Source organism: Salipiger bermudensis HTCC2601 (genome assembly GCF_000153725.1).
GTDB classification, from domain to species: domain Bacteria; phylum Pseudomonadota; class Alphaproteobacteria; order Rhodobacterales; family Rhodobacteraceae; genus Salipiger; species Salipiger bermudensis.
On sequence record NZ_DS022276.1, the window covers coordinates 3,284,536 to 3,339,930 of the forward strand.

General features: G+C 66.9%; 48 protein-coding genes and 1 pseudogene. 28 read left to right on the top strand and 21 right to left on the bottom strand.

The features are described 5' to 3' along the window. Positions 1-358 precede the first annotated feature (358 nt). The 5 genes from R2601_RS15540 to R2601_RS15560 form a co-directional block, all read right to left on the bottom strand. Entirely contained in the window at positions 359-1,840 is a 1,482-nt protein-coding gene (locus R2601_RS15540) for a pilus assembly protein TadG-related protein (RefSeq protein ID WP_007800020.1), read from the bottom strand. 4 nt (positions 1,841-1,844) lie between these two features. Beyond that, positions 1,845-2,297: a TadE/TadG family type IV pilus assembly protein gene (locus R2601_RS15545; protein ID WP_007800021.1), complete on the bottom strand. Its 453-nt coding sequence runs from the start codon at positions 2,295-2,297 to the stop codon at positions 1,845-1,847. Positions 2,298-2,424: 127 nt separating this feature from the next. Further along, positions 2,425-2,733: a hypothetical protein gene (locus R2601_RS15550; protein ID WP_040544786.1), complete on the bottom strand. Its 309-nt coding sequence runs from the start codon at positions 2,731-2,733 to the stop codon at positions 2,425-2,427. 100 nt (positions 2,734-2,833) lie between these two features. Next, positions 2,834-3,424 carry a hypothetical protein gene (locus R2601_RS15555; protein WP_007800024.1) on the bottom strand — a complete coding sequence of 197 codons (591 nt, stop codon included), beginning with the start codon at positions 3,422-3,424 and terminating at the stop codon, positions 2,834-2,836. Positions 3,425-3,945: 521 nt separating this feature from the next. After that, on the bottom strand, positions 3,946-4,836 hold the full coding sequence (locus R2601_RS15560; RefSeq protein ID WP_007800026.1) for a LysR substrate-binding domain-containing protein: 891 nt from the start codon (positions 4,834-4,836) through the stop codon (positions 3,946-3,948). Between the two features lie 129 nt (positions 4,837-4,965). Here R2601_RS15560 and R2601_RS15565 point away from each other — a divergent pair, with 129 nt between their 5' ends. The 7 genes from R2601_RS15565 (at position 4,966) to R2601_RS15595 (ending at position 12,837) form a co-directional block, all read left to right on the top strand. Continuing rightward, positions 4,966-6,186: an acyl-CoA dehydrogenase gene (locus R2601_RS15565; protein ID WP_007800027.1), complete on the top strand. Its 1,221-nt coding sequence runs from the start codon at positions 4,966-4,968 to the stop codon at positions 6,184-6,186. A gap of 325 nt (positions 6,187-6,511) precedes the next feature. Further along, positions 6,512-7,738: a tryptophan synthase subunit beta gene (gene trpB / locus R2601_RS15570; RefSeq protein ID WP_007800029.1), complete on the top strand. Its 1,227-nt coding sequence runs from the start codon at positions 6,512-6,514 to the stop codon at positions 7,736-7,738. Positions 7,739-8,003: 265 nt separating this feature from the next. Next, positions 8,004-9,269 (top strand): PQQ-dependent sugar dehydrogenase, encoded by a 1,266-nt coding sequence (locus R2601_RS15575; RefSeq protein ID WP_007800031.1) that lies wholly within the window; start codon positions 8,004-8,006, stop codon positions 9,267-9,269. Further along, on the top strand, positions 9,266-9,841 hold the full coding sequence (locus R2601_RS15580) for a c-type cytochrome (protein ID WP_007800033.1): 576 nt from the start codon (positions 9,266-9,268) through the stop codon (positions 9,839-9,841). Before R2601_RS15575 ends, R2601_RS15580 begins: the two co-directional genes overlap by 4 nt. A 191-nt stretch (positions 9,842-10,032) precedes the next feature. After that, a complete protein-coding gene (locus tag R2601_RS15585; RefSeq protein ID WP_007800035.1) occupies positions 10,033-11,043 on the top strand; it encodes a TRAP transporter substrate-binding protein in 1,011 nt (336 codons plus the stop codon). Next, positions 11,043-11,552, top strand: a complete 510-nt coding sequence (locus R2601_RS15590; protein WP_007800037.1) for a TRAP transporter small permease — start codon at positions 11,043-11,045, stop codon at positions 11,550-11,552. Before R2601_RS15585 ends, R2601_RS15590 begins: the two co-directional genes overlap by 1 nt. Positions 11,553-11,556: 4 nt before the next feature. After that, positions 11,557-12,837, top strand: a complete 1,281-nt coding sequence (locus R2601_RS15595; RefSeq protein ID WP_007800038.1) for a TRAP transporter large permease — start codon at positions 11,557-11,559, stop codon at positions 12,835-12,837. A gap of 7 nt (positions 12,838-12,844) precedes the next feature. Here the strand turns inward: R2601_RS15595 and R2601_RS15600 are convergent, their stop codons facing one another. The 3 genes from R2601_RS15600 to R2601_RS15610 form a co-directional block, all read right to left on the bottom strand. Next, positions 12,845-13,744 carry a LysR family transcriptional regulator gene (locus R2601_RS15600; protein ID WP_007800040.1) on the bottom strand — a complete coding sequence of 300 codons (900 nt, stop codon included), beginning with the start codon at positions 13,742-13,744 and terminating at the stop codon, positions 12,845-12,847. A 6-nt stretch (positions 13,745-13,750) separates the two neighbouring features. Continuing rightward, on the bottom strand, positions 13,751-15,025 hold the full coding sequence (locus R2601_RS15605; RefSeq protein WP_007800042.1) for an NAD(P)/FAD-dependent oxidoreductase: 1,275 nt from the start codon (positions 15,023-15,025) through the stop codon (positions 13,751-13,753). A 150-nt stretch (positions 15,026-15,175) separates the two neighbouring features. Continuing rightward, complete coding sequence (locus R2601_RS15610) at positions 15,176-16,549, bottom strand: FAD-binding oxidoreductase (protein WP_007800044.1); 1,374 nt, start codon at positions 16,547-16,549, stop codon at positions 15,176-15,178. Positions 16,550-16,660: 111 nt separating this feature from the next. Between R2601_RS15610 and R2601_RS15615 the strand changes: the two genes are divergently transcribed. Both R2601_RS15615 and R2601_RS15620 read left to right on the top strand, forming a co-directional pair. Beyond that, positions 16,661-18,337, top strand: a complete 1,677-nt coding sequence (locus tag R2601_RS15615) for a chloride channel protein (protein WP_007800046.1) — start codon at positions 16,661-16,663, stop codon at positions 18,335-18,337. A 215-nt stretch (positions 18,338-18,552) separates the two neighbouring features. Further along, on the top strand, positions 18,553-19,104 hold the full coding sequence (locus R2601_RS15620) for a CHAP domain-containing protein (RefSeq protein WP_007800048.1): 552 nt from the start codon (positions 18,553-18,555) through the stop codon (positions 19,102-19,104). Between the two features lie 297 nt (positions 19,105-19,401). On the opposite strand, the gene R2601_RS15625 is transcribed toward R2601_RS15620, so the two are convergent. The 6 genes from R2601_RS15625 to cobS form a co-directional block, all read right to left on the bottom strand. Then, entirely contained in the window at positions 19,402-19,746 is a 345-nt protein-coding gene (locus tag R2601_RS15625) for a DUF427 domain-containing protein (protein ID WP_040544788.1), read from the bottom strand. A 59-nt stretch (positions 19,747-19,805) separates the two neighbouring features. Then, complete coding sequence (locus R2601_RS15630) at positions 19,806-21,581, bottom strand: aminopeptidase P family protein (RefSeq protein ID WP_007800052.1); 1,776 nt, start codon at positions 21,579-21,581, stop codon at positions 19,806-19,808. A 299-nt stretch (positions 21,582-21,880) separates the two neighbouring features. Then, positions 21,881-22,204 (bottom strand): SH3 domain-containing protein, encoded by a 324-nt coding sequence (locus R2601_RS15635; RefSeq protein WP_007800054.1) that lies wholly within the window; start codon positions 22,202-22,204, stop codon positions 21,881-21,883. Positions 22,205-22,286: 82 nt separating this feature from the next. Continuing rightward, positions 22,287-24,164 (bottom strand): cobaltochelatase subunit CobT, encoded by a 1,878-nt coding sequence (cobT, locus tag R2601_RS15640; protein ID WP_007800056.1) that lies wholly within the window; start codon positions 24,162-24,164, stop codon positions 22,287-22,289. A 53-nt stretch (positions 24,165-24,217) separates the two neighbouring features. Then, positions 24,218-24,625: a hypothetical protein gene (locus R2601_RS15645; RefSeq protein ID WP_144266917.1), complete on the bottom strand. Its 408-nt coding sequence runs from the start codon at positions 24,623-24,625 to the stop codon at positions 24,218-24,220. A 166-nt stretch (positions 24,626-24,791) separates the two neighbouring features. Next, a complete protein-coding gene (cobS, locus tag R2601_RS15650; protein ID WP_007800061.1) occupies positions 24,792-25,775 on the bottom strand; it encodes a cobaltochelatase subunit CobS in 984 nt (327 codons plus the stop codon). A 157-nt stretch (positions 25,776-25,932) separates the two neighbouring features. Here cobS and R2601_RS15655 point away from each other — a divergent pair, with 157 nt between their 5' ends. Continuing rightward, complete coding sequence (locus R2601_RS15655) at positions 25,933-26,490, top strand: sigma-70 family RNA polymerase sigma factor (protein WP_007800063.1); 558 nt, start codon at positions 25,933-25,935, stop codon at positions 26,488-26,490. Then, positions 26,487-27,185 carry an anti-sigma factor gene (locus R2601_RS15660; RefSeq protein ID WP_007800065.1) on the top strand — a complete coding sequence of 233 codons (699 nt, stop codon included), beginning with the start codon at positions 26,487-26,489 and terminating at the stop codon, positions 27,183-27,185. The genes R2601_RS15655 and R2601_RS15660 overlap by 4 nt, the downstream gene beginning before the upstream one ends. A gap of 280 nt (positions 27,186-27,465) precedes the next feature. On the opposite strand, the gene R2601_RS15665 is transcribed toward R2601_RS15660, so the two are convergent. From R2601_RS15665 to R2601_RS15675, 3 genes are all read right to left on the bottom strand, one after another. Then, on the bottom strand, positions 27,466-28,470 hold the full coding sequence (locus tag R2601_RS15665) for an ABC transporter permease (RefSeq protein ID WP_007800066.1): 1,005 nt from the start codon (positions 28,468-28,470) through the stop codon (positions 27,466-27,468). Next, positions 28,463-29,500, bottom strand: coding sequence for an ABC transporter permease (locus R2601_RS15670; protein ID WP_007800073.1), 1,038 nt, complete (start codon positions 29,498-29,500; stop codon positions 28,463-28,465). Before R2601_RS15670 ends, R2601_RS15665 begins: the two co-directional genes overlap by 8 nt. 279 nt (positions 29,501-29,779) lie before the next feature. Then, positions 29,780-31,486, bottom strand: coding sequence for a peptide ABC transporter substrate-binding protein (locus R2601_RS15675; protein ID WP_007800075.1), 1,707 nt, complete (start codon positions 31,484-31,486; stop codon positions 29,780-29,782). A gap of 245 nt (positions 31,487-31,731) precedes the next feature. Between R2601_RS15675 and R2601_RS15680 the strand changes: the two genes are divergently transcribed. The 6 genes from R2601_RS15680 (at position 31,732) to R2601_RS15705 (ending at position 39,350) form a co-directional block, all read left to right on the top strand. Continuing rightward, the gene (locus R2601_RS15680) at positions 31,732-33,552 is read left to right on the top strand and encodes an ABC transporter ATP-binding protein (protein ID WP_007800077.1); all 1,821 of its coding nucleotides are present in this window, start codon (positions 31,732-31,734) and stop codon (positions 33,550-33,552) included. An 88-nt stretch (positions 33,553-33,640) separates the two neighbouring features. After that, on the top strand, positions 33,641-34,435 hold the full coding sequence (locus tag R2601_RS15685; RefSeq protein ID WP_007800079.1) for an aldolase: 795 nt from the start codon (positions 33,641-33,643) through the stop codon (positions 34,433-34,435). Positions 34,436-34,443: 8 nt separating this feature from the next. Then, positions 34,444-35,364 (top strand): endonuclease/exonuclease/phosphatase family protein, encoded by a 921-nt coding sequence (locus R2601_RS15690; RefSeq protein WP_007800081.1) that lies wholly within the window; start codon positions 34,444-34,446, stop codon positions 35,362-35,364. Positions 35,365-35,474: 110 nt separating this feature from the next. Continuing rightward, positions 35,475-36,641 carry an acetylornithine deacetylase gene (gene argE / locus R2601_RS15695; RefSeq protein WP_007800083.1) on the top strand — a complete coding sequence of 389 codons (1,167 nt, stop codon included), beginning with the start codon at positions 35,475-35,477 and terminating at the stop codon, positions 36,639-36,641. Next, positions 36,638-37,975, top strand: coding sequence for an NAD(P)/FAD-dependent oxidoreductase (locus tag R2601_RS15700; protein WP_007800085.1), 1,338 nt, complete (start codon positions 36,638-36,640; stop codon positions 37,973-37,975). The genes argE and R2601_RS15700 overlap by 4 nt, the downstream gene beginning before the upstream one ends. A gap of 208 nt (positions 37,976-38,183) precedes the next feature. Beyond that, on the top strand, positions 38,184-39,350 hold the full coding sequence (locus tag R2601_RS15705) for a M20 aminoacylase family protein (RefSeq protein WP_007800087.1): 1,167 nt from the start codon (positions 38,184-38,186) through the stop codon (positions 39,348-39,350). 120 nt (positions 39,351-39,470) lie between these two features. Here the strand turns inward: R2601_RS15705 and R2601_RS15710 are convergent, their stop codons facing one another. Further along, positions 39,471-39,677, bottom strand: coding sequence for a cold-shock protein (locus tag R2601_RS15710; protein ID WP_007800089.1), 207 nt, complete (start codon positions 39,675-39,677; stop codon positions 39,471-39,473). Between the two features lie 327 nt (positions 39,678-40,004). On the opposite strand from R2601_RS15710, the gene R2601_RS15715 reads away from it, so the two are divergent. The 9 genes from R2601_RS15715 to R2601_RS15755 all read left to right on the top strand — a co-directional run bounded on the left by R2601_RS15715 (position 40,005) and on the right by R2601_RS15755 (position 49,712). Then, on the top strand, positions 40,005-40,805 hold the full coding sequence (locus R2601_RS15715; protein WP_007800091.1) for a hypothetical protein: 801 nt from the start codon (positions 40,005-40,007) through the stop codon (positions 40,803-40,805). An 81-nt stretch (positions 40,806-40,886) separates the two neighbouring features. After that, a complete protein-coding gene (fabF, locus tag R2601_RS15720) occupies positions 40,887-42,143 on the top strand; it encodes a beta-ketoacyl-ACP synthase II (protein WP_007800093.1) in 1,257 nt (418 codons plus the stop codon). A 1-nt stretch (position 42,144) separates the two neighbouring features. Next, on the top strand, positions 42,145-43,305 hold the full coding sequence (gene mltG, locus R2601_RS15725; RefSeq protein WP_007800095.1) for an endolytic transglycosylase MltG: 1,161 nt from the start codon (positions 42,145-42,147) through the stop codon (positions 43,303-43,305). A gap of 127 nt (positions 43,306-43,432) precedes the next feature. Further along, positions 43,433-44,341: a DMT family transporter gene (locus tag R2601_RS15730; RefSeq protein WP_007800097.1), complete on the top strand. Its 909-nt coding sequence runs from the start codon at positions 43,433-43,435 to the stop codon at positions 44,339-44,341. A 128-nt stretch (positions 44,342-44,469) separates the two neighbouring features. Continuing rightward, positions 44,470-44,850: a VOC family protein gene (locus tag R2601_RS15735; RefSeq protein ID WP_007800099.1), complete on the top strand. Its 381-nt coding sequence runs from the start codon at positions 44,470-44,472 to the stop codon at positions 44,848-44,850. A gap of 208 nt (positions 44,851-45,058) precedes the next feature. After that, complete coding sequence (gene cysS / locus R2601_RS15740; RefSeq protein WP_007800101.1) at positions 45,059-46,444, top strand: cysteine--tRNA ligase; 1,386 nt, start codon at positions 45,059-45,061, stop codon at positions 46,442-46,444. 115 nt (positions 46,445-46,559) lie between these two features. After that, complete coding sequence (gene cimA, locus R2601_RS15745) at positions 46,560-48,197, top strand: citramalate synthase (RefSeq protein ID WP_007800103.1); 1,638 nt, start codon at positions 46,560-46,562, stop codon at positions 48,195-48,197. Then, on the top strand, positions 48,181-48,897 hold the full coding sequence (locus R2601_RS15750) for a class I SAM-dependent methyltransferase (protein WP_007800105.1): 717 nt from the start codon (positions 48,181-48,183) through the stop codon (positions 48,895-48,897). The genes cimA and R2601_RS15750 overlap by 17 nt, the downstream gene beginning before the upstream one ends. Positions 48,898-48,935: 38 nt before the next feature. Then, on the top strand, positions 48,936-49,712 hold the full coding sequence (locus tag R2601_RS15755; RefSeq protein WP_007800107.1) for a squalene/phytoene synthase family protein: 777 nt from the start codon (positions 48,936-48,938) through the stop codon (positions 49,710-49,712). 9 nt (positions 49,713-49,721) lie between these two features. Here the strand turns inward: R2601_RS15755 and R2601_RS15760 are convergent, their stop codons facing one another. Continuing rightward, positions 49,722-50,936 (bottom strand): MFS transporter, encoded by a 1,215-nt coding sequence (locus R2601_RS15760; RefSeq protein ID WP_007800109.1) that lies wholly within the window; start codon positions 50,934-50,936, stop codon positions 49,722-49,724. 106 nt (positions 50,937-51,042) lie between these two features. Here R2601_RS15760 and R2601_RS26030 point away from each other — a divergent pair. Beyond that, positions 51,043-51,673, top strand: a pseudogene (locus R2601_RS26030) (DNA-3-methyladenine glycosylase family protein). Then, complete coding sequence (locus R2601_RS15765; RefSeq protein ID WP_040545432.1) at positions 51,670-52,335, top strand: alpha/beta hydrolase; 666 nt, start codon at positions 51,670-51,672, stop codon at positions 52,333-52,335. Before R2601_RS26030 ends, R2601_RS15765 begins: the two are co-directional and overlap by 4 nt. A 145-nt stretch (positions 52,336-52,480) precedes the next feature. Here R2601_RS15765 and R2601_RS15770 read toward each other — a convergent pair whose 3' ends face one another. Next, positions 52,481-53,137, bottom strand: coding sequence for a DUF6639 family protein (locus R2601_RS15770; RefSeq protein ID WP_007800114.1), 657 nt, complete (start codon positions 53,135-53,137; stop codon positions 52,481-52,483). Between the two features lie 86 nt (positions 53,138-53,223). After that, entirely contained in the window at positions 53,224-55,041 is a 1,818-nt protein-coding gene (typA, locus tag R2601_RS15775; protein WP_007800117.1) for a translational GTPase TypA, read from the bottom strand. Positions 55,042-55,395: the final 354 nt, after the last annotated feature.

Genomic DNA, 55,395 nt, shown 5'->3' on the forward strand with positions numbered 1-55,395 from the left:
TCGTGACAGTCCGCTTAGAAATCCCATGTGTCTTCCTCCTCTGATGCGTGCCCGTGGCGGGCGCGACCTCGATGGGATCAGGCTGCGGGAAGGAGGGCTCCGAACGCAACAATAATATCTAAATGATACTTAATTTGGGCTAGGGGTCAGCGGTGGCTCGGTCTATTGTTCGCTCTACTGGTCCAAAAGAATGTGTTGTAATTTACTGTTTCCGATGGGGTGATGATTTGCCGCAATCGCGTCCTATGGTCGCTTCGATTCGTTCTCCTTTTTCGGGGTTGAATTTTGCCAAGTATCGAAATGAAATAAAAAGGGGGCGGCCGTGGCCGCCCCAGTCTTGCGTGAGTGGTGGACTTTGTTATTGGACCAGTCGGACCTTGCAGGTCCCTTCAAGGACCGTGAGTGATGCCGGCGCAATGGCCAGTCCGACGAAGTCGTGCACCACGCTGGCCAGAGCGGCCTCCAGCGGCGCGGTGAGAGAGGACGCGGCCGCGAGAAGCCCGCCTGCCAGCCCGGACAAGTCTGTCGGATCGATCTGCCCAAGCAGCTCTGTCGCGTTGCGGCTCGCCTGGTCCAGCGCCCCTTCGAGGCGCGGCGACAGCGATTTCGACACGCCGTCGCGCACGTCTTCAGCGCTGAAGGACAGCGTCTGCGCGCCGCTTTGCACCAGCGGGATGCGATCCCGTACCGTCAGGCCGAGCGCACTCAGGCCGATGTCGAGCGTGGCGAGCCCGGCCTCGACCGGGGTGAAGGCCGCCGCCGGGTGCGGGCCGACGGGCCGGCAGACCGAGCCGCCTGTGCCGAGTTGCGCCGAGGCCTGCGCCAACTCGAGCGCGAGGTCGAGCTCGACAAGGCCAAGCAGGTTGAGCCCATCGACGCCAAGACGGATCTGCGCGGTCTCGGCATAGGCCTCGGCGCTGCCGGGTTCGGCGTCGAGGACGATCCGGCGCGGCTCGAGCACGGTGAGCGAAACCGGGATCCGGGCGAATGGTCCGAGGTCGGCTTCGAAATTCAGATCGATCAGGTGGTTGTCGAGCAGCTCGAGCGAGGCAAAGATCAGGTCCGCGCGGGAAACGCGGCCCGCGGGCAGGCCCGCGCCCAGCAGGAGGCCGCGATTGGCCTCGTCGAGCTGGAGTGCATCGCCAAGGCGGATGGTGCCCGGCGGTGCCGGTACATCCGCGCCAAGCGCCAGCGCCCAGAGCCGGGCGAGCCCGATCTCGGCGTCGAGCACGTCGCCATAGGTCAGCGGCGCCTCGAGATCGAGGGCGAGAGTTTCAAGCAGCAGGTCGGCACGCAGGCTGAGAGCCCCGTCGGAGCACAGCAGGTCGGCGGCGCTTCCGAGCAGTGGGCGCAGGGCGCCCTGAAACAGATCGAGCGAGGCGAGGCAGTTCGAGAGCGTGAAGCTCACGCGCTCCTGCGCGCGCGCCACGGCCTTGCGTTCGAACGGCGCATCGAAGCCGCGCCGGAGCAGGGCGGTGAGGTTGGTCTTGGCCTCCGAGCGCACGGTGACGCGCGCGGCATTCGGGCGGCGCGGATCGGAGGCATCCATGTCGCTGAAGCTGCCATCCTGCCAGCGGCCGAGCTCGATCTGGCGAGAGGCGAGCCGTTCGGCCCGAAAGCTGTCGTTCACGGCGACCGAGACGCGCGCCTGTCGGACCGCCGAGGGGCGTTCGCCGGTGTAGCGCGCGGCCTCGAGCGCGGCCATGTCGGCCTGCGCCTGAAGGTGGCTGCGATGGTTGTTGAGCCAGAGCAGGTCGAACAGCATCGCCATGCCGATCAGAATGCCGGGTAGCAGGACCGCGGTCGCGGCAGTCACCGAGCCGGACTCGTCGCGCAGCATCACCTCAGCCTCCCATCACGATGGCCTTGGCGGTGATCTGGTCCGAGCCGTCATTCAGGCGCCGGAACACCGAGTTGAAGCCCATGAAGGAGGCGTCATACGTCAGGGTGATCTCGCTCCAGCCGGCGCGGGTCCCGGCACTGCAGTGCACCGAGCCGAGGCGCTCGGGAGAGATCATGACGAAGGTCTCGGTCAGATCCGTCACCAGGCTCTGCTCGATGGTCGCGCACAACTCGGCGCGGCTCAGGGCGCCACCGTGATGCTGCAGGGATTGCCGCGCGACCTCGTGGGTAAGCTGCTGAACGTTGGCGATGGTGAGTAGGTAGAGGGCGAGCCACGCCATGCCGGTGAGGATCGCCATGAAGACCGGAAACAGGATCGCGAACTCGACCGTCGCGCTGCCAGCCTCATCGCGCCAGGCGCGTGCCGCACGGTCTCGAAGCTTTGACTGTGACATCACCCCGTTCCTCCATGTTTATATCAAATTGATATTTATGGAGTTGGGCGAGATTGGGGCGGAATGATGTCTGCGGTGCGATGTTGAGGCAATTTCGTGCCTGTCGGGGCGATACCGCCCCTCACGATCAGAGAGACTGGGCGTTGGCTCCCAGCCTGTAGACCTTGGTCTTGTGGTTCGGCGAATGCTCGATGTAGCCAAGCTCGATCAGTCGCTTCATGGCACGGTGAAAGGTGGCGTGCTTCATCTCCTCGACCGCCGTCGCGCGACGCACCTGGTCAGAGGAAATGTCGGTCGTCCCATCGCCTTGCGCGGCAATGGCGTGAAACGCGTATAGCAGGTCGCGCTCATTGCGGTTCAGATCCTCGAGTCCGAGGTCTTTCTCCATCTGCCACAGGGCAGCTCGTAGCTTTGCGATGCCGGATAGCGCGCTCATCTTGTATGTCCAAATCGACCTAAAGTATCGCCATGATAAATTTTCAGAAGATTTGGCGCAATACCGGTTTGTGCAAAGGCAGACTTGTGATTGTGACAATCTATTCAGATCGCTGCATAAGTCTGAAAATTCCGATCAAAATGAGCATGAATACCGCCAGGCCGGCGATGTCGCTGAGCACTGTGGGGTAGGCGATCGAGAAAGAGAGCGTGTGGGTCGGAAAGAGGTCGTCGAGCAGGCTGCGCAGGATGAGCGCGAATGCCGACGCCTTGACCCCGGCGAGCAGGATGATCTTCCAGACCCGGCGCCCGCCGGTCAGGTCGACCTCGGTGTCGATCCCGGCCCAGCGCATCGTGGTGAAGGCGAACGGGGCGCAGAGCGTTACCATGAGCGCGTGGCCGTCTGCGGAGCTCAGAATCTCGGCCGGCGCGTATCCTTCCAGTATCGCCTGAAGTGCGATGCCCGGGAGAAGGTAGGGGATCGACCTCCAGCCATAGAGCCAGGCGGCCAGCACGATCAGGCCGAAGCCCAGAATGACGTAGTCGCGATTGCAGTCGAACGCGCCACAGATCGCCGCGTGCGATTGCAGCAGGACAATCAGGATACCCGAGAGCGTTGCGGCCCGAATGGCATGAGTCTTCGCGGAGTCGGGCGTGCGGGTGTCGTCGTCGGTCTTCGAATTCAGCCCCAAGGGGTTGCTCCTTAATTCTTGGTCAAAGGTGCGCGCCCGATCTAACAGTTCCAAGTTGATAGATCGGCCGGTGCGGCGGTTGCACGCGGATCGCTCCTTTTCCTCCTCCTGCCGACGGTGAGGACGCAGCCCTTCCTCATTCCGTCGGTCGCATTTCGGCGCCCCCAGGATCCGCTTAAATGAGAAGCGGCCTACCGAAAAGATATATCATTGAAATGTTTTTTACCATTGGAAAAGACCCGCTGCGGTCGGGGATTCTTCGGAAAAAACGCGGGCTTGCGTGGCCTTGGCGGTTGAGTGGCGAGTCAAGAAATACGAATATTGGATATTTTCAAGAGGCTGCGTGCTGTCGGTTCGTTGGTGCGCAAATGTCGTTTCGCGTGAGTGTGTTGCTCGAATACGGCCTTGTCGCGCTTGATGTATCCCGGCCAGCGCGGGCGAAGCCGCCATGAGGGCTTACAAGATGGCTTGGGGGCTGTCCAAGCAGAGTGCCCCGAGGTGGCGAGCGATGTGCGGTGGGATCAGCGCCGGATCTCGTCGAGCAGCCAGCCCCGGAAGCGTTGCACGTGCGGGCTCGCCAGTGCCGGCTCCGGCAGGATCAGCGCGTAGTGCTCACCGGTCTCGAAACGCCGTGGCGCGGCCAGCGCAAGCGCGCCACGCTCGAGCGCAGGGCGGGCGACGATCTCGGGCACGATGCCGACGCCGAGCCCGGCGATGGCCGCATCGACGATCATGTCGAAATGGTCCAGCCGCGCACCGCGCAGGATGCGGCGGGGGTCGGTATCTGAGCCGCGGAACCAGTCGAGCCAGAGCGTGGGGCGGGTCGATTGCTGCAGCAGCGGCAGTTCCAGGAGGTCGGCATCGCTGAGTGCATCCTGCCCGGCCAGGAGCGTCGGCGCGGCCACGATCACCATCGTTTCCGGAATCACCGGCTCGGTGCTGACCCCGGGCATATCATGCCGGCTGCGCATAATGGCGAGGTCGAATGGCTCGCGACCGAAATCCACCGGCAGCAGGCGCGCCGAGAGGTCAAGGCTGATCTCCGGGGCGACCTGAGCAAAGCGCGCGAGCCGCGGGATCAGCCAGATCCGCGCAAAGCTCGGCAGCACCGCCATGCGCAGGACCGCATCGCGCCCACCGAAGGCCATCACACCCATCGCCGCCGCGTCGAGCTCTGCGAGCAGCTCCTCGGCGCGGTCTAGGAACGCATGGCCTGCGGGCGAGAGCACCAGCCTTTGCCGCACGCGATTGAACAGCGCCACGCCCAGCCGGTCCTCGAGCGAGGCCAGCGAGCGCGAGATCGCGCTCTGCGTCAGGCCGAGGCTGTCGGCGGCCATGGTGGTGGTGCCGCGACGGGCGCAGGCGGTGAACGCCTCGAGCTCGGCGACGGACGGGATATAGGCTTTGCGCATCGGGGCTCCGGGACAAACGGTGATGGGCTGGTTTATGAGAAATTCTCATTCCTTGCGCAAATTAAATCGTTTCCATCCGGGCCCGCGCGGGCGTAGGGTGCGCGTCAAAACGCGAAAAGGATTCCGACCATGGCCGACGCCCCCAACCTTCGTCCCAAGGATAACCCCGCACTCGCCGGATTCTCGTGGGAGGATCCGTTCCTGTTCGACGCCCAGCTCGAGGAAGATGAGCGGATGATCGGCGAAAGCGCCCGCGCCTTCGCGCAGGACAAGCTGCTGCCGCGAGTCGAGCACGCCTACATGGAAGAACATACCGATCCCGAGATCTTTGCCGAGATGGGCGCGCAGGGCCTGCTCGGGGTCACCGTGCCCGAGCAGTATGGCGGCATCGGCGCGGGGTATGTGAGCTATGGCCTTGTCGCGCGCGAGGTCGAGCGGGTGGATTCGGGCTACCGCTCGATGATGTCGGTGCAGTCGAGCCTGGTGATGTACCCGATCTACGCCTACGGCTCCGAAGCGCAGCGGCAGAAATACCTGCCCAAGCTGGCCTCGGGCGAGTGGATCGGCTGCTTTGGCCTGACCGAGCCCGATGCCGGCTCCGATCCCGCAGGCATGAAGACCCGGGCCATCAAGACCGAGGGCGGCTATCGCCTGAAGGGGGCCAAGATGTGGATCTCGAACGCTCCGATCGCAGATGTCTTCGTGGTCTGGGCCAAGTCCGAGGCGCATGGTGGCAAGATCCGCGGCTTCGTGCTCGAGAAGGGCATGAAGGGGCTTTCCGCGCCGAAGATCGGCGGCAAGCTGTCCTTGCGCGCCTCGATCACCGGCGAGATCGTCATGGATGACGTAGAGGTGGGTGAAGACGCTCTGCTGCCCAATGTCGAAGGGCTCAAGGGACCGTTCGGCTGTCTCAACCGGGCACGCTACGGCATCGCCTGGGGCGTGATGGGCGCGGCGGAGGCCTGCTGGATGCAGGCGCGCCAGTATGGCCTCGACCGCAAGCAGTTCGACAAGCCGCTGGCCGGCACCCAGCTGTTCCAGAAGAAGCTCGCCGACATGCAGACCGAGATCGCGCTCGGCCTGCAGGCGGCGCTGCGCGTGGGGCGCCTGATGGACAGTGCCCAGGCAGCGCCCGAGATGATCTCGCTGATCAAGCGCAACAACTGTGGCAAGGCGCTCGATATCGCCCGCATGGCGCGTGACATGCATGGCGGCAACGGCATCCAGATCGAGTACGGCGTGATGCGCCATGCGGCCAACCTCGAGACGGTGAACACCTACGAGGGCACCCATGACGTGCACGCGCTGATCCTCGGCCGGGCACAGACCGGCATCCAGGCGTTCTTCTGATCGTCCTCTGTTGGTAGATCGTGTGGGCGGTGCCGGACGGTGCCGCCCTCTTGCGTTTGACGGGCGACCGACAGGAAGGGGCGCTGCCCCCTCTTGGCGCTGTGCGCCAATTCACCCCCGAGGTATTTTTGAACCAAAGAAGCCAAGAGCGCTGCGCCCCTGGCTTCTCTTCGTCAAAAATACTCCCGCCGGAGGCGTTCGACAGCGCCACCAGCGCAAGGCCGGGCCAGTCCGCGCGACCCTGTCACGGGAAGATGCGAGGCGGGGCTGGTCAAGCGGCGGGGATATGCCTTAGACAAGGCCAACTGACAGACGGAGAGGCGCGATGGACGATCTGTTCAATTCCTTCATGAACGGCCCCGATGAGAAGGGCCGCTTCGGCATCTATGGCGGACGCTTCGTGTCCGAGACCCTGATGCCGCTGATCCTCGAGCTCGAGGAGCAGTACGAGCGGGCCAAGACCGATGACAGCTTCTGGGCCGGGATGGATGATCTCTGGAAGAACTATGTCGGCCGACCGTCGCCGCTGTATTACGCGCAGCGCATGACCGAGGAGCTTGGCGGCGCCAAGATCTACCTCAAGCGCGACGAGCTGAACCACACCGGCGCGCACAAGATCAACAACGTGCTGGGCCAGATCATCCTCGCCAAGCGCATGGGCAAGACCCGCATCATCGCCGAGACCGGCGCCGGCCAGCACGGCGTGGCCACCGCCACGGTCTGCGCCAAGTTCGGGCTGAAATGCGTCGTCTACATGGGCGCGCATGACGTCGAGCGCCAGCAGCCCAACGTCTTTCGCATGCGCCTGCTGGGCGCCGAGGTGGTGCCGGTCACCTCCGGTCGCGGCACGCTCAAGGACGCCATGAACGACGCGCTGCGCGACTGGGTGACCAATGTGCGCGACACGTTCTACTGCATCGGTACGGTGGCGGGCCCGCACCCGTACCCGGCCATGGTGCGCGATTTCCAGGCCGTCATCGGCAAGGAAGTGCGCTGGCAGCTGGCCGAGCAGGAGGGCGAGGGCCGTCTGCCCGACAGCGTCATCGCGGCGATCGGCGGCGGCTCCAACGCCATGGGCCTGTTCCACCCGTTCCTCGACGACCCGACCGTCAAGATCATCGGTGTCGAGGCCGGGGGCAAGGGCGTGAACGAGAAGATGGAGCACTGCGCCTCGCTCACCGGCGGCCGACCGGGCGTGCTGCACGGCAACCGCACCTACCTGCTGCAGGACGACGATGGCCAGATCCTCGAGGGCTTCTCGATCTCCGCGGGGCTCGACTACCCGGGCATCGGGCCCGAGCACGCCTGGCTGCACGACAGCGGCCGCGCCGAGTATGTCTCGATCACCGACAAGGAGGCGCTGGAGGCGTTCCAGTTCTCCTGCCGCACCGAGGGCATCATCCCGGCGCTCGAGCCCAGCCACGCGCTGGCGCATGTGATGAAGATCGCGCCGACCCTGCCAAAGGACCACATCCTCGTGATGAACATGTGCGGTCGCGGCGACAAGGACATCTTCGCCGTCGCCAAGCACCTGGGCCAGGACCTGGGCTGAGCGCCGCCTGCCTTCGGGCAGATAAATCGCATTTCGACGGCCGCGTGGGAGTATCCCGGGCGGCCGTTTTCGTTGTGCGGGAGGCGGCAGGCAAAGGGCTGAGTGGCGGTCAGTTCTCCTGAGCGGTTTGGTGCAGCGTGGATAAATTCGCAAAATTGGATAAAAGATTTGACAGGTCTCGGATAAATTTTGAATCCTCAGGCTGAGTTCTCCGGGAGGATCGCAATCGGAAATTGCGTGGGGAACCGGTTTAGGGAGGAAGATCATGACCAAGACGACATTGCTTCCGGGCCTCGTGCTCGGAACCGTCCTTGCTGTGCCGGCGGTGGCGCAGGACAATATGGACAAGCTGTCCAACATGCAGCGTACCGACGCGACATTCACCAATATCGACCAGAGCGGCGACCGCGCCGACGCGCTGACAGGAATTCTCGAGCACATCAACGTGCCGGACGGGTTCGAGGTGAGCCTTTACGCGGTGGTGCCGGACGCGCGCTCGATGGCGGTGGCGCCGCAGGGCACGGTAACCTTCGTGGGCACCCGCAAGGACAAGGTCTGGTCGGTGGTCGACCGCGACCGAGACCGGGTGGCCGACGAGGTCTTCGACTTCGCGCCGTCGATCACCTTCGACGTGCCGAACGGCCCGTGTTTCTCGCCGGACGGCTTCCTCTACATCGCCGAGCGCAACCGGGTGCTGACCTTCCCGGCGGCGGAGTTCTTCTTCGAGGGTCCGGACCCGGCGGTGGGCACTGTGGTCGCAAAGGGCGAGCTGGTGCCGGCGGAAGAGGAGAGCTTCAACCACACCGCGCGGGTCTGTCGCGTCGGGCCAGACGGCAAGCTCTACATCTCGCTCGGCCAGCCGCACAACGTGCAGCCCGTCGACAAGCTCGAGATGTACGACCAGATCGGCATCGGCGGCATCATCCGGATGAACACCGACGGCTCGGGCCGCGAGGTCTACACCCGTGGCATCCGCAACTCGGTGGGGCATGATTTCAACCCGGCCAATGGCGATCTGTGGTTCACCGACAACCAGGTCGACGGCATGGGCGACGACATCCCGCCAGGCGAGCTCAACCGGCAGACTGAGGCAGGCCAGCATTTCGGCTTTCCTTGGACCAATGCGCGGGTCGAGATCCCCGATTACAAGGACGTGGAGCGCCCGGAGGGGGTCGCGTTCGTCGAGCCGCAGGTCGAGATGCAGGCCCATGCGGCGGATCTGGGCATGAGCTTCTATCAGGGATCGTCCTTCCCGGAGAAGTACCAGGGCGGCATCTTCTCGGCCCAGCACGGCTCGTGGAACCGCACCACGCCGGTGGGCGCGAGGGTGATGTTCACCGCGCTCGATGAAGAAGGCAACGCCGCCGGCACCGAGGTCTTCGCCGATGGCTGGCTCGACGAGTCCACCGGAGAGTATCGCGGTCGCCCGATGGACGTGGCGTTCCTCAAGGACGGCTCGATGCTGGTCTCGGACGATTTCGCCGGCGCGATCTGGCGCATCGCCTACAACCCGGCCCCGGCCAGCGAATGAAGCTGGCGGCTGTTCTCCTCGGCGGGCTGATGCTCGCCGGGGCAGGGTCGGCGGTGGCGGATGATCCCGCCGCCGGTCGCAAGGTGGCCAATATGTGCCGCACCTGTCACGGGCTCGACGGGCTGGCGCAGATCCCCATCGCGCCGCATATCGGCGGCGAGCCGGAAGAGTATCTCGAGGCGCAGCTCATGGCCTTCAAGACCGGCGCGCGCGAGCATGAGATGATGTCGGTGGTGGCAGCCGGGCTGAGCGCGCAGCAGATCTCGGATGTGGCGGCGTGGTACGCCTCGCACGAGGCCCGCGCGACGCTGCCGGAGGGCGTGAGCGTAGAGGATGCACCGGCGGCCTGCGTCTCGTGCCACGGGGCGACCGGACTCTCCGAGTTGCTCGACGCGCCCAACCTCGCGGGAGAAGTGAACATCTATATCGATACCCAGCTCAAGGCGTTCCGCACTGGCAGGCGGACGCACGAGATCATGTCGGACATCGCCGCCGACATGACCGATGAAGAGATCCGCGCCGTGGCCGACTGGTACGGGGCTGTCCAGCTCGAGATCGAGATGTCGGAGTAGGGCGGCGCCCGGAGAAGGCGGCGAGGGCAGGGCGACCCGCTGCCCAACAACGCGCCGCGGTCGCGGGCGGCACGGCATATTTTGCCGCGCCCCTCTTGCGCCCCGTAGCCCCATGCGGAACAGATAGCGCAACGGCAACGGGCCCCGCGTGGCGGTCGGACCGGCCGAAGAGCAATTGACAGGGACAGCCCATGAAACATCTCCTGACCGCCACCGCGCTTGTCTGCAGCCTTGCCGGAGCCGCCTCCGCCCAGACCGTGCTCACCGTTGCCAACTGGCTGCCGCCGTCGCACCCGCTGGTCTCCGAGCTGATCGTGCCGATGACCGAACAGATCGCCGAGGCCACCGGCGGCGAGGTGACTGCCAATATCCTGCCCGCGCCTCTGGGGCCGCCGCAGGCGCATTTCGATTTTGCCGTCAACGGCGTGGCCGACATCACCTTCGGCGTGCAGGGCTACAACCCGGGCCGCTTCAAGACCACCAACATCGTCGAACTGCCGTTCCTCGGTGACAGCGCCGAGAATATCTCGGTGGCCTACTGGCGCGTGTTCGACGAGATGCTGCGTGACGCGGGCGAATATGACGACGTGAAGGTGCTCGCGGTGTTCAGCCACGGGCCCGGCGAGATCTTCCTCAAGTCCGGTGAGGTCTCCGAGCCCGACGTGCTGCAGGGCGTCAAGCTGCGCGTCGGCGGCGGCATCGTGCACGAGGTCGCCTCGGCGCTTGGTGCGGTGCCGGTCGAGGGGCCGTCGTCCAAGGCCTACGAGCTGCTGAGCCAGGGCGTCGCCGACGGCATCCTGTTTCCCTACGAGTCGGTCAACTTCTTCAAGCTGATCCCGCAGCTCGACGAGGCGATCTCGGTGCCGGGCGGGCTCTACAACACCTCGTTCTACATCGTGATGAACAAGGCCAAGTGGGAGAGCCTCGACCCCGAGCAGCAGGACGCCATCGACACCGTCACCGGAGAGGCGCTGGCGCGCATGGCGGGCCAGATGTGGGATGCCGCCGACGCCGCGGGCAAAGCCGCTATGGAGGGCGAGATCGCCATCACCCCGGCCACCGAGGCGCAGCTCTCGGCCTGGGAAGGCGCGCTGACACCGCTGGTGCAGGCAAAGCTCGACGAGGCGGCCGAGACTGGCGTCGACGCGGAGGCGGCGTTTGACATGCTGAAGGCCGAGATCGCCAAGGAAGCCGCCGAGTAATGCCCGAGGCCCTGCCCGAGACGACGCGCCCGCGCGGGGCCTTTGGCCTGCGCGCGGCGCTTGCGGTGCTGGGCGGCGTGCTGCTGATGGCGCTGATGGGGATGACGGTGACCGACGTGATCGGGCGCTATCTCTTCAACGCGCCGCTCCGGGGCGCCACCGAACTCACCGAGCTGCTTCTCGCCGCCGTCGTCTTTCTTGGTCTGCCAGCGGTGGCGCTGGCCGATGAACACGTGACGGTGGATCTGGTGACCGACCGGATGCCGGCGGCGGTGAAGCCGTGGCGGGGCGCAGCGACGGGGCTGTTCTCGGCGGTGGTTCTGGCGGTGGTGGCGTGGCGGGTCTGGGTCTACGCGGCGCAGATCGGCGGCTATGGCGGCACCACGACGACGCTGGCGATCCCGATCGCCCCCTTGGGCTATTTCTGTGCGGTCTGCACCGGCTTTGGTGCGCTCCTGACCGCGCTCGTGCCGGCGCATGCGCTGATCCGGCATCTGAAAGGACACTGACATCATGGAAAGCTGGCCGGTCGGCATGGCCATTCTCGGCGTGCTGCTTCTCGTGGGCGTGCCGATCTCGATGGCCCTCGCGGGGGTGGGGCTCGTGGGCGTGGCCTCGATCATCGGGTGGACCCCGGCGCTGTCGCTGCTGGGCTCGGCCTTCTTCGACAACGGGCGCGACTACTCGCTCTCGGTGCTGCCGCTCTTTCTGATGATGGGCAATTTCGTGGTGCAGTCGGGCATCGCGGAGGAGCTCTACAAATCTGCTTACGCCTGGCTGCGCCACCGCAAGGGCGGGCTCGCCACGGCCACCGTCATCGCCTGCGGTGCGTTCAGCTCGGTCTGCGGCTCGTCGATGGCCACGGCGGCCACGATGACCCGCATCGCGCTGCCCTCGATGCGGCGCTACGGCTATCCCGACCGGCTCTCCACCGCCTCGATCGCCGCCGGCGGCACGCTGGGCATCCTGATCCCGCCCTCGGTGATCCTCGTGTTCTACGGCATCATGACCCAGCAGGACATAGGCAAGCTGTTCCTCGCGGGGCTGATCCCCGGCTTGATCGGCATCATCGGCTACACCATCGCCGTGCGCATCACGCTGGTGACCCAGAAGATCGATCTGCCGGTCGAGCCCAAGCTGCCTTTCCTTGACCGTATCCGTGCGCTCAAGGGCACCGCCGGCGCGCTGATCCTCTTCGTCTTCGTGATGGGCGGCATCTATCTCGGCGTCTTCACCCCCACCGAAAGCGCCGGCATGGGGGCGGGCGGAGCGTTCCTGCTGGTGCTGCTCTCGGGACGGTTCAGCCGCGAGAAGATGATCGCGGTGCTCTACGACACCATGAAGACCACCTCGATGATGTTCTTCATCCTGTTCGGCGCGCTGACCTTCACCAACTACGTCAACATGTCGGGCATGACCCGCGACATCCAGGCGGCGCTAAGCGTCTTCGGCGACACGCCGATGATGACCATTCTCGTGATGCTCTGCATCTACCTTGTCTTGGGCTGCGTGCTCGAAAGCCTGTCGATGATCATGCTGACCGTGCCGGTTTTCTACCCCATCGTGGCGGCGCAGGGCATCGATCTGATCTGGTTCGGCATCTTCGTGGTGATGGTGACCGAGATCTCCTACATCACGCCGCCAGTGGGGATGAACGCCTTCGTGCTGCGCTCGGTGGTGCCCGATGTGCGGCTCGGCACGATTTTCGGCGGGCTCGCGCCCTTCGTCGCGATGGACGTGCTGCGCGTGGCGCTGCTCACCGCGTTTCCGGGGCTGGTGCTTCTGCTGACCTGAGCATGGCTCAGTCCGCGAGCGGCCGGAACGAGACCTCGCCGATCAGCCAGTCGCGAAACGCGGCCACCTGTTCCGAGCGCCCCTCGGGCGTGACGAGGTAATAGGCTTTTTCGGTCGAGTAGGGCGCGTCGAGCGCCACGCGCAGCAGCCCGTCGGCAAGCTCGCGTTCGATCAGGTAGCGCGGCAGCAGCGCGCAGCCCATGCCCGCCTTCACCGCCTCGATGGCGAGCGAGATCTGGTCAACCCAGTGGCCTTCGCCGGCGCGCTCGACGGCGACGCCGTGATGGGCGAACCAGTCGGGCCAGAGACCGGGCCGCTCGGAGAGGTGGATGCGGGGCAGAGGGGCGAGCTCGGCCGGAGCGGAGGGAAACTGCGGGGCGCCGCCGCCGATCACCGGCACCATGATCTCGGAGCAAAGGTAGCTGCAGATCCCGCCCGGCCAGTTGGGCTGGCCGTAATGAATGGCCAGATCGCAGGGGCTGTCATTGAAGTCGAACACGCCCTTTCGGGTGCTGAGATCGATGCGCAACCCGGGATGCTGCGCAAGGTAGCCGGGCAGTCGCGGCATCAGCCAGCGCGCGGCAAAGGTCGGCAGCGCGTTGATCGAGAGGACCGTCTCCTGGGCCCCGCCAGCCCCGGCGTGACGCAGGGCGCGCTCGGCCAGCCGCAGCAGGCGTTGCGCCTCGGGCAGCAGGTCTTCACCCGCGCGGGTGAGCACCACGCGGCCCGGCGCGCGCTCGAACAGCGGTTTGCCGATCTGCTCCTCGAGCTCGCGGATCTGGCGGCTGACGGCGCTCTGGGTCAGCGCCAGCTCCTCGGCGGCGCGGGTGAAATTGCCGTGCCGCGCGGCCTGCTCGAAGGTCTGGAGCACGCGCAGGTCGGGCAGGTGGCGGCGCTGCAGGCTCATCGGCGCTCAGCGTGCTCCGGCCGCGTGCATCAGCGTCGCGCCGAACTCGTAGTAGCTGCCCTTGAGCGCCGTGAGGCTTTCATCGTGGCCTTTCACAGGGACCAGCGGCAGGCCCGAGAGATCGCCCGAAAGCAGTGCCTCGGCGCTGGCCGTGCCGAACACCGTGCCGGGGCCGATGCCGCGCCCGGAATAGCCGAAGCACGACAGCGCGTTGGGGCCGATCTCGACGATTTTCGGGATATGGTCCGAGGTCATGGCGATGCGCCCGCACCAGGCATGCTCAAAGGGCAGATCGGCGATCTCGGGGAAGAGCTGGCGCAGCTTGCGCCGGGCCCACCCGGCATGAATGCCGCCGCCGGGGCCGTCGAGATTGCCCATCCCGCCGAGGATCATTCGCCCAGCCTGATCGGTGCGGAAGGACGACATGACCAGCGCGGTGTCCCAGCAGCCTTCGCCGCGGGCGAGGATGCGGGCGCGGGCGGAGGCGGGCATCGGGGCAGTGGCGAACTGGCCGAAATGCACCGGCGTGTAGGCTGGCGGCTGTGCGCCCGCGAGCGGTGCATGGTAGGCATTGGTCGCCATCAGCAGGGCGCCCGCCTGCACGGTCTGGCCGTTGCAGGTGACACGCCAGCTGTCGCCCGCGCGGGTGATGTTCGTCACCGGGCTGTCTTCGAAGATCCGAGCCCCGGCGCGCGTTGCTGCGCGCGCCAGCCCGCGGCAATAGGCCAGGGGCTGCACCGTCCCGGCGCGCGGATCGAAGAGCGCGCCATGCACCGACGCGCTGCCGACGCGTTCCTGTGCCTCGGCGGCGTCGAGCAGTTGCAACGGCGCGCCATGGGCATTGCCCTGCCGGAAGCGGGCGCGCAGGTCATCCATGCCGGATGGGGCGTGGGCGCAATGCAGGGTGCCGTTGCGGGTGGCCTCGCAGGAGATTTCCTCGCGCTCGATGATCCCGTAGACCAGATCGGGGGCCGCCCCGAGACGGGCGATCAGCGCGCGGCCCGCGTCTTCGCCAAGCTCGGCGAGGATCTCGTCGGGCTTGAGCCACAGCCCGGCATTGGCCAAGCCCACATTGCGCCCCGAGCCGCCGTGACCGATGGTCCGGGCCTCGAGCAGCGCCACCGAGGCACCGCTCCGCGCGGCCTGAAGCGCCGCCGCGCTGCCGCTGAAGCCGCCACCGATCACCGCCAGATCGACGCTGAGGGCGCGATCGAGCGGGCCGGCCGAGAGCGCCTCCTTGCTGGAGGCGCGCCAGAGATTGCCGTGTTGCGAAGCTGTCATCTTGTCCGTCCTAGGTCGCCGGATTCGCCGCCTCCGGAGGTCCCGAAATCCGTCCCGTGACAGAGGTGTAACAGCGTTGGGCTGGGATGGAAGAGCCTGTGAACAGGCGACGGGCGCCGGGAGAGCCCGGCGCCCGAAGGATTGGCAGTCTCAGCCCTGCGGCACCAGCTTGCCGGGGTTCATGATGCCCTTGGGGTCGAGCGCCTGCTTGATCTGGCCCATGACCTGCCAGCCGTCACCGTGCTCGGCCTCCATGTAGGCCATCTTGCCGAGGCCGACGCCGTGCTCGCCGGTGCAGGTGCCGCCAAGCGCCAGCGCGCGCTCGGCCATGCGGTGGGACAGGCGCTTGGCTTCGTCGAGCTCTTCCGGTTTCTCGGGGTCGATCAGCAGGATGGCGTGGAAATTGCCGTCGCCCACATGGCCGAGGATCGGGCCGGGCACGCAGCTTTGCGCGATGTCGGCCTGTGTTTCCTCGACCGCGCTGGCAAGCCGGGAGATCGGCACACACATGTCGGTCACCACCGCCCGCGCGCCCTTGCGCGAGGCGAGGATGGCGTAATAGCCGTTGTGGCGCAGCGCCCAGAGCGCCCGGCGCTCCTCTTCTCGGGCCGACCACTGGAAAGGCGAGGCGCCGTGTTCGGCGACGATCTCGCCAAAGCGCTCGGCATCCTGCGCCACGCTCTCGGGCGAGCCGTGGAACTCTACGAGAAGGTGCGGCGCCTGCGACATCTCCATGCCGGAATAGGCCGTGAAGGCTTGCGCGGTGGCCGCGTCGACGAACTCGATCCGCGCCATCGGGATGCCCATCTGGATGGTCTCCATCACCGCCGTGACCGCCGAGCCCATGTCGGGGAAGGCGCAGATCCCGGCGCTGGTGGCCTCGGGGATGCCGTGCAGCCGCAGGGTCAGCTCCGTCACGAGCCCCAGCGTGCCCTCCGAGCCCACCATCAGCGCGGTCAGATCGAAACCGGCGGCACTCTTGCGGGCGCGGGTTCCGGTGCGGATCACCCGGCCATCGGCCAGCACAACGGTCAGACCCAGCACGTTGTCGCGCATGGTGCCGTAACGCACGGTGGTGGTGCCCGAGGCGCGGGTCATCGCCATGCCGCCGAGGCTCGCGTTGGCGCCGGGATCGACCGGGAAGAACAGGCCGGTGGCGCGCAGTTCCTCGTTCAACGCCTCGCGGGTGACGCCGGGCTGCACGGTCACGTCCATGTCGTCGAGCCGGATCTCGATCACCTTGTTCATGCGCGAGAAATCCACCACCACGCCGCCCTGCACCGCGAGCCCGTGGCCCTCGAGCGAGGTGCCGGCCCCCCAGCCGATCACCGGGCAATCGTGCTCGGCGCAGATCTTCACCAGAGCCTGCACCTCCTCGGTGCTTTCGGGATAGGCCACCGCGTCGGGCGGCGTGGTCGGGAAATGGGACTCGGATCGGCCGTGTTCGGCCAGATCGGGCTTGGACCGGCTGAGCCGTTCGCCTAGGAGAGAGGCGAGAGCATCAAGGGCGGCGTCTTTGGGCATTGGTAACCTCCGGGGAAATCGCGGGGACCATAGCGATGCCGCTCGCCCGGCGAAAGCCAAAGGGGCCGGCGAAAGCCAAAGGGGCCCGGCGAAAGCCAAAGGGGAGAGGGAATGTTGCGCGAGGTTGCCCGCCAGTGGCACGAAATGCGCGCCACCTGCGGGCGCGGCTGGGACACGCTGAGGCACAAGGCACCGGGGCAGGTGACCTTCTGGCTCATCGCGCTGGTGGTCGGCGCCGCGGCGGGCTTTGCCGCCATCCTGTTCCGCTCTGCGATCAATCGCCTTCAGGCTGCGCTTTATGGCACCGAGGACGTCAACACGCTGGCCAGCTTCGCCAGCGAGCTGCACTGGCTCTGGGTGCTGCTGATCCCGCTCGGCGGCGGCATCGTGGTCGGCCTCATCATCCAGTTCCTGACACCGGATGGCCGCGTGCGCTCGGTCTCGGACGTGATCGAGGGCGCGGCGCTCAACGATGGCCGGGTCGAGAAGAAGGCCGGCATCGCATCTGCGCTGTGTTCGTGGATCACCCTTTCGACCGGCGGCTCGACGGGACGCGAGGGGCCGGTGGTGCACATTGCGGCGATGATCTCTTCTTGGGTGTCGAACCTGTTGCGGGTCGACGGGATCACCGGGCGCGACCTTCTAGGCTGCGCGGTGGCGGCGGCGGTCTCGGCGAGCTTCAACGCGCCAATCGCCGGGGCGCTGTTCGGGCTCGAGGTGGTGCTGCGCCATTTCGCCCTGCACGCCTTTGCCCCGATCGTGGTGGCCAGCGCCGCCGGCACGGTGATCAACCGGCTGGCCTTTGGCGACGTCACCGAGTTCCTGCTGCCCGGCACCACCACGGTCGAGTTCTACCTCGAGCTGCCCGCCTTCTTCCTGATGGGGCTGGTCTGCGGGCTGGTGGCGGTGGTGATGATGCGGGCGATCTTCTGGTCCGACGATCTTGGCAACCGGATGCAGAAGCGCATGGGGTTGCCGATCTGGCTGCGCCCGGCGGTGACGGGGCTGCTGCTCGGCGCCATCGCCATCGAGTTCCCGCATATCATCGGCGTGGGCTACGAGACCACCTCGCTGGCCCTGACCGGCGGGCTCGGCCTGCGCGAGGCGTTGCTGTTCACCATCGTCAAGGTGGCGGCGGTGTCGATCACCATGGCCGGGCGCATGGGCGGCGGCGTGTTCTCGCCCTCGCTGATGGTCGGCGCACTGACCGGGCTGACCTTCGCCCATATCGCCACCGGGCTGTTCCCCGAGCAGAGCTCGGCCTTCACGCTTTATGCGCTGGCGGGCATGGGCGCGGTGGCGGCGGCGGTGCTGGGCGCGCCGATCTCGACGACGCTGATCGTGTTCGAACTGACCGGAGACTGGCAGACCGGGCTTGCGGTGATGGTCTCGGTCTCGATGTCCACGGCAGTGGCGTCGCGGCTGGTCGACCGAAGCTTCTTCCTGAGCCAGCTCGAACGGCGCAACGTGCATCTTGCCGCCGGGCCGCAGGCCTACCTTCTGGCGATGTTCCGCGTGGCGGGGGTGATGCGCAAGCCGGGCGATCCGGGGGCGGCGGACGAGGAAGCCTGCCTGCGGATGATCGAGCAGGGGCTCTACGTGCAACAGGGCGCGACGCTCGAGACCGCGTTGCCGCGCTTCGAGAAGTCCGGCGTTGCCTACCTGCCGGTGGTGACGCTTGAGGGCGCGGCGCAGACGCCGGTGCTGCAGGGGGCGCTGTTCCATGTCGACGCGCTCAAGGCCTACAATCGCGCGCTTGCCGCCACCGCGGCGGAAGAGCATTCGTGACTCCGCGGCGCTTTCGTCGGGATGTGACTAAATTTTAGGCGCTGGAGCGTGGTGTCCCTCCGAGCCGCGGCGGGGCTGCGGAACGTTGCCCGAACATGCGCGGATTTCTGCCGAACCCACATCACCGGACTTTGCAAAAGTTTACGGTTGGTAAAAGGATATCCGCGAGCTGCCGGAAACAGGCGGCCGAGCAGAAACAACCGTTCGAGGGACGAATGAGCGTTACCGGCGCCCGCAAGGCCAGATTTGGCCTGCCCATCCTATGTGCAATTCTTCTGGCCACCGCGGCCTGTTCGACCAAGGCGCCCGACATCGCCTACAGCTCGAGCGGCATCGATCTCGAGCGCCGCGCCATGGCGCTGCGCGAGGTGCGCCAGCTGCAGGATGCCGGCCGCCGCGTCTGGTGCGTGCCCTTCGCCCGCAACGCCAGCGGAGTCGAGATCCGCGGCAACGCCAACACCTGGTGGGGCAAGGCACATGGGCTTTACGAGCGCGGCGTGCAACCCGTCGAGGGCGCCGTGATGGCGTTCGCGGCCACCGGTGGGATGCCGATGGGCCACGTCGCCGTGGTCTCCGACATCCTGTCGCCGCGTGAGGTTCGGATCGATCACGCCAACTGGAAGCGCAACAAGGTGACGCTGGGCATGACGGTCCAGGACGTCTCGGCGGCCAATGACTGGTCGGAAGTGCGCGTCGAGAGCAACCCGGGCAGCTTCGGCAAGGTCTACCCGATCAACGGTTTCATCTATCCCAGCCGGGTCCAGTAAGTCTTTCCCTGCAATGTGGTGCGCGCCTTGGGCGCGCGCTGGTCGTCTCGCCCGCGGCCCTCGGGCCGCGGTCTCGGGGCGTGGGTGGAGAGCTGACGCCTTTTTCGGGCGTAGCGCCTGGACGCTTGGGGCGGCCTGCCTCCGGCGGGAGTATTTTTGACGAAGAGAAGACAGGGGCGCTGAGGGGACGGGGGCGGCGCTGAGAAGGCGGGGGCGTTTTCGGGACGGGTGGCGCCTGCAATGAGAAAAGGCAGGCGCGGAGCCTGCCTTTTTCGGTTTTGGTGGATGGTCGGAAGATCAGACTTGCTCGACCGCGACGCCGTCCTGGACCTGGAAGGCGAGGTAGCCGGCGAGCGGCGCCGCTTCGTCCCTCGGGCTTTCATAGGACAGCACAGCATTCTCGTAGCTGCGGCTCTTGGAGGCGATGGTGAAATGGGTTGCCTCGCCGATATGCTGGTTGATGGTGCGGTAGTCGGACGGCTCGAGGAAGGCCATGGCGATGTCCTCGCGCGGGAAGAAGATCACGCCGGGCATGTCGCCCTCGGTCAGTTCCAGCGTCCGGTTGCTTTCGCCCAGCACCGCGCCGCCGGCGCGGATCACCCAGGTGCCCTCGGTCGGGCGGATGGTGATGTGGTTCATCATGTCGTTTTCTCCCCGTTTCCTCGCGGATCATATACCAGCCGTCTTGCGACAGTCCTGTGTCAAAGCGGCGCGCAGGCCGCTGCCAGCCATTCCGCGTCGGCGCCCTCGACGAGCGGACCGATGCGGGCCAGCACTTCTTCGTGATAGGCGTCGAGCCAGCTGCGCTCGGCCTGCGTCAGCAGCGCCGGCACCACCAGCCGCCGGTCGATCGGCACCCATGTCAGGGTCTCGAAGCGCAACATCCGTGGCACTGTCTGGCCCGGCAGGGCGTCAGCGGTCTCCACGGCGATGAGGTTCTCGATCCGGATACCATAGGCGCCCTCGCGGTAAAAGCCCGGCTCGTTCGACAGGATCATTCCCGGCTCGAGCGGCACCACGCCGGTGCGGGCGATGCGCGCAGGCCCCTCGTGCACGCTGAGATAGGCGCCGACGCCGTGGCCGGTGCCGTGGCCATAGTCGAGCCCTTCCTCCCAGAGTGCCGCGCGGGCCAGCACGTCGATGTCGCGCCCGGCCAGACCCGCCGGGAAGCGCAGCCGCGACAGCGCGATCATGCCCTTGAGCACGCGCGTGAAATTCGCGCATTCCTCCTCGCCCACGTCGCCGATGGCAATGGTGCGGGTGATGTCGGTGGTGCCGTCCACGTATTGCCCGCCGCTGTCGACCAGCAGCAGCTCGCCCTCGCCGACACGGCGATCCGTGGCCTCGGTGACGCGGTAATGCACGATGGCGCCGTTCGGGCCGGCGCCGGCGATGGTCTCGAAGGAGATGTCGCGCAGCGCGTTGGTGGCCCGGCGCTCGGCCTCGAGCGTGGTGACGACACCGATCTCGGTGAGGCTGCCCGGGGCCTGGCGGTCGAGCCAGGCGAGGAAGCGCACCATCGCGGCGCCGTCGCGCAGATGTGCCGCGCGGGCGCCCTCGAGTTCGGCGGCATTCTTGCGCGCCTTGGGCAGCACGCAGGGATCGGGGGCCTCGACGATCTCGGCCGTGGCGAGCGCGTCGGCCACCGCGACCGGGCAGCTGGCCGGGTCGATCTGCACCTTGCCGCCCAGCGTGGCGACCGCGGCAAGGAAGCCCTCGGGCGGCAGCACCTTGACCTTTGGCCCGAGATGATCGCCCAGGCCCTCGAGCTTGGCGGCGTCGATGAAGAGCTCGACCGTGCCGTCCTCGTTGAGCAGGGCGAAGCCGTGTGGCACCGGGTTGCGCGGGATGTCGGAGCCGCGGATGTTGAGCAGCCAGGCGATGCTGTCGGGCAGGGTGATGACGCAGGTCGCGGCCTTGAGATCGCGCGCCAGCCGGTCGATCTTGTCGGCGTGCGGCTCGCCGGTGAGCGCCAGCGGCTGGGCGAAGACGGCGCCCTGCGGGGGGCTGGGCTGGTCGGGCCAGATCCGGTCGACGAGGTTGTCGGTGCGGATGAAACCGTGGCTTTCGAGCTTGGCCTCAAGCCCGCGCAGCTGGTCGACCGAGAATAGCCACGGGTCGATGCCGATCCGGCCGCCCTCGGGCAGCTTTCGGGCAATCCAGTCGGCGAGGCTGGTTTCCGGCCAGTCGACCGGGGTGAAGTCCTTTGCCACCTGCGCCTTGACCTGCACCCGGTAGCGGCCGTCGATGAAGACGCCGGCCTCCTCGGTCAGCGCCACGCAGAACCCGGCCGAGCCGGTGAAGCCGGTGAGCCAGGCCAGCCGGTCGTCGCGGGGGGCGACGTATTCGCCCTGATGCGCATCGGCACGCGGCACGATGAACCCGTCGAGCCCTTCGCGGGCGAGCTCGTCGCGCAGGCTGGCCAGGCGCGGCGGGCCCTGCTCGGGGCGGGCGGTCTCCTGAAAGGTCTGAAACATGGCGCGGCCTCCTTTTTCGCGGACCCTATCAGGCCTGCGCCCGGGTGCCAGTGGCAACTGCGTCGGCCGGGGCGCGACACCGGGGCACTTGTTCAAGGCGGCCGTGGGGGGCGGAGACGCGCCGTGAGCGGGGCCAGAGCGCTCGGGGCGCTGATGGTCTCACCCTTCGAATTTGCTCAACTGCTTCGCATCGCGCGGCCCTGCAGTGTCGCAGGTCTTGTGACCCGACTTGTCGCCCGGCAGTGCCGTGACGTGATCTGGCGGATGCCGCAGCCGTCAGGCCCGGAGGGGCAGGCGGCTCACGGGTAGAAGTCGCACCACGCGGTGTAGACCCAGCCCTCGAACCGGGCTTCGCGGCCGTTCAGGGCACCGTTCCGGACGAAGCACCATTTGCCGTCGCAGGCGCGGAGGTAGGCGGCGTCGCCATTGTGCAGGCTGCCGATCTGCGCGTAGCCCGAGCCGGGGCCGGCGCACAGCGCGAGAAAGCCGTCGCCGTTGGAGTCGAGCCCCGTGACGAGGCAGCCGGTGTCGGTGATGATCTCGCCGCGCGGCGGCACAATGCTCTGTGCTTGCAGCGAGGTCGCGCAGCACAGGGCGAGCGCGAGGCCCGTGAATAGCTTCATGACAATGCTCCTGATCTCGAAATGCCGGATCAGGATAGCAGAGCGCGCCCGCATCCCCTAGCGGCGCGGGCGCCGACCAAGGCTAGCCTGCGCGCTTGATGCCCATGAAGCGGGCGCGGGCGCGCGGGTCGCTGTCGAACAGCGCCGCGAGTTGCTCGGTCATCGCCCCGGCAAGCTGCTCGACATCGGTGATGGTCACCGCGCGGTCGTAGTAGCGTGTCACGTCGTGGCCGATGCCGATGGCCAGCAATTCCACCTGCTTCTTGCGCTCGACCATGGCGATCACGTCGCGCAGGTGCTTCTCGAGATAGTTGGCCGGGTTCACCGAGAGCGTCGAGTCGTCCACCGGCGCGCCATCGGAAATCACCATCAGGATCTTGCGCGCCTCGGGACGGGCGGCCATGCGGCGATGCGCCCATTCCAGCGCTTCGCCGTCGATGTTCTCTTTCAGCAGGCCTTCCTTCATCATCAGGCCCAGATTGTCGCGCACCCGGCGCCACGGCGCATCGGCGCGCTTGTAGATGATGTGGCGCAGGTCGTTGAGGCGGCCGGGCTGTTGCTCGCGGCCCTCGTTGAGCCATTTCTCGCGGGCGAGCCCGCCTTTCCACGCGCGGGTGGTGAAGCCGAGGATCTCGACCTTGACGTTGCAGCGCTCGAGCGTGCGCGCCAGCACGTCGGCGCAGATCGCCGCGATCGAGATCGGGCGGCCGCGCATCGAGCCGGAATTGTCGAGCAGCAATGTCACCACCGTGTCGCGGAACTCGGTGTCCTTTTCGACCTTGAAGCTCAGCGGGGTGGTCGGGTTGGCGACCACGCGGGCGAGGCGGCCGGCATCGAGAATGCCTTCCTCGAGGTCGAACTCCCAGCTGCGGTTCTGCTGCGCTTGCAGGCGGCGCTGAAGCTTGTTCGCCAGCCGCGAGACCGCGCCCTTGAGCGGCTCGAGCTGCTGATCGAGATAGGCGCGCAAACGCTCGAGTTCCTGCGCCTCGGCCAGTTCCTCGGCGGCGATTTCCTCGTCATGCGAGGTGTCGAAGACGCGGTATTGCGGGTCGGCCTCCGAGGCGGGCGCGGGGGCGGGCGGCTCCATCGGCGCCTCGCCCTCGGGCATCTCTGTTTCCTCGCCCATCTCCTGATCGGCCATGTCGTCGGCCGAGACCTGCGCCTGGGAGGCGTCCTGCGTCTCGTCCTGGCTCTGCTCGGGCGAGGCTTCGGCCTCGTCCTGCTGGTCCTCGTCCTGACCGGTGCTGTCGGGCTGCTCCTCGTCGGCGCCCTCGGGTTCAGCCTCGGCCTCGTCCTCGTCGTCGATCTGGTCGGGGTCTTCGCCAAGCTGGTCGCCATATCCGAGATCGGTGATCATCTTGCGCGCGAAGCGAGCAAAGGCGGCCTGATCGGCAAGCGTCTCCTCGAGCCCGTCCAGCGTGCCGCCGGCCTGGTCCTCGATGAAGCCGCGCCACAGCTGCATGACGTGATCGGCATCCTTGGGCAACTCGCGCCCGGTGGCGAGGTGACGGATCAGATAGCCCGCGGCCACCGGCAGCGGTGCCTCGGAGGGCTGGGTGATCTGGCCATAGCCGCGGCGCGCGGCCTCGTGGCCGATCTTGGCGTCGATATTGCCGGCTGTGCCGGGCATGTCGCGGGCGCCCATGGCCTCGCAACGGGCGGTCTCCATCGCCTCATAGAGCTCGCGCGCGATGTCGCCTGGGGGCGCGTAGCGCGCGTGGGTGCCGGCATCGTGGTAGCGGCGATAGAGCGCCAGCGCGTCGGCGGTGCCGCGGGCCAGCAATACCTCGTCGCGGGTCATGCGGCGGCTGACCTGCGGCAGGCGCATGATGTCGCCCGAGACCCCGGCAGGGTCGACGGTGTAGTTCACCGTGAGGTCGGAATCGTCGGCCATGACCTTGGTTGCCTCGGCCAGGGCCTTCTTGAACGGATCTGCGGGGTTGTCGTCATTGCGCGCCATGGGCACAGGTTTCGCGCTCTGGGAAGCGATTGGCAAGGGGCAAAAATCGCCGCTCAGCCGGGCAGGATGGAAGTGCAGCGTGCCAACTCCTGCTCGGCCAGCATTCGGGCACGGGCGGCGCGCCGCGTGTCGCGGTGGAAGCTGGCGGTCTGCAGCAGCCGCGCCTGCGCGAATTTCGCGGCGATGCGCTGGTGCAGGATGCGCGGCCCGTCGAGCCCGGCTGCCCTCGCGTCCGGCAGGATGGCGGCGATCAGCTCCTCGAAGCCTCGGCGCTGGCGCTGTGCGGTGCTACCGTCGCTGCGGTCGATGAGCCAGCCATGTTCGATGGTGGCAGAGAGGCGGCCAGCGCAACTGGCGAAAAGACGGACGCGTTCGGCCGTCTGCGCCGGGACGGCTTCCGATGCGGAAGCCGTCGCGAGGGCGACGAGAGCGCCGCAGAGAAATGTTTTCAAAGCGCCCATGTTTTGAACATTAGCGCAAACTGATTAATCCCACCTAGCGGAATCTTGGAGTTTCTGACCCGATGGTCAAAAAATCAGGGGGGCCGGAGGCCGCAACGCCTGCGCAAGACAAAGGCCGCGCCTCCGGTCAGAAGCGCGGCCCGTTCATGTCTTTCGCAGACGCGGATCAGGCGAGGCTGAGGCTCGCGGCGCTTTCCGGGAGTTCCTCGTCAAAGCAGCGCTGGTAGAACTCGGCCACGGTCTGGCGCTCGAGCTCGTCGCACTTGTTGAGGAAGGAGAGGCGGAAGGCGTAGCCGATGTTGCGGAAGATCTCGGCATTGGTGGCCCACGCGATCACGGTCCGCGGCGACATCACCGTCGAGAGCTCGCCGTTCATGAAGGCGCGACGGGTGAAATCGGCCACCGTCACCATCTGGCGCACGGTCTTGCGGCCCTTCTCGGTGTTGTAATGCGGCGCCTTGCTGAGAACGATGTTGGTCTCGGCATCGATGCTGAGATAGTTCAGCGTCGCCACCAGCGACCAGCGGTCCATCTGGCCCTGGTTGATCTGCTGGGTGCCGTGGTACAGGCCCGTGGTATCGCCAAGGCCAACGGTGTTGGCGGTGGCGAAAATGCGGAAATGCTTGTGCGGGGTGATGACCTGGTTCTGGTCAAGCAGGGTCAGTTTGCCGTCGGTCTCGAGCACCCGCTGGATGACAAACATCACGTCGGCACGGCCCGCATCGTATTCGTCGAACACAATGGCGGTGGGGTTGCGCAGCGCCCAAGGAAGAATGCCTTCCTGGAACTGGGTGGTCTGTTTGCCGTCGACCAGCTTGATCGCGTCCTTGCCGATCAGGTCGATCCGGGAGATGTGGCTGTCGAGGTTGACGCGCACGCAGGGCCAGTTGAGCCGCGCCGCGACCTGCTCGATATGGGTCGACTTGCCGGTGCCGTGGTAGCCCTGGATCATCACCCGGCGGTTGTTGCGGAAGCCCGCAAGGATGGCCATCGTGGTGTCGGGGTCGAACTTGTAGGTGCTGTCGATGTCCGGCACCCGGTCGGTGCGCTCGGGGAAGCCGTGCACCACCATGTCGGTGTCGATGCCGAAGACCTCACGGACCTCGATCTCCTCGGTCGGTTTCGCATTGACGTCGATATCACTGCTCATGGCGGGCCTCTGTCGGATCTGTAAAACGCTTTGCCCCGTGGTGCCCCATATCTCCGGCAGTGGCAAGAGCGGCAGAGCGGCGCGGATAGGGATTGCAACGCTGCGCCATCTCGTTAGGCTGCCGGCAAGAAACGACCCAAGCCAGGCACCGCAGCACGTGACCACCCCGCAAGCCGAGATTGAAGACCTGATCGCCCGGATCGCCATGGGCGACCGCGCGGCGTTCCGGTCACTTTATGATCGGACAGCGGCGAAACTCTTTGGCGTTTGCCTGCGTGTCTTGAATGACAGGGCGCTGGCTGAAGAGGCGCTGCAGGACGTTTATTGCAAGATCTGGGCGCGGGCTGGCCAGTACCGGGTCAACGGGTTTTCCCCGATGACTTGGCTGATCACGCTGGCGCGCAATGCTGCGATCGACCGCCGTCGCAAGCGCGATGCAGGCGAGCGGCGCAAGCAGGATCCGATCGATGCGGCCGAGATGATCGCCGATCCGGGTCCCGGGCCGGCGCAACAGCTGCAGTCGCGGGCCGAGGCAGAAGCCCTGTTCGGCTGCATGGCCGAGCTGCCGCCCGAGCGCGCCGAGATGGTGCGTCGCGCCTATCTCGAAGGCGCAACCTATAACGAGCTGTCCGATGCCACCGGCGTCAAGCTCAACACTGTACGAACCTGGCTGCGCCGCAGCCTGATGCAACTGAGGGAGTGCCTGAGCCGATGAGCGGGCCTGAGGATACGGATCTACCGGGCGGCTGGGAAGCCGCGGCGGCGGAGTATGTCCTCGGGCTGCTGCCGGAGGACGAACTGCGCGCCTTCGAGTCGCAGCTTGTCCAGGATCAGGCGCTGCAGCAGGATGTCGAGGCGTGGGAGGCGTATTTCGCCGCCTTCACCGATGACATCGAAGAAGTCGCGCCGCCGCCGCAAATCCTGCGCCGCACCGAGGCACAGCTCTTCGGAAAGCCGCGCGCGCCGCTCTGGCAACAGATCCTGCCGTATTTCCTTGGCGCCGTGGCCGCCGCGGCCATTGCCTGGATGGCGATGTTCGGCGGGCTCCTGCAATCGAGCGACGAGCCCGATCTCTGGGCCGATCTCGAGACGCCGTCGCGCGGGCTGGTGATGCTGGCGCATTACGCGCCCGACAGCCAGACCTTCATGGTGCGCCGCGATGCGGGTGACTACCCCGACGACCGGTCCTTCGAGATCTGGCTGATCGCCGATCCCGAGAGTCCACCGGTCTCCATCGGTCTGGTGGACCGCGAGCAGCTGACCGAGATTCCGGTTTCCGACGAGATCGCGGCCCAGCTTCCGGGCGCCACCGTCGCGATCTCGGAAGAACCGCTCGGCGGGTCTCCGACCGGCGCGGCAACCGGCCCGGTGCTGTCTCTGGGGCAGCTCGAGCCCCGCGAGGAGCTGTAGGCGCCGCCACACCGATCGGGGCGGGTCCGCATCCCTGTGCGATCACCCCGAGCGTTCCCAGCCAGAGATACCTGTCAGGTCAATGGGCCTGAACAAGTCGGGGCCTGCGCAATACAGAGAAGGGATGGCGCGGTCTTCGGCTGCTTGGGGGCAGGGTCTCAGCGCTGCATTCTGTCCGTTCGAACGGCCGCGGGCATCGCACCAGCCTATCACGATGAGCAAAGAAAAAGGGGCGGGAGATGATCTCCCGCCCCCTTATGATCTTGGATGGTGTTTCGCGTCAGCGGCCGCGGATGCGCGGGTCGAGCGCGTCGCGCAGGCCGTCGCCGAGATAGTTCACACCCAGCACCGTCAGCGAGATCGCCACGCCTGGCAGCAACACCCGCTCGGGGAAGTCCTCCATCCGCGCCACCGCGTCGGCCAGCATCTTGCCCCAGGTGGGGAAGTCCGACGGGAAGCCCACGCCGAGGAAGCTCAGCGCCGATTCCGTAATGATCGCGGTGGCAAGGCCCAGCGTCGCCGAGACCATGATCGGCGACAGCACGTTGGGCAGAAGGTGCCGCTTGATGATCTTGAACGGCTGGGTGCCGATGGAGCGCGCCGCGAGCACGAATTCCCGCTCCTTGAGGGCGAGCACGTCGCCGCGCACGATGCGCGCCGTGGGCATCCACGAGGTGATGCCGACCACCGTCACGATCAGGATGAACATGCCGCCCTCGGGTCCGAAATTGGCGCGCAGCGGTTGCCGGAACAGCGTCACCGCGACCAGCAGGAGCGGCAGGATCGGCAGCGACAGGAACAGGTCCGTGAGGCGCATCAGCGGGCCGTCGAGCTTCTTGAAGAAGCCCGCCATCACGCCCACGCCGGTGCCGATGATCAGCGACAGCAGCATCGCCGCCCAGCCCACCGCCATCGATGCCCGACCGCCGGCGATCAGCTGCGAGAGGTTGTCGCGGCCAAGCTGATCCGAGCCCAGCGGGTGGTTCCAGCCGACATCGGCCTCGCTGTTCCAGATCGCGGTGTAGATCGGCCGCATGTCCTTGTTGCGGATGTCGAGCGCCTGCGGATCGAGGGTCCAGAGGTAGGGGCCGATGAGCACGCCGAAGGTGATGAAGAAGAGGAAGAACGCCCCCATCATCGCACCCTTGTGCTTGCGGAACTGCTCCCACACGTCGCGCCACTTGGAGCGCGGCGGCGCCATCGGGCCCTTGTCCTTTAGTGCCTCGATCGGCGCGGCCTTGGCGCCCTCGGCGAGGATCACGTCGTCTTGCGGGCTGTCAGTCATAGCGGATCCTCGGGTCGAGAAGGCCGTAGAGGATATCGGCGATCAGGTTGAACATCACGATCAGGAACGCAAAGATGAAGGTCAGCGTCATGACCATGGGAAGGTCGTTGGCGAAGAGCGCCGTGATCAGCAACTGGCCGATGCCGTTCACCTTGAAGACGTTCTCGGTGATGATGGCGCCGCCGAAGATTGCCGGAACCCCAAGCGCGATCACCGTGATCACCGGGATCATCGAGTTGCGCAGCACGTGCACCATCACAACGACCGCCTCGCTCAGGCCCTTGGCGCGCGCGGTGCGCACGTAGTCCTGGTTGAGGTTGTCGAGCATCGAGGCGCGCATGTAACGGCTCAGCTGCGCCGTTGTCTGCAGCGCCAGCACCATCACCGGCATGATCATCTGGCTGAGCTGGTACTTGAAGCTCTCCCAGTCGTTCACGACGTGGGTCGTGTCGTAGATCGACGGGAACCAGCCAAGGTAGACCGAGAAGATCACGATCAGCAGAGGGCCGGTGAAGAACGGCGGGATCGAGAAGCCGACCATGGTGACGAAGGTACCCGCCTGGTCGAAGACCGAATACTGCCGGTAGGCCGAGTAGATGCCGATCGGCAGCGCGATCAGCACACCTACCACGTAGCTCAGGCCCACGACCCAGAGGGTCTGCGGGATGCGCTGCAGCACGATGTCCATCACCGGCGACCGGGTCTGCCACGAGATGACCCGCAGCTCGCCCTGGTAAAGGTTCGTGTCGGGCAGCCAGCCGAGCAGGAAACTGTCTCGGGTCAGCCAGTCGATGAACACCTTGGGCTCGGTCCAGAAAACCTGCACCAGCCATTTCCAGTATTGCACCAGTGCGGGCTCCCCGACGCCGAGGGCCTCGCGCATCTTCTGCTTGACCTCGGGCGGCACCGTCAGCGGCACCTGCGCCATGGGATCCCCCGGCGCGAGCTGCAGCAGCATGAAGATCACGAAGCTGATGAACAGCAGCGTGGGCACCGAAAGGACGAGGCGGCGGATCGCATAGGTCAGCATGGGCGGACCTCGCTGGCGGGGGCGCTGGCGCGGCGCCGCTGCGATTGCAGCGGCAGCGTCCGGCACCGATCATGGATGCGGGCTGTATGCGTCATGAATTCCGTGTCTTTGTTGTTGGGCCCGTGCAGCGGCAGCGGCTGACACCATGCGGCGACAGCGGCCGAAAAGGGGAACCGGCCGCGCGGGCCGAGATCGGGGCTCCCGAGAGGTGAGGTCATTAGCAGACCTTCCAAAAAGGGGCACGCCCCCGCGCAGGGCGGAGGCGTGCTTGTCACAGGATCAGCCGTCGATGCGGTACCAGTCGGCCGCGTTCCACAGCTCGCTGTCCCAGGTGTTCAGGACCACGCCACCAAGCGTGTTGGAGTGCGCCGAGACACGACCACGGTCGACCAGCGGAACGATCGTCATCGTTTCCTTGGTGATGATGTCGTTCAGCTGCTTGGCAATCTCGCCGCGCTTGCTCAGCTCGCCGGTCTTCGCCAACTCGTCGAGAAGGGCATCGTACTCTTCGTTGCAGAAGCGGTTGATGTTCTCACCCTGCCACTGCGAGGACGGCTTCGGCTCGTTGCCGCAGCGGTACATTTGCAGATAGGACTGCGGGTCGGTGCCGTCGAAGTTGTTGGCGTACATCTCGACGTCCGCATAGAACTTCTGGAAGGTGTCGGGCGAGCCCGGGTCACCGCCGAAGAACACCGACGAGTCGACGTTGCGCAGCTCGGTCTCGACGCCGATCTGGTTCCACCAGTCCTTGATCAGGGCCTGGAAATCCTGACGCACGGCATTGGTCGAGGTCTGGTAGAGCAGCGACAGCTTCATGCCGTCCTTCTCGCGCACACCGTCGCCATCGCTGTCAGTCCAGCCGGCTTCCTCGAGCAGCGCCTTGGCGCCTTCGAGATCCTGGGTCAGGCATTCCTCGTTGTCCGAGGCGTAGAGCGCCGGCGCGGGAACGAGGTTACAGGTCGGACGGCCGGCCTGACCATAGCCGATCTCGGTCAGCAGCCCACGGTCGATGGCCATCGACAGCGCCTTGCGGACGTTGAAGTCGGACAGGATCGGGTGCGGATGCGCGACCGTCGAGCGTTCGCCTTCCGGCAGGTCCGGCGACGGATCGGTCATGTTCATCTCGAGGCGCTCGACCAGGGTGCCGAAGGCCGAAACCGGGGTGCCTTGGCCGCCTTCTGCCATGGAGGCGAGCACGTCGGGCGCAAGCTGCAGGTTCCAGGCATAGTCGAACTCGCCCGTCTGCAGCACCGCACGCGCAGCCGCTTCCGCGTCGCCGCCGCCTTTCAGCGTGGCGGTCGCGAAGGCCGGCTTCGCCGGGTCACGGTAGTTGGGGTTGGCCGAGAGCGAGATCACGTCGTTCGGCTTGAACTCGTCGACGACGAAGGGGCCGGTGCCGATCGGGTTGAAGTTGGCTTCGGTGCAGGTCGACGCCGCAGCGCCCGTGCAGCTCTCGAACTGTGCCTTCTGCAGGATCGGAGACTGGCCGCCCATGAAGGGGCCGTAGGGGTTCGGCATGGCCTCGTCGAAGTTCACCACGACGGTCAGGTCATCGGGGGTGTCGATCGACGCAATGTGGTCGAACTTGGCCAGCTGCGCGCAGCCGCCTTCGGGATCCATGCAGTAGTCGGCGGTGAATTTCACGTCGGCCGAGGTCACCGGGCTGCCGTCGGACCACAGCAGGCCCTCTTTCAGCTTCCATGTGATCGACTTGAGATCCTCGGACACGCCGCCGTTCTCGACGGTGGGGATCTCTTCCGCAAGGTAGGGGACCAGCTCGCCGGTCTCGGTGTAGCGGCCCAGCGGCTCGAGCACGAGCGACGAGGCTTCGATGTCCTTGGTGCCGCTCGACAGGTAAGGCGTCATGATGGACGGCGCCTGCCAATAGATGATGTTGACGTGCCCGTCCTCGCCGCGCTCGGCGAAGGCTGCGGGGGCAAGTGCACCGGTGGCGACAGCCCCTAGCAATAGGGTCTTGAGCGTCATGGGGTTCTCCTCGTTGGACGCCGGCGCTTTGGCCGGCTTTTTGGTTTTGTCTGAAAGCGGAGTCCGTTTGGACACGAACGATCGTCACCGATCGCCGGGTCCCTCGTCCATCCCGATCATGACCGGTATCGAAAACAGAACGAGATGAAAATGCAAGCACTGCCTTGGCGGAACCTGACAGCAGGGTTTGACACCGTCCAAAACCTGCCCTTAGCTTTGGCATCCGCCATCTCAGGAGAAAATGGATGCTCGACAACGCCATCGCCCGGATCGAGAAACTTCGGGTCGAATTTGAGACGAAAGACGGCACCGTTGCCGGCGTGGAAGACGTCAGCTTCGACGTCGGGCCGGGGGAAACCGTCTGTATCGTCGGCGAGTCGGGCTCGGGAAAGTCGGTTTCGTCGCTCTCGCTGATGCGTCTGATCGAGTTCGGCGGAGGCGAGATCGCCAACGGGCGCCTCATTTTTGACCGCAAGGACGGCGACGAGCTCGATCTGGCCAAGGCCGATCAGGATCTGATGCGCGACATCCGCGGCAACGAGATCGGCATGATCTTCCAGGAGCCGATGACCGCCTTGAACCCGGTCTTCACCATCGAGCGCCAGCTCACCGAGGGACTGCGCGTGCACCGCGACATGAGCAAGGAACAGGCGCAGGCGCGCGCGCTTGAACTGATGCAGCAGGTGCGCATCCCCGAGCCGGAGCGCCGGCTCAAGCAGTACCCGCACGAGCTTTCGGGCGGTATGCGCCAGCGTGTGGTGATCGCCATGGCGCTGGCCTGCAAGCCGCGCCTGCTGATCGCGGACGAGCCGACGACCGCACTCGACGTGACGATCCAGGCCGAAATCCTCGCCCTGATGGACCGGCTCAAGCGCGAGACGGGCACAGCGGTGATGTTCATCACCCACGACATGGCGGTTGTGGCGCAGATGGCCGACCGCGTGGTGGTGATGTTCCGCGGCAGAAAGGTCGAGGAAGGCACCGTCGAAGAGATCTTCGAGAACCCGCAGCACCCCTATACCAAGGCGCTGCTGGCCGCCGTTCCGAAGCTCGGCGAGATGAAGGGCAAGCCGCTGCCCGAGCCGATGAAGCTGCTCGGGCACGAGCAGGACGAGATCAAACCCATCACGGGCACGGATCAGCCTCTGCTCCAGGTTGAAAACCTCACGACGCGGTTCCCGGTCAAAGGCGGATTTTTCCGCCGGACTGTGGCAAATGTGCATGCGGTTGAGGATGTTAGCTTCACCCTGAACAAGGGGCAGACGCTCAGCCTCGTGGGCGAATCGGGATGTGGGAAATCCACGGCAGGGCGTTCGATTCTTCGTCTGGTTGAGCCGATGCGCGGCCGGATCTCGCTTGACGGGGTCGATGTGATGGGGCTCGGCCCCAACATGCTGCGCGATGAGCGCCGGCAGATGCAGATGATCTTCCAGGATCCCTTCGCCTCGCTGAACCCGCAGATGCAGCTCGCCGACCAGGTCGCCGAGCCGATGCGCAATTTCGGCAGCCACGCCGGCTCCGAGATGATGGACCGCGTCGAGATGCTGTTCGATCGGGTCGAGCTGCCGCGCAGCTTCATGCGCCGCTATCCGCACGAGCTTTCGGGCGGCCAGCGTCAGCGCATCGCCATCGCCCGCGCGCTGGCGCTCAACCCCAAGCTCATCGTCGCCGACGAGGCGGTCTCGGCGCTCGACGTGTCGGTGCAGGCGCAGGTGGTGAACCTGATGATGGAGCTGCAGGCCGAACTGGGGCTGTCCTATCTCTTCATCAGCCACGACATGGCGGTGGTCGAACGCGTGAGTCACAACGTGGGCGTCATGTATCTTGGCCGCATCGTCGAGATCGGCCCGCGCGCGGCGGTGTTCGAGAATCCTCAGCACCCCTACACGCAGGCGCTGATGAAGGCGGTGCCGGTGGCCGATCCGCACCGGCGCAAGTCCGAGAAGGACCTCAACTTCAAGCCGATCCCGTCGCCCATCCACCCGGTGGGCTACGAGCCCGAGCCCAACACCTACCGCGAGGTTTCGCCCGGGCATCTCGTGCTGACCTCTGACAGCGGCTACTGACCGAGCGGCACGCGCAGGGCCTCGCGGCGGCGAGGCGGGGGGAGCCTGTCCTGTCACGCAACCAAAGACCGAACCAACAGGACGACCCATGGCCCACAGCCTCACCACCGCGACACAGGCCGCTCCGGCGCTCAGCAACCGGCCCGACCTTGCCACCGACGCGATCCGCACGGCGCGCGAGGATCTTGCGGCCTGCTTCCGCATGGCGGCGCGCTACGGCTTCGAGGAAGGCATCTGCAACCATTTCTCGGCGGTGGTGCCGGGGCATGAGGACTTGTTCCTCGTGAACCCCTACGGCTTTGCCTTCCGCGAGATCACCGCCTCGTCGCTGCTGATCTGCGATTTCGAGGGCAACGTGGTCGAGGGCGCGGGCCAGCCCGAGGCGACGGCCTTCTATATCCATGCCGAGATGCACCGCCGCCTGCCGCGTGCCAAGGTCGCCTTCCACACCCACATGCCCTATGCCACGGCGCTGTCGATGACCGAGGGCGACCCGCTGATCTGGGCTGGCCAGACCGCGCTCAAGTTCTATGGGCGCACCGCGGTGGACGAGGATTACAACGGGCTCGCGCTCGACAACGACGAGGGTGCGCGCATCGCCGGGTCCGTGGGCGAGGCCGATATCGTCTTCATGAAGCATCACGGCGTCATGGTTCTGGCGCCAAGCATCGCCGAGGCGTGGGACGATCTCTACTATCTCGAGCGTGCCGCCGAGGTGCAGACGCTCGCCATGTCGACGGGGCGCAAGGTGCTGCCGGTGCCGCATGACGTGGCGCAGGCCGCCTACGAGCAGATGCGCGAGGGTGACGAGGATTCCGCGCGCCTGCACCTCGCCGCGATCCGCCGTCAGCTCGACGCCGAAGAGCCGCAGTACCGGCACTGACGCTGGCCATGCGTGTGGTGCGGAGCATCGGCAAGGGGCTTCTGGCGGCGTTGGCGTTGATTGCGCTCGTCGCCTGCGCCCAGCAGATCCGCCTCAGCGAGGGCGATGCGCTGCCGCCACCGCCCGAGGACGCGCTGCGGATTGCAACGCTCAACGTGCATTACATCGACCTGCGTGGGCAGGGCGAGGGGCGCTGGAGCCGCGCCGGCTGGGAGCGGCGCAAGCCGGCGCTCGGTGCGGCGGTCGAGGCGCTCGAGGCCGATGTCATCGCGTTTCAGGAGATGGAGAGCTTTCGCGGCGGTAATGCCGATACCGACAACCTCGCCCGCCGCTACCTGCTCGACCGGCTGAGCGGCTATGAGGCGGCGGCGATCGGCGATTGGCGGACGTTTCCCTCGACCCAGCCGATCTTCTATCGCACCGGCAAGCTGGAACTGGTGGATCAGGGCTGGTTCTTCTTCTCCGACACGCCCGACGTGATCTATTCGCGGACCTTCGACGGCTCCTGGCCGGCCTTTGCCTCCTGGGCCGCGTTCCGACAGCGCGGCGGGGGCGATGTCTTTCGGGTGATGAATGTGCATCTCGAATATCGCAGCGCCAGCAACCGGCGGCTGTCGGCCGAGCTGATCGCGGACCGCTTACGCCCGGTGATCGACTCCGGCACGCCGGTGGTGCTTGCCGGCGATTTCAACGCCCTCGCGGGCTGGGAGGTCATGGAGAGCCTCGAAGCCGCCGGGCTGCGGTTTCCGAAGGTGCCTGGCGCAACCTATCACCTGGACCGTGGCCTGCACCTGCTGCCGGCCATCGACCATATCGGCCACAGCCCCGGGCTGCGCGGCGTGGGTGGCCCGCACGTGCCGCAGATCCGGGTGGACGGCGTCTGGCCCGCGGACCATCATCCCGTGGTGCTCGATCTCGCGCGGCCCTGAACGCTGCGAAAGCGGGCAGGGCGCGGGGCCGGAGCCTGCCTCGCGCGCGCCCCACTTGCCCGTCGGTCCCGGGCAGCGTAGGCCATTTGCAGACAAACGAAGGAGCCCCGATGCCGACCCGCCTTTCGCCCCGCGAGATCCTCGAGAAACTGGTGAGCTTTCCGACCGTCAGCCGCGACAGCAACCTGCCGCTGATCGACTGGGTCTCGGACTACCTTGCCAGCCACGGCATCGACAGCCAGCGCCACGCCAAGCCGGCCGAGCCGGACCTGAAGGCGGCTCTCTTCGCCCATGTGGGCCCCGAGGTCGACGGCGGCGTCATCCTGTCGGGCCATACCGACGTGGTGCCGGTGGACGGGCAGGCGTGGAGCTCGGATCCGTGGGTGCTCACCGAGCGCGACGGCAAGCTTTACGGGCGCGGTTCGACCGACATGAAGGGCTTCGACGCGCTTGCGGTCTGGGCCATGGTCGAGGCGCAGCATCGCGGGGTGACGACGCCATTGCAGATCGCCCTGAGCTACGACGAGGAGATCGGCTGCATGGGCGGCAAGGACGTGGCCGAGGCGATGCGTGCGGCGCTGCCCAAGGCCGCCTCGGTGATCGTCGGCGAGCCGACCGAGATGAAGGCCGTGACCGGCCACAAGGGCGGGCTGACCTTCTGGGTGCATGTGCATGGCGTCGAGGTGCACAGCTCGATCCTGCATACAGGCGTGTCGGCGATCATGTATGGCGCCAAGTTGATCGAGTGGGCCAACGACGTGAACGCCGAGAACGCCGCCGCCACGCCCGATGAGATCGCGGCACTGTTCGACCCGCCCTATACCAACCTGCATGTTGGCCAGATCCAGGGCGGCACCGCGCACAATATCACCGCCAAGGATTGCGAGTTCGGCTTCGGGTTCCGTGTCGTGCCGGGCGAAGATCCGAAGCACTGGGAGCGGCGCTTGATGGACAAGGTCGCCGAGATCGAGGCGCAGATGCAGGCGGTTTGCCCAGAGGCGTGGATCGAGGTTGAGACGCTCTTCGAACTGCCGCCGCTTGTGCCGGTGCAGAACAACAGCGCCGAAGAGCTGGTGCGGCAGGTCACTGGCGACAACGGCGTGATGCAGGTGAGCTACGGCACCGAGGCCAGTCATTTCCAGGCGGCTGGCTACGACGCCGTGGTCTGCGGTCCCTCGGACATCGCCATCGCCCACAAGCCCGATGAATATATCGAGATTGCCCAGCTCGACGCGGGACAGGCCTTCATGGAGCGCCTGCTGGAGCGGCTGGCATGAGCGTGGTCTTCCCGTTCCGTGACGAGGGTCCGGTCGAGCATGACGGCGCTCTGCCCGAGGCCTGCGACCTGGTCGTGATCGGCGGCGGCGTCGTCGGCGTGTCCACAGCACTGTATGCAGCCCGCGCAGGTCTGTCGGTGGTTCTGCTCGAGAAGGGCCGCGTGGCGGCAGAGCAGAGCTCGCGCAACTGGGGCTGGATCCGGGTACAGGGCCGCGACATGGCCGAGATCCCGATCGCCTTGGAGGCACAGCGGCTCTGGCCGGACCTGGATGCGGAATGCGGCGGCAAGCTCGGTGTCCGGACGGTGGGCGTGAGCTATCTCGCCCGCTCCGAAAAAGACATGCAGGGATTCGCTGGCTGGCTCGACGAGGCCAAGCCGCTTGGCGTATCCTCGGAACTCCTCGACGCGGCGGCCACCAAGGCGTTGCTTGGCGCCGAGGACAGCCCGTGGGTCGGGGCGCTGCACACGCCCACCGACATGAAGGGCGAGCCCTGGGTCGCGGTGCCGGAGCTGGCGCGGCTGGCGGTGGCGAGCGGGGCGGTGATCCGCGAGCGCTGCGCGGTGCGCGGGCTCGACATGCAGGGCGGCGAAGTCGCCGGCGTCATCACCGAGTCCGGCCGCATCCGCTGCAGCCGTGCGGTGCTGGCTGGCGGCGCGTGGTCCTCGCTCTTCCTGCGTCGGCACGGTGTGAAGATCCCGCAGCTCTCTGTGCGCTCGACCGCGATGGCGACCGAACGCCTGCCGCAAAGCGTCAACACCGCCGCCGTCGACGACAAGCTGGCCTTCCGGCCCCGCGCCGACGGCGGCTACACCCTTGCGCCGGCGGCGTTTTCCGAGCTCTTCATCGGGCCTGACGCGTTCCGTGCGCTGCGCACCTACCTGCCGCTGGCGGTCTCTGGCGAGTTCGACGTGCGCCTCAAGACCATGGCGCCGGCGGGCTACCCGGATGCATGGGGCACGCCGCGGCGCTGGTCCGACGACGAGGAAACGCCGTTCGAGCGCATGCGCATCCTGTCGCCCCAACCCAACGCCGCCAAGGTTGCCGACTGCCGTGCGCGTTTTGGCCAGCATTTCCCGCAGATGGGCGAAGCGCCGTTGCAGGCGAGCTGGGCCGGCATGATCGACGTGGTGCCGGTGGTCGACCGCTGCGAAGCGCTGCCGGGCCTCACCGTGGTGACCGGCATGTGCGGCCACGGCTTCGGCATCGGCCCGGCCTTCGGGCGCATCGCGGTGGCGCTTGCGCAGGGCACGGACCCCGGGCACGATCTCAGTCGGTTCCGGCTGTCGCGCTTCTCGGACGGCTCGAAACTGGTCACCGGGCCCAACCTCTGAGCGTGTTCGGCCAAAGGTGATGCTCTCATATGGTATGAAGAAGTCATGACAAGTGGCTGTTCATAAAGCCTTATGTCCAACAAGTTCCGGGTCTTTCACTGGCTCGGTTCGCCGGGGGACGCCGGCTTCCGCCGCGGTCCGCTTGCAGGGCCCGTCGCGCGGTGGCAGGGTCTCGGAAAATGATCAAATAATAGGGAGCTTCCCAAGAATGCCCGTTAAGAACCGCTTCGCCGAACTGCATCAGGACATCACCGCCTGGCGCCGTGACCTGCACGAGCACCCCGAAATCCTGTTCGAAACCCACCGCACCTCGGGCATCGTGGCAGAGAAGCTGCGCGCCTTCGGCTGCGACGAGGTGGTCGAGGGCATCGGCCGCACCGGTGTGGTGGGCATCATCAAGGGCAAGAGCGACAGCGCCGGCAAGGTGATCGGCCTACGCGCCGACATGGACGCTCTGCCGATCCACGAGGTGACCGGGCTCGACTATGCCTCCAAGACGCCGGGCGCGATGCACGCCTGCGGCCATGACGGCCACACCGCGATGCTGCTCGGCGCAGCGCAATATCTGAGCGAAACCCGTAACTTCGACGGCACTGTTGTGGTGATCTTTCAACCCGCCGAAGAGGGTGGCGGCGGCGGTCGCGAGATGTGCGAAGACGGCATGATGGAGCGTTGGGGCATCCAGGAAGTCTATGGCATGCACAACTGGCCGGGGATGCCCGCGGGCAGCTTCGGTATCCGTCCGGGGGCGTTCTTCGCGGCCACCGACCAGTTCGAGATCAACGTGAAGGGCAAAGGTGGTCACGGCGCCAAGCCGCATCAGGCCATCGACCCGCTGGTCACGGCCTCCCATATCGTCACCGCACTGCAAAGCATCGTCAGCCGCAACTCCGACCCCGACGACCAGATGGTCATCTCGGTCACCGGCATCGAGAGCTCGTCGAAGGCGTTCAACGTGATCCCGGCCTCGGTGATGTTCCGCGGCACCATGCGCACCATGTCCAAGACCAACCGCGAGCTCGGCGAGGAGCGCATCAAGGCGCTGGTCGCCGCCACCGCGACGGCCTTTGGCTGTGAGGCCGAGATCACGTGGCTGCCGGGCTACCCGGCGATGGTCAACAGCGAGGCGCAGACCGAGTTCGCCGCCGACGTGGCCGAGGCGGTCGCGGGGGCCTGCGACCGCGACGCGCCGATCACCATGGGCGGCGAGGATTTCGCCTACATGCTCGAGGAGCGCCCCGGCGCCTATATCCTCGTGGGCAACGGCGACAGCGCCGATGTGCACAACCCGGAATACAACTTCAACGACGAGGTGATCCCGGCGGGCTGCTCGTGGTGGGCAGAGATTGTCGAGCGCCGGATGCCCGCCGCCTGACCCTTTGTTGCGCGCCTTGCCGACGGCAGGGCGCGTCCGACCTTCTGCACGACCTTGAAGGCACAAAAAAACGCGGCCCTCCGAAGAGGACCGCGTTCTTTTTTCGTGTCGCTGCGCCGATTAGGCGAGGGCGAGGTTCGATGCCGACTCGCGGCCGTCACGGCCAGCTTCGACGTCGTAAGTCACTTTCTGGTCGTCCGACAGGCCGGTGAGGCCAGCGCGCTCGACAGCCGAGATGTGCACGAACACATCTTTGCCGCCCGCGTCGGGTGCGATGAAGCCGAAACCTTTGGTGGTGTTGAACCATTTCACGGTGCCAGTGGCCATATCCGTGGTCTCCTCTAAAAATTCTACCCGCAGGATGCGGTAGCGTGGCAATGTCCGTCCGGATCGATAGACTGAGCGCCGTGTAAGGGAGACAGTGGTCGACATAGAAAAACGTAAGCCCTCACCGTGTATATGGCTTGTGAGCGAATGCCAATCCCTCATTCGGTTTCCAGCGCGATCCTGCCGGTCCGCAGGGCTGGCGGCCTTCGCCTTCGGCTTGGCGGTCACCGCGACGCAGGGGGTCGTCCGCGCGGTCGCGCGCTCAACGGGATGGCACCGGGGCGAGGTTTGAGCTAAAGCGCGGGCAAACCCGCACAGGAGGGGTCCGTGACCGAACGCGCCAACATCATCTGCATCAAGTGGGGCACGCTCTTTGGCCCGGAGTACGTCAACCGGCTGTATTCCGGCGTCCGCCGCAACATCTCACGCCCCGTGCGCTTCTTCTGCATGACCGAGCACGCCGAGGGGCTGCACCCGGATATCGAGGTGCTGCCGCTGCCGGTGGAGCCCTTTGCCGACCGTATGGCCTCGGCGCTTGCGGTGGCCAACAGGCAGGGCGCGATGCGCAAGGTCTCGCTGTTCCGCCCCGGGCTTGTGCCGGATCTCGAGGGGCCGTTCCTGGGCTTCGATCTCGATGTTGTTATCACCGGCAGCCTCGACGAAATTCACGACATGGCGCCGGGCATGGTGGCGATGCGCCAGGACTGGACCGAGAAGCGCAAGGGCCGGCCCACCGGCCATGGCTCGGTGTTCCGCTTCGATCCCGCCTTGCACGGGTTCCTCTACGAGGACATCGCCAAGAACGCCTATCGCGAGGTCGAGGCGGCGCGCGGATCCGAGCAGCGCTACACCAGCCACAAGGCGATGGAGCGTGACTGTTTCAAATACATTCCAGAGCCTTGGGTGGTGTCTTTCAAGTATGACTGCAACCCTTTCCCGGGCAATTGGATGCACGCGCCGCGGCTTCCTGAGGATGCCCGCGTGGTCTGCTTCCACGGCCGCCCAAAGATGACCGATGCGCTCGAGGGCTGGAACGGCAGCTTCATCCGCCACTCCAAGCCCTGCGACTGGCTGCGCGAGCACTGGATCGACCGGGCGAAGGCGGATCTCGGCCCGGACTGGGCCTGAACCGGCCTCATGCCCTTGCCGACGCCCCGGCGGGCGGGGTAAGAGCGTGGCCACGAAAGAATTCTGAGGAAGGGGCAAGCAATGCGTCGCGTTGTGGTTACCGGGCTGGGGCTTGTGACGCCGCTGGCCGATGGTGTCGAAAAGAGCTGGGAACGGATTCTCGACGGTCAGTCGGGCGCCGGTCGGATCACCGGGTTCGATCCCGAGGGGCTGGCAACCACCTATGCCTGCGAAGTGCCGCTGGGCGAGGGCGAGGGCGAGTTCAACGCCAATGCCTATATGGAGCCGAAGGAACAGCGCAAGGTCGACACCTTCATCCTCTTTGGTCTCGCAGCGGCCCAGCAGGCGGTCGAGGATTCCGGCTGGACCCCGACCGACAAGGAAGATCTCGAGCGCACCGGCGTTCTGATCGGCTCGGGCATCGGTGGCCTCAACTCGATCGCCAACACCGCCGTCATGATGGAGCAGAAGGGCCCGCGCCGCGTGTCGCCGTTCTTCGTGCCCGGCGCCCTGATCAACCTGATCTCGGGCCAGGTCTCGATCAAGTACGGCTTCAAGGGCCCGAACCACTCGGTGGTCACCGCGTGCTCGACCGGCGCCCACGCCATCGGCGACGCGATGCGCCTGATCAAGTACGGCGATGCCGACGTGATGGTTGCCGGCGGCGCTGAGGCGGCGATCTGCAAGATCGGCATCGCGGGCTTCAACGCCTGCAAGGCGCTCTCGACGAAGCGCGCCGACGATCCGCAGAAGGCCAGCCGCCCTTATGACGCGGACCGCGACGGGTTCGTCATGGGCGAGGGCGCGGGCATCGTGGTGCTCGAGGAATACGAGCACGCCAAGGCCCGGGGCGCGAAGATCTATGCCGAGGTTCTGGGCTATGGCCTCTCGGGCGACGCCTATCACATCACCGCGCCGTCCGAGGATGGCGACGGCGCGCTGCGCTCGATGGGGGCGGCGCTGAAATCCGCCGGTCTCGACGCGAACCAGATCGACTACATCAACGCCCACGGCACCTCGACCATGGCCGACACGATCGAGCTTGGCGCAGTCGAGAAGCTGCTTGGTGACCATGCTTCCAACGTGACCATGTCCTCGACCAAGTCGGCCACCGGCCACCTGCTGGGCGCCGCCGGCGCCATCGAGGCGATCTTCTCGATCCTCGCGATCCGCGATCAGGTCGCGCCACCGACGATCAACCTCGACAACCCGGCCGTCGAGACCCCGATCGACCTCGCGCCCAATGCCAAGCGTGAGCGCAAGGTGAGTTACGCGCTGTCGAACTCCTTCGGCTTCGGCGGCACCAACGCGAGCGTGATCTTCGGAAAGGTCGACTGACATGTGGCGAAACATCGCCTCCAACGCGCTGACCTTCCTGGTCGTGCTCGTCTTCCTCATGGGCGGCGTGCTGCTCTGGGCGCAGAACGAGTACGCCGCCGAGGGTCCGCTTGACGCGCCTATCTGCCTGCAGGTCCGCAGTGGCAGCAATTTCACCCGTGTCTCGGGCGATCTCGAGGCGCAGGGGGCGATTTCGTCGGGTACGATCTTCCGTCTCGGGGCCGAGTATACCGACAAGACGAGCCAGCTGAAGGCCGGCTCGTTCCTCGTGCCCGAGCATGCCTCGATGACCGAGATCGTCGATATCGTCACCCGTGGCGGTGCTTCGACCTGCGGCACCGAGGTGGTCTACCGCATCGGCGTCAACAGTGCCGAGGTGCAGGTGCGCGAGCTCGACCCGGCGGCGGGCCGCTACGAGGAAGTGCTCGAGTTCGACCCGGCCGAGGCGGCGCCAGCGGACTATGCCGGCTTCCGCGATGATGTCGGCACCCGCTTCCGTGTTGCGCTGGCCGAGGGCGTGACCAGCTGGCAGGTGGTGCAGGAGCTCGGGCAGGTCGACATCCTCGAAGGCGAGGTTGCCGAGATCCCGGCCGAGGGCTCGCTGGCGCCGGACAGCTACGAGATCTCCAAGGGCGACAGCCGCGCGGACCTGATCGACCGCATGGAAGACGCCCAGCAGGTGATCCTCGAGGCCGCCTGGCAAAACCGTGCCGACGATCTGCCTTACGACGATCCGATGCAGGCGCTGACCATGGCCTCGATCGTCGAGAAGGAGACCGGCGGCGCCGAGGAGCGTCCGCTGGTGGCGAGCGTCTTCGTCAACCGGCTCGAGCGCGGCATGCGGCTGCAGACCGACCCGACGGTGATCTATGGCATCACCAACGGGCAGGGTGTGCTGGGGCGTGGCATCCGCCAGTCCGAGCTGCGCGCCGAGACGCCCTACAACACCTACGTCATCCCCGGCCTGCCGCCGACCCCGATTGCCAACCCGGGTCGCGCCAGCATCGAGGCGGCTCTGAACCCGGACGAGAGCGACTATCTCTACTTCGTCGCCAAGACGCTCGATCCGGCGGACGGGCACAATTTCGCGACAACGCTGGATGAGCACAATTCCAACGTGGCGGCCTATCGCCGGCTCGAGGCGGAGCGCGCCAACCAGTAGCCGGCGACGGGCGCATCTGCCCGGAACCGCATCGTAAATCGCCAAGCGGGCGGGGCTGGAGCATCGGTCCCGCCCGTTTTCTCGTCGCAGGCTTGGCGCCGGGGCGGGGCCTTGCAAGAGTGAGCGCATGACACAGGATCGCATCAACGCAATCGCCACGCTGGTGGTGGCCGGGTTCGGACTGCTCTGGGGGTTCTACTGGATGCCGGTGCGGGCGATGGTCGACCACGGCTTGCCAGGGGCTTGGGGCACGGTGCTGGCCACGGTGACGGCGGCGATCGTGCTGGCGCCACTGGTCGCGCTGCGCTGGCGGGCGTTGCTGCGGGCCGACAAGGTCGGGCTGCTCTCGGTCGCGGCGGGGGGCGCGGCCTTCACGCTCTACTCCATCGGGCTGGTCTATGGCCGGGTGGCGATCATCATCCTTCTGTACTTCCTCACCCCGGTCTGGAGCGTGCTGATCGCGCGCTACGTCATGGGCTGGCACACCCCGGCGCTGCGCATCGTCGCGATCTTCATCGGCATCGCCGGGCTGCTGGTGATGCTGAGCGCCGGTGGCACGCTGCCGATGCCGCGCGGTGTGGGCGAGTGGATGTCGCTGATCGCGGGGATCCTGTGGGCCGTGGGCACCACCGGCATCCGGGTGCGATCCGATCTCGGCGTGATCCCGGCGACCTTCGTGTTCGCAATCGGCGCGACACTTGCCGGGCTGGCCCTTGCGCCGTTCTTCGAGCCCTTTCCCACGCTTTCGCTGCACGACAACGGCGTCGGCCTTCTGAGCCTCGCACTGGCCACCGGGGTCCTGTGGTGGGGCGTGTCGCTGGCGGCGCTGATGTGGGCCACCATGCGGCTCGACCCGGCCCGCGTCGGCATCCTGATGCAGACCGAGGTGATCGTCGGCGCGGTCTCGGCGGCGCTGCTGGCGGGCGAGCATCTGGCCACGCTGGAGATCATTGGCGGCGGCATGGTCGTAGCCGCGGGGCTGCTCGAGGTCTGGCCGGTCGGGCGCGGGCGCAGGGCGGGTGGCGTTCGGGTGTAGGGGCTGGCGCTGCTGCGCCTCGAAGCTTGCAAGTGGCCGGTTCTGCATAGAACTTTCCGTTTGACCTCAACCGCACTCGAGGTCGGATCCTGCCTGCCATCAGATCAAGAGGCAGCAAGGAGCCCGACATGACCGCCCGACTGGAACACGTGAACATCGCCGTCCCCGATCCCGACGCCACCGCCGCGCTGCTCTGCGAGCTGTTCGGCTGGCACATCCGCTGGCAGGGGCCCGCCATCGGCGACGGCTGGTCGGTGCATGTGGGCGGCGAGGACGACTACCTCGCGCTCTACCGCCCCGCGGACAAGACTCTCACCGATCCCGAGCGTTACGCCCGACAGGGTGGGCTCAACCATATCGGGCTGGTGGTCGAGGATCTCGACGCCACAGAGGCCCGTGTGCGGGCTGCGGGCTTTGCGCCGCACAACCATGCCGATTACGAGCCGGGACGGCGGTTCTATTTCGACGGCCCCGACGGGGTGGAATACGAGGTGGTGAGCTACGGCTGACGGCTCTTTGAAGACACCGGGGCGTGCGTTCGGCGGAAGGGCTGGACGCACGCCGCGCATCGGCGTATGAGCGGGGCATGACCACGCAAGCACCCCTTATTCGGATCTGCTGCATTACCTGCTGAATTCTTCGGCGGGCCGGTCTTCTATTCCAATCCAGAAATGAAGTTGCTACTCCCGCCGCGATCTTCGTGCGAAGGAGCGCGCCATGGACGTCCCTATCTGGCTGACCAATTCCCGGACCCGGAAGAAGGAGCTCTTCGAGCCAATCGATCCGGACAACGTGCGGATCTATGTCTGCGGCCCGACGGTCTATGACCGCGCGCATCTTGGCAACGCGCGCCCGGCCATCGTCTTCGACGTACTGTTCCGGCTGATGCGGCAGGTCTACGGGCCGGAGCACGTGACCTACGTGCGCAACTTCACCGACGTGGACGACAAGATCAACGCCCGCGCCCAGGCCAGCGGCCGCAGCATCGGTGAAATCACCGCCGAGACCACGCAATGGTATCTGGACGACATGGCGGCCGTGGGCGTCATGGAGCCCACCCACATGCCGCGCGCCACCGAGTTCATCGACCAGATGATCGCGATGATCGCGGACCTGATCGAGAAGGGCCACGCCTACGAGGCGGAGGGTCACGTGCTGTTCGCGGTCGAGAGCTACAAGGCCTATGGCGGGCTCTCGGGCCGGTCGGTCGACGACATGATCGCCGGCGCCCGGGTCGAGGTGGCGCCCTACAAGCGCAACCCGATGGATTTCGTGCTGTGGAAGCCGTCGGAGCCCGAGCTGCCGGGCTGGGAGAGCCCGTGGGGCCGGGGCCGTCCCGGCTGGCATATCGAGTGCTCGGCGATGAGCTACGAGCTTCTGGGCGCGAGCTTCGACATCCACGGCGGCGGCAACGACCTGATGTTCCCGCACCACGAAAACGAGATCGCCCAGAGCTGCTGCGCCCATCCCGAGGGCGGCTTTGCCAAGGTCTGGCTGCACAACGAGATGCTGCAGGTCGAGGGCAAGAAGATGTCCAAGTCGCTGGGCAACTTCTTCACCGTGCATGACCTGCTCGAGGGGCGTGACGGGCAGGCGGGGGTCCCGGGCGAGGTGATCCGCTTCGTGATGCTCTCGACGCACTATCGCAAACCGATGGACTGGACGGCGGAGAAAGCCTCTCAGGCCGAGGCAACCCTCAAAAAGTGGTACGCACAGATTACCGAAGCGCTCGACAACGAAGTTCCCTACGTTGGAGTCGTGAACGCATTGGCGGATGACCTCAATACAGCAAAGGCCATCGCTGAGATGCATCAGCTTTCCTTGGCGGGGGATACACCATCGCTTCGCGCAAGTCTAAAGCTCTTGGGTTTCTTGGATCACGGGATACCAGACTGGGCGAGAGGTCCTGATTTCGATCTCTCGGAGCTCGCGGACAAGCTCGCGGCGGTGCGCGGCGCGGCGATGGAGAGCAAGGATTTCTCGGAGGTCGACCGCATGAAGGCCGCGCTGCTCGAGGCCGGGGTCGAGGTGCGCATGTCGAAGGCCGGGGTGGAGCTTCTGCCCGGGGCCGGGTTCGACGCGGCCAAGCTGGAGGGGCTGTGATGACCATGTGCGTATGCGCTTGTGATACGCGCGGGAGGGGGGCTGTCTGCCCCCCGCTCGGGCAAGCCGAGCCCCCCCGAGGATATTTCGAGCCAGAAGAAGCGGGGGCGCGGTGATGGCGGAGAAGCTGTATCTTTACGACACCACGTTGCGCGACGGGCAGCAGACGCAGGGGGTGCAGTTCTCCACCGCCGAGAAGCTGCGCATCGCCGAGGCGCTGGATGATTTGGGCGTGGATTACATTGAGGGCGGCTGGCCCGGGGCGAACCCGACGGACTCGGCCTTTTTCGACGAGGTCGGCACGACGCGGGCGGTGATGACCGCCTTTGGCATGACCAAGCGGGCCGGGCGCTCGGCGGAGAATGACGACGTGCTGGCGGCGGTGCTGAATGCTGGCACGCAGGCGGTCTGCCTTGTCGGCAAGACCCATGATTACCACGTCACCGCGGCGCTGGGGATCGAGCTTGCGGAGAATGTCGAGAACATCCGCGCCTCGGTGGCGCATATCGTGGCGCAAGGCCGTGAGGCGCTGTTCGACGCGGAGCACTTCTTCGACGGCTGGAAGGCCAACCCGGACTATGCGCTTTCGTGCCTGCGCGCGGCGCTCGAGGCCGGCGCGCGCTGGATCGTGCTCTGCGACACCAATGGCGGCACGCTGCCGCATGAGGCGCACGGCATCGTGCGCGCGGTGATCGAGGGCGGCATTCCCGGCGACCGGCTGGGCATCCACACCCACAATGACACCGAGACCGCGGTGGCCACCACGCTGGCGGCGGTGGATGCCGGGGCGCGGCAGATCCAGGGCACGCTGAACGGCCTTGGCGAGCGCTGCGGCAATGCCAACCTGACCTCGCTCATCCCGACGCTGCTGCTGAAGGAACCCTATGCCAGCGCCTATGAGATCGGCGTCAGCCGCGAGGGGCTCGAGGGGCTGACCCAGACCAGCCGTATGCTCGACGAGATCCTCAACCGCGTGCCGATGCGGCAGGCGCCCTACGTGGGCTCCTCGGCCTTTGCCCACAAGGCGGGGCTGCATGCCAGCGCGATCCTCAAGGATCCGTCGACCTACGAGCATATCGAGCCCGGGCAGGTGGGCAACCGCCGGGTGATCCCGATGTCGAACCAGGCCGGGCAGTCGAACTTGCGCCGGCGCCTCGCCGAGGCGGGACTCGAGGTCGAGAAGGGGGATCCGGCGCTGGCCCGCATCCTCGAACGGATCAAGGCGCGCGAGGCCGAGGGCTACACCTACGACACCGCGCAGGCGAGCTTCGAGATGCTTGCGCGGGACGAGCTGGGCCGCTGCCCGGATTTCTTCGAGGTCAAGCGCTACCGGGTCACCATCGAGCGGCGCAAGAACAAGTACGACCAGATGGTCTCGCTCTCGGAAGCGGTGGTGGTCGTGAAGGTCGACGGCGAGAAGAAGCTCTCGGTCTCGGACAGTCTCGACAATGCCGGCTTCGACCGCGGCCCGGTCAACGCGCTCGCCAAGGCGCTGGCCAAGGACCTGGGGCCGTACCAGTCGGTGATCGACGACATGCGGCTGGTGGATTTCAAGGTGCGCATCACCCAGGGCGGCACCGAGGCGGTGACGCGGGTCATCATCGACAGCCAGGACGGCTCGGGCCGGCGCTGGCAGACCGTGGGGGTGAGCGCCAACATAGTCGACGCCTCCTTCGAGGCGCTGCTCGACGCGGTGCGCTGGAAGCTCATTCGCGATTGCGGAGAGGACGGGCGCGATGGACCTGCCGCCTGAGTTCCTGACGCTCTACAGCCGGCTCGACCGGCAGGGCCCCGGGACGCCCGAGGACGTGCTCTGGGCGTTGGGGCGGCTTGGGCTGTCGGGCCCGCTGCAGGTCTGCGACGCGGGCTGCGGCACCGGGGCGGACAGCGTGACGCTGGCGCGGGCGCTGCCAGAGGCGCAGGTCGAGGGGCTCGACGCGGTGCCGGCCTTCATCGAGGCCGGGCAGGCGCGGGTGGCGGATCTGCCCAATGCCGCGCTGCGGCTCGGCGACATGGGCGCGCTCACAGGGCCCTATGACCTGATCTGGTCGGCGGGTGCGATCTATTTCCTCGGCGTGACCGAGGGGCTGCGGGCCTGGCGCGCGGCGCTGGCGCCGGGGGGCGTCGTGGCCTTCTCGCAAGGGGTCTTCCTTGGCGGCGACGAGCCGCAGGCGGTGCGCGACTTCTGGGCCCCCGAACCGGCGCTCACCGACCGCGAGGGGCTGCGGGCACAGGTGGCGGAGGCCGGCTACGAGATCCTCGACACGCGGCTGCTCATCGGCGCGCCATGGGAGGCCTATTACGGCAGCGTGACACGCGAGATCGCGGCACTGCGCCCGGGGGCGAGCCCGGCGATGGCTGAGGTGCTCGACGCCTCCGAGCGCGAGGGCGCGCTCTGGCGGCAGGCGCCGGACCGCATCGCCTATGAGCTGGTGCTGGCGCGGCCCGACTGAGGCTTTCCTTTCCGGCCCGCGCGGCCTAGGTCAGCCGCATGGACTTCGATGACGATCTCACCGCCTGCGCCCAGCTTGTCGAGCGCGGCGACCCAGACCGCTTCGCCGCCGCGATGGCGGCGCCGGTGCGCGCGCGGGCCGTGCTGTTCCCGCTCTATGCCTTCAATCTCGAGGTGGCGCGGGCGCCGTGGCTCACGCAGGAGAGCATGATCGCCGAGATGCGCCTGCAATGGTGGCGCGATGCGCTCGAGGAGATCCGGGCGGGCGGCCTGGTGCGCCGGCACGAGGTGGTGACGCCGCTGGCGCACGTGCTCGATGCCGACAGCGCCGGGCGGCTCGACCGGCTGGTGGGCGCGCGGCGATGGGACATCTACCGCGATGCCTTCGAGGATGAGGCCCATTTCACCCGCTATCTCGAGGAGACCTCGGGCGAACTGGTGCTGGCGGCGGGACGCGCTCTTGGCGAGATGCCGGAGGATGTCGCGCTCGATGCGGGCTACGCGTCCGGGCTGGCGCAGTTCCTGCGCGCGGTGCCGGAGCTTGAGGACAAGGGGCGGGTGCCGCTGGTGGATGGGCGTCCCGAGGCGGTGGTCGCTCTGGCGAAAGAAGGCCTGGCGCGGCTGGACCGGGCGCGGGCGCGGCTGGGCGAGGTCGACACACCGGCGCGGGCGGCTTTGCTGGCGGGCTGGCAGGCGGGGCCGCTGCTGAAACAGGCGGTTCAGGCGCCGCAGCGGGTGGCGGAAGGGATGCTGCAGCTCTCGGAGTTCAGGCGCCGCACCGGGCTCATGCGGGCGGCGCTGACCGGACGGATCTGAAGCGGGGCGTCATTCGGCCGCCTGCGCGCGCGGGCTCAGGATCAGCCAGATCAGCGCGCCGCCGGCCAGCATCAGGAACGGTGCCATCGCCATGTTGACCGCGGTCCAACCCTCCTGCGGGTTGCCGCCCGAGCAGTTCATCAGCCCGCCCGAGGCCAGCGAGGCGCTGGTCACCGCGCCGAAGACCAGCAGGTCGTTCAGGCCCTGCATGCGGCCGCGCTCATGCGGCTCATGCGCACCGGCGAGCATGGTGGTGGCCCCGATGAAGCCGAAATTCCAGCCCACGCCCAGCAGCACCAGCGCGACGAAGAACTGCTCGAGCTCGACGCCGGTGAGCGCCACGCCACCGGCCCCGGCGAGGATGACCAGCCCAAGCGCCACGATCTTCTCGACGCCGAAGTGCGCGATCATGTGGCCGGTGAAGAAGGACGGGATGTACATCGCCAGCACGTGCGCGGTGACGATATTGGCAGCATCGGCGGTCTCGAAGCCGCAGCCGACCACGGCGAGCGGCGTCGAGGTCATCACGAGGTTCATCAGCGCGTAGCTGACCGCGGCGCAGATCACCGCCACGGCGATCCGCGGGGTGGCCAGAAGCTCGCGCCGGGTGCGGCCCTTGGGGGCGTCCTCGGAGGGCACCGGGGGCTTGGGGATGTCGAGGAACAGGAAGACCAGCGCGCCCACGAGGTTGATCGCGATCACCGCGGCATAGGTGCCGAGGAAGGGGATCACGAAGGCGTCGGCGGTCCATTTCACCAGTTGCGGGCCCAGCACCGCCGCCAGCAGCCCGCCGGCCATGACGTAGGAGATCGCCTTGGGGCGAAACGCCTCGGAGGCGGTGTCGGCGGCGGCGAAACGGTAGAAGCCCTGCGCCGACATGTAGATGCCGGTGAGGAAGCTGCCGGCGAGGAAGATCGGGAAGGAGGCGGTGTAGAGCCCGTAGGCGCCCACCGCGCCGCCGAGCGCACCGCCGAGGGCACCGAGCGCAAAGCCCGCGCGGCGACCGAAGCGTTGCATGAAGGCCGAGACCGGGGTCGCGGCACACATCGATCCGAGCACGATCAGCGAGATCGGCAGGGTGGCGAAGCAGGCATTGCTGGCCAGCGACTGGCCGGCGAGTCCGCCGATGGTGAAGATCATCGGCATCTGCGCGCCGAGGATGGCCTGCGCCATCACCAACACGATCACGTTGCGCTTCGCGCGGCTGTCTTGAGTGCTCTCCATGCGCCATAGCGGTAGGGGGAGTTGGCTGATAGGGCAAGGGGCAGGCGGTGTGGCAGGTTGGCGCTGTGGCGCACTGGCCGGAACGGCGGCAGACAGGGAGGACGACATGGTCGGACGCATCATCGAGACGGAGGCCTGCGTGGCCGAAGGGGTCGACTGGCTCTGTGCCGCCGAGCCGCGCTTTGCCGAGGCGGTCGAACTGACCGGGCCGCTGCCGCTGCGGCGCCGCCCCGACGGCTTCGCGCAGCTCTTGTCGGCGATCGTCAGCCAGCAGGTCAGCGTGGCCTCGGCGCGGGCGATCTGGGCCCGGCTCGAGGCGGCGGGGATGACCACGCCCGAGGCGATTCTCGCCACGGACGAGGCCGGGCTGCGCGCCCTCGGCCTGTCGCGGCAGAAGGCGAGCTACGCTCTGGCGCTGTCCGAGGCGGGGATCGATTTTGAGGCCCTGCGCACGGCCCCCACCGAGGAGGTGGTCAAGACGCTGGTGGCGGTGAAGGGCATCGGGATCTGGACGGCGGAGATCTACGCCATGTTCTCGCTTGGACGGGCGGATGTCTTCGCGCCGGGCGATCTGGCGCTGCAGGAGGCGGCGCGGCTGCTCTTCGCGCTTGAAGCGCGCCCCAGGGAGCGCGACCTGCGCCGGATGGCCGAGGCCTGGAGCCCATGGAGATCGGTTGCGGCGCGGGGCGCTGTGGGCCTACTACCATGTGGCAAAACAGCGAGAGGGGATCGTATGACGCGCGTTCTGCAAACCGGCCGCAAGGAGCCCGTCTCGGGCGAAACACGCTCCTGCGTGGTGTTCCTGCACGGCTACGGCGCCAACGGCGCCGACCTGCTTGGCCTGGCCGATCCGCTGGGCGAGCACCTGCCCGACACGCTCTTCGTGGCGCCCGACGCGCCCGAGGCATGTGCCGGCGCGCCGATGGGCTTCCAGTGGTTTCCGATCCCGTGGATCGACGATTCCTCCGAAGAGGAAGCGATGCAGGGCATGAGCCGCGCGGTCGACGATCTCAACGCCTTTCTAGACGCGCTGATGGTCGACGAGGACCTTCTGCCGGAGCAGGTGGCGCTGTTCGGATTCTCGCAGGGCACCATGATGGCGCTGCACGTGGCGCCGCGCCGCGAGGACGAGGTCGCGGGGCTGGTGGCGTTCTCGGGCCGTCTGCTGCAGCCGGAGTTGCTCGAGGACGAGGTGGTCTCGCGCCCGCCGGTGCTGCTGGTGCATGGTGATCAGGACGACGTGGTGCCGCCCGAGTCGCTGCCCGCCGCCGCCGAGGCGCTGCAAGGTGCAGGCTGGAAAGAGGTCTTTGCCCATATCCAGAAAGGCACCGCCCACGGAATCGCGCCGGACGGGCTGTCGGTGGCTCTGGCGTTCCTGCGCGACAAGTGCGGGTTCTGAGGCCGCGCCCGTGACCTGAGGGATTGCGCCGGCCCTTCGGGCCGTCGCCCGGTGCGAGGGGCGCTGCCCCTCGCGCTCCCCGAGGTATTTCAGAACCAGAGAAGAGCAGGGCGCGGCGCCAATGGTCGGCCTGGCGCGTCGGGGCTCAGCGGGCGGGGCGGTCGAAGGTGAAGTCGCCGGCGGCGACGTGGCGCAGGTAGTCGCAGGGATCGTCGCGCTGGTTGAGATGGGCCCAGGCACGGGCGGCGAAGGCGTTGGGGGCGAAGAGCAGGATCACCTTGTTGACCGCGTCATGGGAGACCGGGCTCTGCATGTCGAGCGCGGCCTCGACGCGGGCGCGGTCCTCGGCGGCGAGGCCCATGATCTGGAAATTGTAGGCGAGGTACTCGCTGGTGGCGAGGCAGAGGCCGCTCGGGCAGGGCCGGGCGTCGTGGGCGGCGTGGGCCAGCTCGTGCATCACGACGCTGTCGAAAAAGTGGTCGTCCGACAGACCGGCAAAGACACCGTCGGCATGGCGCGTCTCGGAGAGCGCGTCCGGGGCCAGCAGCTCGATGCGCTGTTCGCCGCAATGGTAGAGGCCGAGGCAGTCGCCCGGCAGGCGGTCGGCGAGGGTGATCGAGACCGGGGTTTCAAGTGCCAGCCCGCAGGCCGCGAGCTTCGGCAGCGCCGCCTGCACAGCGGTGCAGAGGCGCTCGGCATGGAGCGGCGGGGCGGCAATACTGACCGGCGTGCCCTCGCAGCGCGTCTCGGCGGCGACGGGCAGGGCGAGGACCAGGGCGAAGAGCTGAAACGGCAGGCGCATGGCGCGAGAGTAGCACAGCCGCACCGCTTCGGGAGCGCAAAGAACTGAGGCGGGCCGCGATGGGCCCGCCTCGAAGGGGTGCTTGCTTACTGGCTCTTCGACATGCGCTTGCGCTCGTGCGGGTCGAGATAGCGCTTGCGCAGGCGGATGGCGTTCGGCGTCACTTCCACCAGCTCGTCGTCGTTGATATAGGCGATGGCCTCTTCCAGCGACAGGGTGACCGGCGTGGTCAGGCGCACCGCCTCATCCGTGCCCGAGGCGCGGACGTTGGTGAGCTTCTTGCCCTTGAGCGGGTTCACCTCGAGATCGTTCTCGCGCGAGTGCTCGCCGATGATCATGCCCTGGTAGACGGGGGCCTGGGCACCGAGGAACATCTTGCCGCGGTCCTCGAGGTTCCACAGCGCGTAGGCCACGGTCTCGCCGTTCTCCATCGAGATCAGCACGCCGGCGCGGCGGCCGGGGATCGAGCCCTTATGCGCGGTCCAGCCGTGGAACACGCGGTTCAGAACGCCGGTGCCGCGGGTGTCGGTGAGGAACTCGCCGTGATAGCCGATCAGGCCGCGCGAGGGCACATGCGCGATGATGCGGGTCTTGCCGGCGCCGGCGGGGCGCATCTCGACCAGCTCGCCCTTGCGGTTGCCGGTGAGCTTTTCGATCACCGCGCCCGAGTATTCGTCATCGACGTCGATGGTGGCTTCCTCGACCGGCTCCATGAGCTGGCCGTCTTCTTCCTTCATGATCACCTGCGGGCGCGAGATGCTGAGCTCGAAGCCCTCGCGGCGCATGTTCTCGATGAGGACGCCCATCTGCAGTTCGCCGCGGCCCGAGACCTCGAAGGCCTCGCCGCCGGGGGTGTCTTGGATCTTGATCGCGACGTTGCCCTCGGCTTCCTTCATCAGGCGCTCGCGGATCACGCGGGACTGCACCTTCTTGCCGTCACGGCCCGCCAGCGGGCTGTCGTTGATGCCGAAGGTCACGGTGATGGTCGGCGGATCGATCGGCTGGGCGTCGAGCGGCTCGTCCACTGCCAGCGCACAGATCGTGTCGGCCACGGTGGCCTTGGACATGCCGGCGAGGCTGACGATGTCGCCCGCGAGGCCCTCTTCGATGTCGGCCTGCGCGAGGCCGCGGAAGGCCTGCACGCGGGTGACGCGGAACTGCTCGATCTTCTGGCCGATGCGCGAGATCGCCTGCACCGTCTGGCCGACCTTGACGCGGCCGGTCTCGATGCGGCCGGTCAGCAGGCGGCCGACGAACGGGTCGGAGCCCAGCGTGGTAGCCAGCATGCGGAAATCGTCGTCGTAATGCTTGATCTGCTTCGGCGCAGGCACGTGGTTCACGATCAGGTTGAACAGCGCCGACAGGTCCTTGCGCGGACCGTCAAGCTCGGCATCCGCCCAGCCGTTGCGGCCCGAGGCGTACATGTGCTGGAAATCGAGCTGGTCTTCGTCGGCGTCGAGCGAGGCAAAGAGGTCGAAGCACTCGTCGAGCGCGCGGTCGGGCTCGGCGTCGGGCTTGTCGACCTTGTTGAGCACCACGATCGGGCGCAGGCCCAGCGCCAGCGCCTTGGAGGTCACGAACTTGGTCTGCGGCATCGGGCCTTCGGCGGCATCGACCAGCAGGACGACACCGTCGACCATGCTCAGGATGCGCTCCACCTCGCCGCCGAAATCGGCGTGACCGGGGGTGTCGACGATGTTGATGCGGGTGTTCTTCCACTCGACCGAGGTCGGCTTGGCAAAGATCGTGATGCCGCGCTCGCGCTCGAGGTCGTTGCTGTCCATCGCGCGCTCGGCGACGGCCTGGTTTTCGCGGAATGCGCCGGATTGTTTCAGCAATTCGTCGACAAGCGTGGTCTTGCCGTGGTCCACGTGAGCGATGATTGCGATATTGCGCAGGTCCATAAGGAGAGCCTTTAAAGGGGAGGGTTGCGCGCCCCCTACCGGGGAACCCCGCAAAAGGCAAGCCGCTTGCCCGTTGCGCCTTCATATACTGGCGATGCGTTTCCGCGTGGGCGCGGGTTTGGGCGGGGCGTCGAGGGAGGTTGGGTCGCCTGCCGCGCGGTGCGTGCCGGGACCGCCGACGCGCGGGTCGGTCGTTGCCCTGGCGCGGAATCGAGGCGAAGCCGCCGCGCCAACGTCATGCTGGAAGCGCGCCTCCGGCATGGCCCGCCCCATCGGGCTGGCGATTTGGTGACGTCAGCGCCGCGTTTTGAGGTTCTTCGGATTTGGCATGGATAAATCGAGGGGGCGGGGGGG

Coding starts and splice junctions, on each gene's coding strand:
- R2601_RS15730 (WP_007800097.1), top strand. CDS start 43,433: ATGACACAGGATCGCATCAACGCAATCGCCACGCTGGTGGTGGCCGGG.
- R2601_RS15675 (WP_007800075.1), bottom strand. CDS start 31,486: ATGACGCTCAAGACCCTATTGCTAGGGGCTGTCGCCACCGGTGCACTT.
- typA (WP_007800117.1), bottom strand. CDS start 55,041: ATGGACCTGCGCAATATCGCAATCATCGCTCACGTGGACCACGGCAAG.
- R2601_RS15585 (WP_007800035.1), top strand. CDS start 10,033: ATGAAACATCTCCTGACCGCCACCGCGCTTGTCTGCAGCCTTGCCGGA.
- R2601_RS15750 (WP_007800105.1), top strand. CDS start 48,181: ATGGACCTGCCGCCTGAGTTCCTGACGCTCTACAGCCGGCTCGACCGG.
- R2601_RS15540 (WP_007800020.1), bottom strand. CDS start 1,840: ATGCTGCGCGACGAGTCCGGCTCGGTGACTGCCGCGACCGCGGTCCTG.
- R2601_RS15760 (WP_007800109.1), bottom strand. CDS start 50,936: ATGGAGAGCACTCAAGACAGCCGCGCGAAGCGCAACGTGATCGTGTTG.
- R2601_RS15625 (WP_040544788.1), bottom strand. CDS start 19,746: ATGATGAACCACATCACCATCCGCCCGACCGAGGGCACCTGGGTGATC.
- R2601_RS15665 (WP_007800066.1), bottom strand. CDS start 28,470: ATGACTGACAGCCCGCAAGACGACGTGATCCTCGCCGAGGGCGCCAAG.
- R2601_RS15755 (WP_007800107.1), top strand. CDS start 48,936: ATGGACTTCGATGACGATCTCACCGCCTGCGCCCAGCTTGTCGAGCGC.
- R2601_RS15575 (WP_007800031.1), top strand. CDS start 8,004: ATGACCAAGACGACATTGCTTCCGGGCCTCGTGCTCGGAACCGTCCTT.
- R2601_RS15610 (WP_007800044.1), bottom strand. CDS start 16,549: ATGCCCAAAGACGCCGCCCTTGATGCTCTCGCCTCTCTCCTAGGCGAA.
- R2601_RS15765 (WP_040545432.1), top strand. CDS start 51,670: ATGACGCGCGTTCTGCAAACCGGCCGCAAGGAGCCCGTCTCGGGCGAA.
- R2601_RS15670 (WP_007800073.1), bottom strand. CDS start 29,500: ATGCTGACCTATGCGATCCGCCGCCTCGTCCTTTCGGTGCCCACGCTG.
- cobT (WP_007800056.1), bottom strand. CDS start 24,164: ATGGCGCGCAATGACGACAACCCCGCAGATCCGTTCAAGAAGGCCCTG.
- cobS (WP_007800061.1), bottom strand. CDS start 25,775: ATGAGCAGTGATATCGACGTCAATGCGAAACCGACCGAGGAGATCGAG.
- R2601_RS15620 (WP_007800048.1), top strand. CDS start 18,553: ATGAGCGTTACCGGCGCCCGCAAGGCCAGATTTGGCCTGCCCATCCTA.
- mltG (WP_007800095.1), top strand. CDS start 42,145: ATGTGGCGAAACATCGCCTCCAACGCGCTGACCTTCCTGGTCGTGCTC.
- R2601_RS15635 (WP_007800054.1), bottom strand. CDS start 22,204: ATGAAGCTATTCACGGGCCTCGCGCTCGCCCTGTGCTGCGCGACCTCG.
- R2601_RS15660 (WP_007800065.1), top strand. CDS start 26,487: ATGAGCGGGCCTGAGGATACGGATCTACCGGGCGGCTGGGAAGCCGCG.
- R2601_RS15615 (WP_007800046.1), top strand. CDS start 16,661: ATGTTGCGCGAGGTTGCCCGCCAGTGGCACGAAATGCGCGCCACCTGC.
- cysS (WP_007800101.1), top strand. CDS start 45,059: ATGGACGTCCCTATCTGGCTGACCAATTCCCGGACCCGGAAGAAGGAG.
- R2601_RS15545 (WP_007800021.1), bottom strand. CDS start 2,297: ATGTCACAGTCAAAGCTTCGAGACCGTGCGGCACGCGCCTGGCGCGAT.
- fabF (WP_007800093.1), top strand. CDS start 40,887: ATGCGTCGCGTTGTGGTTACCGGGCTGGGGCTTGTGACGCCGCTGGCC.
- R2601_RS15735 (WP_007800099.1), top strand. CDS start 44,470: ATGACCGCCCGACTGGAACACGTGAACATCGCCGTCCCCGATCCCGAC.
- R2601_RS15710 (WP_007800089.1), bottom strand. CDS start 39,677: ATGGCCACTGGCACCGTGAAATGGTTCAACACCACCAAAGGTTTCGGC.
- R2601_RS15565 (WP_007800027.1), top strand. CDS start 4,966: ATGGCCGACGCCCCCAACCTTCGTCCCAAGGATAACCCCGCACTCGCC.
- cimA (WP_007800103.1), top strand. CDS start 46,560: ATGGCGGAGAAGCTGTATCTTTACGACACCACGTTGCGCGACGGGCAG.
- R2601_RS15680 (WP_007800077.1), top strand. CDS start 31,732: ATGCTCGACAACGCCATCGCCCGGATCGAGAAACTTCGGGTCGAATTT.
- R2601_RS15645 (WP_144266917.1), bottom strand. CDS start 24,625: ATGGGCGCTTTGAAAACATTTCTCTGCGGCGCTCTCGTCGCCCTCGCG.
- R2601_RS15700 (WP_007800085.1), top strand. CDS start 36,638: ATGAGCGTGGTCTTCCCGTTCCGTGACGAGGGTCCGGTCGAGCATGAC.
- R2601_RS15590 (WP_007800037.1), top strand. CDS start 11,043: ATGCCCGAGGCCCTGCCCGAGACGACGCGCCCGCGCGGGGCCTTTGGC.
- R2601_RS15685 (WP_007800079.1), top strand. CDS start 33,641: ATGGCCCACAGCCTCACCACCGCGACACAGGCCGCTCCGGCGCTCAGC.
- R2601_RS15550 (WP_040544786.1), bottom strand. CDS start 2,733: ATGAGCGCGCTATCCGGCATCGCAAAGCTACGAGCTGCCCTGTGGCAG.
- R2601_RS15560 (WP_007800026.1), bottom strand. CDS start 4,836: ATGCGCAAAGCCTATATCCCGTCCGTCGCCGAGCTCGAGGCGTTCACC.
- argE (WP_007800083.1), top strand. CDS start 35,475: ATGCCGACCCGCCTTTCGCCCCGCGAGATCCTCGAGAAACTGGTGAGC.
- R2601_RS15690 (WP_007800081.1), top strand. CDS start 34,444: ATGCGTGTGGTGCGGAGCATCGGCAAGGGGCTTCTGGCGGCGTTGGCG.
- R2601_RS15705 (WP_007800087.1), top strand. CDS start 38,184: ATGCCCGTTAAGAACCGCTTCGCCGAACTGCATCAGGACATCACCGCC.
- R2601_RS15605 (WP_007800042.1), bottom strand. CDS start 15,025: ATGACAGCTTCGCAACACGGCAATCTCTGGCGCGCCTCCAGCAAGGAG.
- trpB (WP_007800029.1), top strand. CDS start 6,512: ATGGACGATCTGTTCAATTCCTTCATGAACGGCCCCGATGAGAAGGGC.
- R2601_RS15770 (WP_007800114.1), bottom strand. CDS start 53,137: ATGCGCCTGCCGTTTCAGCTCTTCGCCCTGGTCCTCGCCCTGCCCGTC.
- R2601_RS15600 (WP_007800040.1), bottom strand. CDS start 13,744: ATGAGCCTGCAGCGCCGCCACCTGCCCGACCTGCGCGTGCTCCAGACC.
- R2601_RS15630 (WP_007800052.1), bottom strand. CDS start 21,581: ATGTTTCAGACCTTTCAGGAGACCGCCCGCCCCGAGCAGGGCCCGCCG.
- R2601_RS15595 (WP_007800038.1), top strand. CDS start 11,557: ATGGAAAGCTGGCCGGTCGGCATGGCCATTCTCGGCGTGCTGCTTCTC.
- R2601_RS15580 (WP_007800033.1), top strand. CDS start 9,266: ATGAAGCTGGCGGCTGTTCTCCTCGGCGGGCTGATGCTCGCCGGGGCA.